Annotated in this window: 18 protein-coding genes (1 of these 18 running past the window's edge); 2 read left to right on the forward strand and 16 right to left on the reverse strand. The window is 73.0% G+C overall.

Going from position 1 to position 57,671, the window contains the following annotated elements; all coding sequences use genetic code 11:
• Positions 1–34: 34 nt before the first annotated feature.
• From CKY47_RS33760 to CKY47_RS33815, 12 genes are all read right to left on the reverse strand, one after another.
• The gene (locus tag CKY47_RS33760) at positions 35–27,028 is read right to left on the reverse strand and encodes a WXG100-like domain-containing protein (protein WP_306750420.1); all 26,994 of its coding nucleotides are present in this window, start codon (positions 27,026–27,028) and stop codon (positions 35–37) included.
• A 192-nt stretch (positions 27,029–27,220) separates the two neighbouring features.
• Positions 27,221–28,192, reverse strand: coding sequence for a hypothetical protein (locus CKY47_RS33765; RefSeq protein WP_306750422.1), 972 nt, complete (start codon positions 28,190–28,192; stop codon positions 27,221–27,223).
• 10 nt (positions 28,193–28,202) lie between these two features.
• Entirely contained in the window at positions 28,203–28,616 is a 414-nt protein-coding gene (locus CKY47_RS33770) for a YbaB/EbfC family nucleoid-associated protein (RefSeq protein WP_306750423.1), read from the reverse strand.
• A 93-nt stretch (positions 28,617–28,709) separates the two neighbouring features.
• Complete coding sequence (locus CKY47_RS33775; RefSeq protein ID WP_306750424.1) at positions 28,710–32,024, reverse strand: right-handed parallel beta-helix repeat-containing protein; 3,315 nt, start codon at positions 32,022–32,024, stop codon at positions 28,710–28,712.
• Positions 32,021–34,795, reverse strand: a complete 2,775-nt coding sequence (locus tag CKY47_RS33780) for a hypothetical protein (protein WP_306750425.1) — start codon at positions 34,793–34,795, stop codon at positions 32,021–32,023. The genes CKY47_RS33775 and CKY47_RS33780 overlap by 4 nt, the downstream gene beginning before the upstream one ends.
• Before the next feature lies 1 nt (position 34,796).
• Complete coding sequence (gene eccB / locus CKY47_RS33785) at positions 34,797–36,152, reverse strand: type VII secretion protein EccB (protein WP_306750426.1); 1,356 nt, start codon at positions 36,150–36,152, stop codon at positions 34,797–34,799.
• A gap of 3 nt (positions 36,153–36,155) precedes the next feature.
• The gene (gene eccD, locus CKY47_RS33790) at positions 36,156–37,544 is read right to left on the reverse strand and encodes a type VII secretion integral membrane protein EccD (protein WP_306750427.1); all 1,389 of its coding nucleotides are present in this window, start codon (positions 37,542–37,544) and stop codon (positions 36,156–36,158) included.
• Positions 37,541–41,521 carry a type VII secretion protein EccCa gene (gene eccCa / locus CKY47_RS33795; RefSeq protein WP_306750428.1) on the reverse strand — a complete coding sequence of 1,327 codons (3,981 nt, stop codon included), beginning with the start codon at positions 41,519–41,521 and terminating at the stop codon, positions 37,541–37,543. The genes eccD and eccCa overlap by 4 nt, the downstream gene beginning before the upstream one ends.
• Positions 41,518–45,378, reverse strand: coding sequence for a hypothetical protein (locus CKY47_RS33800; RefSeq protein ID WP_306750429.1), 3,861 nt, complete (start codon positions 45,376–45,378; stop codon positions 41,518–41,520). The genes eccCa and CKY47_RS33800 overlap by 4 nt, the downstream gene beginning before the upstream one ends.
• A 30-nt stretch (positions 45,379–45,408) precedes the next feature.
• Positions 45,409–46,005, reverse strand: a complete 597-nt coding sequence (locus tag CKY47_RS33805) for a hypothetical protein (protein WP_306750430.1) — start codon at positions 46,003–46,005, stop codon at positions 45,409–45,411.
• A gap of 60 nt (positions 46,006–46,065) precedes the next feature.
• A complete protein-coding gene (locus tag CKY47_RS33810) occupies positions 46,066–46,368 on the reverse strand; it encodes a WXG100 family type VII secretion target (RefSeq protein ID WP_306750431.1) in 303 nt (100 codons plus the stop codon).
• A gap of 25 nt (positions 46,369–46,393) precedes the next feature.
• Positions 46,394–46,714: a WXG100 family type VII secretion target gene (locus tag CKY47_RS33815; RefSeq protein ID WP_306750432.1), complete on the reverse strand. Its 321-nt coding sequence runs from the start codon at positions 46,712–46,714 to the stop codon at positions 46,394–46,396.
• Between the two features lie 258 nt (positions 46,715–46,972).
• On the opposite strand from CKY47_RS33815, the gene CKY47_RS33820 reads away from it, so the two are divergent.
• A complete protein-coding gene (locus CKY47_RS33820) occupies positions 46,973–50,377 on the forward strand; it encodes an ATP-binding protein (protein ID WP_306750433.1) in 3,405 nt (1,134 codons plus the stop codon).
• 80 nt (positions 50,378–50,457) lie between these two features.
• Here CKY47_RS33820 and CKY47_RS33825 read toward each other — a convergent pair whose 3' ends face one another.
• Together CKY47_RS33825 and CKY47_RS33830 are read right to left on the reverse strand one after the other, a co-directional pair.
• The gene (locus CKY47_RS33825; RefSeq protein WP_306750434.1) at positions 50,458–51,207 is read right to left on the reverse strand and encodes an SDR family NAD(P)-dependent oxidoreductase; all 750 of its coding nucleotides are present in this window, start codon (positions 51,205–51,207) and stop codon (positions 50,458–50,460) included.
• 153 nt (positions 51,208–51,360) lie between these two features.
• Complete coding sequence (locus CKY47_RS33830; RefSeq protein WP_306750435.1) at positions 51,361–52,581, reverse strand: glycoside hydrolase family 16 protein; 1,221 nt, start codon at positions 52,579–52,581, stop codon at positions 51,361–51,363.
• Positions 52,582–52,800: 219 nt separating this feature from the next.
• On the opposite strand from CKY47_RS33830, the gene CKY47_RS33835 reads away from it, so the two are divergent.
• Positions 52,801–53,196: a hypothetical protein gene (locus CKY47_RS33835; protein WP_306750436.1), complete on the forward strand. Its 396-nt coding sequence runs from the start codon at positions 52,801–52,803 to the stop codon at positions 53,194–53,196.
• A gap of 130 nt (positions 53,197–53,326) precedes the next feature.
• Here CKY47_RS33835 and CKY47_RS33840 read toward each other — a convergent pair whose 3' ends face one another.
• Both CKY47_RS33840 and CKY47_RS33845 read right to left on the reverse strand, forming a co-directional pair.
• Complete coding sequence (locus CKY47_RS33840) at positions 53,327–54,067, reverse strand: type VII secretion system-associated protein (protein ID WP_306750437.1); 741 nt, start codon at positions 54,065–54,067, stop codon at positions 53,327–53,329.
• Positions 54,068–54,204: 137 nt separating this feature from the next.
• On the reverse strand, positions 54,205–57,671 hold the end of the coding sequence (locus CKY47_RS33845) for a WXG100-like domain-containing protein (protein WP_306750438.1). Its footprint extends 31,615 nt past the window's final position; the window shows 3,467 of its 35,082 coding nt (coding positions 31,616–35,082); its start codon lies beyond the right edge, outside the window — the gene reads right to left on this strand; the stop codon is at positions 54,205–54,207.

Consider the following 57,671-nt stretch of genomic DNA (forward strand, 5'->3'; position numbering starts at 1 on the left):
ATGTCTGCTGCTCTGGTCGGGGTGGTGCAGGACGCTACGGGACCGGGCCGGCCGTCGGCGTCGCGGTGGTGGGCGGCGGGCCCGGCTGCGGCAGGTCCGGCAGCGGGATGAACTGGATCCTGACCGCACGGTTCAGCACCGCCGGGCGGTGGTTCTGCGCGTCGAAGAACGTGACTTCACCGCCGACGTTCCAGGCGTTGATGACGTGCCCGGTGCCGTCGGGGCGGGTGATGCCGACGCTGACGTGCCTGCCCGGCTGCGCGGCGAGGTGGTCGACCACCTCGTGGAAGTTCGCGACGATCCGGGACGTCGACCCGAAGGTGGACTCGAGGAGGGCGATCGAATCCGGGGCGGACAGCGGCGGCGCCTCGACCGGGCGGCCGTGCAGCGTCTCGTGCGTGGCGATCACGCAGTACAGGCAGTTGACGTTGTGGCCGGGGACGTTGTTCTCGAAGTTCACCCGGTTCACGTTCGACAGGCCGGGGTAGGCCGTGTTCGCCCACGTGGCCGCGGCGTTGTCGTCGGCGAACGCCGCGGCGTGCTTCGTGCCCGGCGGCAGCCACCTGGCCAGCTCGGCCGCGTGCTCGGCGTCGTGCCGGGCGTTGAGCCGGTCCTCCTCGACCTTGCGCTCATCGGCGTGGAGGGCGTCCAGCTCCGCGTCGGCCTGCTGCCGCTCCTGCTCCTGCCCGGCATCGAGGTCCTGCTCCGCCGTGAGGCGTTCGGCGTCCTGAGCGGTCTTGAGCTGCTGGGCGGCCTGCTGCCGTTCGACGAGCTGCCACTGGTCGAGCTGCTCCTCGAAGCTCCTGCGCTCGTCAGCCATCCAGGTGGTGAGCTCCTGCTCGACCCGCTGCCGCTCGGCGGCCTGCTCGGCGTCGAGCTGCTGCTCGACGGTGCGCAGGAAGGCCGCCTGGTTGTCCATCGCCTGCCGCCAGACCTGGTCCGGGTCGAACGACCCGGGCGCGACGGCGAGCTGTTGCCGGATCTGCGCCTCCACGAGATCGCGCTCCCGGGCCTGCTCCGCCAGGACCTGTTCGACGACCTGCCGCCGGCGCTCCTGTTGATCGGCCGCCCGCTCGGCGTGGACGCGGTTGTACTCCGCTTGGAGCCGGACGACCAACGCGTTGCGCCCGTCGAATTGGTCCTTCAGCTGCCGGGCGCGAAGTTCCTCTTCGGCTTTGAGCCGCTGGTCGTCGAGCCTCGCGGCCAAAGCGGCACGACCGGCGTCGCGCTCGGCCTGGTGCTTCGCCTCCAGCGCCATCGCCCGGGACTGCTTCGCGGCCGCCTGGCGGGCCGCGACCGCGTTGCTTTCCATGATCCACTCGGACCGGTGGAGCAAGGCCAGGGCAGCGGCGGCGGCGTCACGCCGGGCGGTGGTGTCGACCGTACCCGTGCTCGGCGTCGGCGAGTTCGGGGTGGGCGAACCGAAGGCACCGGGCACGCCGAAGGCGCCTGTCGCCGTGGCCGCCGACGCGCCGAAGGTCTGCACGACGTGCGGGGTGTAGGTGCTCCGGCCGTTCGGACCCTGGACCGCGTCCACCTCGATCGGGGCGACCTCGGGCAGGTCCGTGCCGAACGGCGTGTAGGTCGTCGGCGGACCGGACGGGTGGTGCACCACGATCGGCGTCCGGAGCTGCGTCGCGAGCGCCTGCGCGGCGATGTGGTCGGCGTTCGCCGCGCTCTCGGCGTCGGCCCTCACCTGCGCGGGGTCCGGCACGTCGGGCAGCGGACCCGTCTCCACCGGTCCACCGTCCGGGTGAACGTCGGGACCCGTCATCACGTCGCGCCACACCGCGCCGGGGACCTGCCTCATGGTGAACGGGTCGAACTCCGGGTTCGCCCCGGGTTGCACGACCGAGTTGACGAGGTCGCCGTTGGTGGTCGGGTGGTCCGTGATGAAGTCCGCGAGCTGCCGGCGGATCTCGATCTCGACCTCCGCCTGCGCCTTGGCGTCACCCCTGAGCTTGCCCGTCTCGGCGCTCAGGGACGACACGTAGCCGGTCACGTCGAGGCGCAGCGACGCCGGGTCGATTCCCCGCGTCCAGCCCACCGCGGCGTACAGGCCGTTCGGGGCGGGCGGGAGCGTCGAGGGCAGGTTCGAGATGTTGTTCATCGCGCCGAACCTGCGCTGCATCGACGCTTCCGGCCCGGACATCGCGGTGTTGACGCCCGCGACGGTCTTGACCAACCGACTGCTCTGGTCGAGACCCGCCATCACGCCCGGGTGACCGGGCACCGGCGTCGACATCGCCGAGTCCATCTTGCGGCTGGGGCCGGCACCCAGGTCCTTCGCGACCTTGGCAACCTCCTTGAACTGGGGCGCGGTCGACGGCTGGGGCGGCAGTCCGCTCGGACCGTCGGGTGCTGTTCGCACGGGGTTCGGGTTCGGATCGGCCACGAGGTTCACGGGGTCGCGGTTGACGCCGGCGAGCTTCGGGAACTTGTCCCGGAAGCCGCCGAGGCTCGTACCGCCCTTGTCGCTCTTCGTGTTGAAGAAGCGGTCCGCCACACCGCCCAGCGCGGCGTGCGACTGGGGGACCGAGCCCAGCTCGGCGTAACCGAGCGCGATGCGCGTCAGGTCCGTCTCGATCGCGGCGCCCTTGAAGTCCGAGATGAACGCCTGGGTCCGGATCGGGTGGCTGTAGTTCTGGGCGTCGACCGCCAGCTGCGAGAGGTGGAAGTCCATCCGACCGGCCGCGTCGATCCCGCCGTCCGCGGTGGCGTCGGCCATCCTCCGGTCGTGGATGGCGCCGAGCTCGTTGGCGAAGAAGTTGTTCAGCGCCTTGCCGAGCATCGAGAACTCCGCGCCGCCGTTGCCGAACCGCACGGTCGGGTCGACCAGCGGCGCGACCCCGTCGAAGAACAGGTTCGGCTCGGGCGTGTACGGCAGCATCGGGCTGGTCTTGGCCTGCTCGACACGGGCGTCCATGTCCTGCGTGATCTTCCGGGCGAAGTCCCTCTTGAACTTCTCGGCGTCGGCGAGTTTCTCCGCGATCTTCTCCAGCTTGGCGATCCTGGCCGCGTCGGGGTTGCCGGAGGCCCGGAGCTTGGCGATCTGGTTGACGCGCTTGGCCTCCGTGTCCCGGACCAGGGTGTCGAGGTCGGGCGTCCGGTAGCCGCCGCTGAACATCAGCGGGCGGGCCGGCGGGAGGCCGTCGGGACCCTTCATGCTGTCGACGACGTGGTTGAAGATGTGCCGACCCGACGGCACGTCGCGCGAGCCCAGGTCGAAGTCCTGCACCGCGATGTACGGGTGGCTCCCGTTGTTCGCCATCGCCGAGATCGCGAACTTGTTCGGCGTGCTGTCCAGGGTCTCGTTGCGCATCGTGCCGTACGGCAGGTTGCCGCTGGACGGCATGTCCCAGGTGAAGCCGGTCAGCGCCACCGGCACGTCGATGTCCGCGAGCACCGGTTCCAGCTCGGCCAGCTTCGCCTCGACCGCCGCCCGCGCGTTCGGGTCCAGGTCGCCCCGGGTGTTCACGCCGATCACGAACGCGACCTTGCCGTCGAGGCCCTCCGCGCCCGCCGTGATCCGGTCGACCACGTTCCGCAGGGACTCCGCGTCGATGTCGCTGACCGGCACGATGGCGTTGACGACGAAGCCGACCGGCCTGTCGTTCTCGACGTTCGCCTCCAGGTCCGCCAGGTAGCCGCCCGGCGTCGGCAGGTGGACCGGCCTGCCGTTCGCGAGGTTCCTGAAGGCGTCGTTGAACCTGGTCGTCGCGTCGTTCCTGAGGTCGACGACCAGGCTGCTCGCATCGTTGTCGGTCATCTCGGTGCCGGCCGCGGGGGGTGGCGGGCTGTTGACGTCGTCGTCCCACGTCACGCCGGCCACCGGGTCGACGTCCAGGCTCGGCCCGCCGGTCGACCCACCGGGCGCGCCGTCGGCGCGCGGGCGCTTCGCCCTGTCCTCGGTGCCGGTGTCCCGGGTGCCCTCCGGACCGCTGTCGCCTTCGTCGTCGCGCTTGCGCTTGTCGCCGGCCAGGACGACCGAGTCCGCCGTCCGCTCCGGCGCCTCGCCTTCGCCGAGCACCCGGAACTCGCCCGACTCGAACAGCTGGACCTTCGTCGGGTACGCCTCCACCGGACCGGTGCGCCCCAATTCCGTGTTGATCCTCTGGAGCGCCCCCAGCCGGCCCACCTCGCAGCTGAGGAACGTCAGCGTCCACGAGGGGTCGGTCAGCGCCGCCACCACCCGCAGGAAATCCTGCTCGGGCAGCACCAGTTCCCCGCCCGAGGTGCGCGGCAGGTGGAAGCCCCGGTTGTCGTGGTGCGCCACCACGAAGAACCGCCGCGCGCCGGTGCCCAGGACCGGGAAGTGCCGCGTCGCGCCGTTGGCGAATGCCCGGACCGCGATCCCGGCCTCATCACCCGACAGGAACGCCGCACCGACCTCCCCGCTCCTGTCGTGCAGCTTCACGACATCAACCTCGGTGGACGGCGCCCCGGCGGGCGGTGCGTCGGGCTGGTCCGGGGTTTCGGCGGGCGCGGGCGCCTCGTGGTACCGGCCGCCGTCCTCGATCGACCGCACCCCCGTCCGGGGGTCCTGCTTCACGAGGCGATCGGCCACCCACAGCGTCACCGGTACCCGGTCGGCGCGTTCGAACGCCCGTCGGAGGCGACGGGCCGCCTCCGTGCCCTCCGGACCGCCGAGGACGCCCAGCGTCGTCACCTTGTGCTCACCGGGCGGGTGCGGCGCGGAGGTGTAGATCCGGTTGCCGGTCAGGACCCGGCCCGCGTCGTCGGGCCGGAGCCGCACCACGTCCCCCTCGTACGCGAGGTCGTAGCTGGTGCGCGCACGCACCAGCACGCGGTCGCCGTCACCGGTCGCGGTGATGAACCAGGGCGGCACGGGTCCGGCAGACCACCCGTGGGGGAGGTCGACGAGCTCGACGACCTCCGTGTGCGAATCGGTGTCGAGCGGCACCTCACCGGTGTAGTGGGTCACCTTCGACTCCACCTCGCTGCGCCGCTCGGCGGTCATGAGGATCGCCTCGTGCGGTTCGACGGGGAGGATCTGCCCTTCGAGGAGGCGGGTCACCGGGTGCACCAGGGGGAAGGTCATCACGTCGTCGGGTCCGGGCGTCAAGCGGTGGAACACCCGGAACGCGCCACCGCGCACACCTCCGACGCGGTCCGGGCCGAAGTCCGCCGGGCCGTCGAACCACAGCACGTCGCGGAAGTAGCCCTCGCGCGCCATCCCCTTGGCGAAGTCGTCCACTTCAACCGGCGCGTTGCCGAACGTGGCGAACAGGAACGGCAGGTCCGGGTCGGTGCCCGCCACGTCGCGCAGACCGGTGCCCTCGGCGAGGACGCGGGCGAGGGCGAGGGCGGACAGGGACTCGACCGCGCCGTCCGCGCGGGAGACGAGGTAGTCCGAGTCCGAGCGGGTGCCGAGCAGCAGCGGCGGCTGCTCTCCCGAAGGCCACTCCCGCTCCCCCGGAGCGACGGCGGCGTCACCCAGCAGCCGCGCCACGCTTTCCGGAGTGGAGTGCCAGGCCCACTCCGCGGCCCGGGCGACGTGGTCGTCGTCACCCGGTGCGCGCGCCACCACGGCGACGACCCGGCCGTCATTCCTGGTCAGCTCGGTCAGCTCGACGTCACGGGAGCGCAATCGCGAGACCGGCCGGAACGAGTGCCGTCCGTTCCTGGTGACCAGCGCGTAGACGTCGCGGAAGTGGTGCTCCGCGTGCAGGGCCGAGGCGAAGTCGAAGCCGACGCCACCCGCCCGGACCCGCGTGCCCGCGTCCTCGCCGATCAGCACCACGGGGCGGTCCGGGTCGGCTTCCAGGGTGTCGGCGAAGTCGTTGTCCAGCAGGAACAGCGAGCCGGTCTCCTCACCGCCGAGGTGCACGGCGCCGCCGTCCAGGTCGACCTCGACGTGGCGCTCGGCGGAGTCCAGGACCACCAGGACCGGGTCCAGGCTGTTCCAGCGGCGATCGCGCCGCCGACCTTCCCGGATGTCGCGGACGACGTCTTCCAGCGCCTGGGCGAGGGGGCGCGGTCCCCGCAGGCGGAACTCGCCGTCGCCCTCCTTGGCGATCAGGCCCTCGATCGGCAGGCCGGGGCCCCGGAGGAAGCGACCACCCGCGGGCAGCACGACGGGGAGGTGGGCGTCGTCGAGCACCCGTCCCGCGAACTGCAGTGCGGGTCGGTACCCCTCCACCTCGTGCAGGAGCCGCAGCAGTTCCCGGTTCAGGTCGCCTGCCGCCTCGTCCCCGAGGGTGACGAGCACCAGAGGTCTGCGCACCGGGCCCGCTGCCGCGAGGGAGGAGAAGCCGAGCGCCGTCAACAGGCGCAGCACCTGCCGGGCACCCAGCTCGCGCACCCGGTCGTCGTGCAGGCGGATGACGTACCGCCCCTCCTCGCTCTCCAGGTGCAGCGTGAACGGCCGGGCGCGGTCGCCGACCGTGCTCGTCGCCCACGGCGCCGTGACCGCGCGGCGAACGGTCCGGCCCCTGACGGCGACACCCATGAGGTGCTCGGTCCCGGGACCGAGCCGCGCCGTGGTCTCGCGCAGCGACCGGTACCGGCGGTCGTCGGCGAGCAGGGCCATCCCCCGCGTCCCTCCGACGCCGTCCTCCAAGAGCTGCCACCGCACGTCCGAGGGGCGCAGCGGTGACACGTCCACGAACCGGGCCGCGTCCAGGTTCACCCGCACGGCGTACGGGGGGTCCAGCAGCGGCCTGGTGTTGACCTCGACCCGACGGAGGGGGCCGTCACCGCGCAGCGCCTCGGCGAACCGCTCGGCCGCCACCACGTGCGACCCGCGCCAGTCCGACCGCTCGACCACGAGCACCACGCGCGCGGCGGTGTCCTCGGTCTTGAGCCGGCCGAGGACCTCGGCGGCCAGGACCTCGGGGGTGGCCCACCTGTCGTGGATGAAGAACATCTCGCCGGCGAAGTGCGCGTACACGTGCACCGCCGCCGTCGCCGGCATCACCGCGTTCAGCTGGTTCCAGCGCGTCACATCGGCCGTGAGCCAGGCCGGGGAGGGGAACATGACGCCGGGGCGTTCGCCGCCCAGCACCACCGAGTCCCCGGTCGGCGCGGCGGGCTCACCCCGGACCAACCGCCGGAAGCCGCCCGAACCGGTCAGTTCGACCCGATCGGGGAAGACCTCCACGCCACCCCGGTGGCCGTACAGCTCCGCCCAGTGCCGCAGCGGCGCCGCGTCGGCCACCTCGCAGCTGAGGAGGGTCAGCGTCGACCCCCGGGGCACCACGCCGGTGGTGATCAGCAGCAGCATGAAGGCGCGCTCGTCCAGTACGACCTCCCCGCCGGCCCGCAGGGGCACGTGGTACCCGGCGGCGTCGTGGTGCGCGGCGACGTGGAACCGGCGGGAGCCGTCCCCCGTGGCGCCGACCCGCTCCGCGGCGCCGTGGGCGAACGCCCTCCGCGCGACGTCCGCCTCCCGCTCCGGGAGGAACGCGACACCGATGCGGTCGCCCCGGCGGTCCACCAGGTCGACGAGGGCCACGTCCTGGAGGCTCGGCGTGGGCCGCTCGTCCTGCGTGGCGCGGTCGCGCACCGCGAGCGACGCCGCCTCGGCGGCACGCCGCGCGAGTTCGACCTCCCGTACCGCGGAGGAGTGGGCGTCCTCGGCCTCGTGCTGCCGCGCGGTGGCGGCGGCGACGGCCTCGGCCAGGGCATCGACGTCGGCACGCCGACGAGCCGCGGTCTCCCGGTGGAGCTGCGACTCCTGCGCCAGCACCGACCGGATCGACGCCTCGTCCGCTTCCGCCAGCGCGTGTCCGGTGTCCCGCACCTGCCGCTCGGCCGAGGCGGAGCGGTCGCGCGCGGCGGTGAGCCGAGAGTCCAGGTCCGAGAGCGCGTCCCGGGCCCGGGTCAGCTCGTGGGCGGCGGCACGCTCCGCGTCCAGGGCGAGGCGCTCGGTCTCCGCGTGGGCCTCGAAGGCCCTCCGGACCTGCTCCAGGTCCGAGGCGGCTTGGTCGTGGTGTCGCACGGCGTCGGCCGGCGCGGTGGCGGTCGGGGCGTGCGGGCCGGCGAAGCCGTCCCCGGGTCGCGACTCCGACGAGCGCCCGTTCACGACACCGTCGGCGTCGGCGATCCGGCGGGGGAATGCGGACGGGGTGTCGCCCGAGAGGTTCGACGCGTCGAGGAGGCCGAGGTCGAGCGCGATCCGGCGGGCCAGGAACTCCGGCCCGCGACCGCCACCTCCGGTGAAGGAGTCGACCATCAACCCCGTCGCGACCACCTGCCGGAACTTCTGCTGCACCTCATCCGCCTGGTCGTCCCGCACCACCGGCGACGTCCTGGTGTTGCCGGTCACGGACCCCACGATGCCGTCCGCCCGCACCACCGCGGAGGCGAACGACCTGTCAGCCGATTCCAGTGCGGCACGCAACGGCGGAAGTCCCTCGGCCACCTCGGCCAACGACTCGACGGTCCACGGCCTCTGCCCCACCTCGACACCGCGGTCGAACAACTCCTGAAGCCGATCACGAACCGGCCCCCGACCGGTCGCCCGCCGAACCGTCAGGACCACAGCGGCGTCCTTCAGCACCGACCGGGGCACACCCGCGTTCGTGGTCCGGAAGTCCAGGACCGCCCTCACCCGCCGCAGATCCTGCGTCGCGTCCGCCGCCGCGCCGGTCAGCAACCACGCCTGGGCCGCCGAGACCTCCTCCGGAGACAACTCCGGCAGCGCGAACTCCCGCGACCCCAGGTGCAGCGCCGTCTGGTGCGCCATGATCTCGGCGGCCAGGTACGGGCTGTCCGCCACGGCGTTCGAGGGCACCAAGTGCGGGATGTCCGTCCGGATGCCGGTCAGCAGGTAGTCGGTGACGTCCTCGACGAGGTGGCGGATCTCCTCCGCGTCCGACTCCCCCCGTCCCACCTCTTGGTCCGCGTCCCCGTCCACCTGGTTCCACCACGCGTCCGGTGCGAACACGCCGGACCTCACGATGCTCCAGGCCCGGTCGAACGCGGCGTTCGCCAAACCGGCGGCGAACACCTCGATCACGTCCTCCCGCACCCCGTCCGCCCCACCCTCGGGCCCCAGGAACTCCCGCACCCGAACCCGCGCGACTTCCTGAACCCCCTGCGGCACATCGCCCGAGGCGGCGACAGCACGATCGGCCGTCGCCGTCACCCCCTCCGAACCGACCGGCGACACCGGCAAGCGGTACGCCGACAGCCGTCGCCCACCGCCGTCGACGTCACCATCGACGAGGGCCATGCGGTTCACCAGACCCGTCGCGATGACCGTGACGAAGTGCGACGGGTCCCGGGACAAGCTCGTCCCGGCCATGCCCGACCTGATGAAGGAGTTCGCCCACGAGGTCGCGACCTCGGTGATCATCGCTCCGACGACCACGGCCAGGTCCTCGGCCACGCCCGGCGGGACGGGGCTGTAGGAGGTCCGGAACGCCACCACGGCTTGCGCCCGCCGGTGCACCGACTCCCAGTTCCGGTGGTCGACGAACCCGGTCCTCAACCCGATGCGGTGCTGCCTCAAGCCCTCCGCGTCCCAGATCCTCGCCGAGGCTCGACGAATCGCCCTCCTGCGGCCGGCCATGCGATTCGCGATCTCCCGGACCGACGACACCACGGTCGTCGGGTCCCGGCCCTCGACCAGCGCCTCGGCGGTGAGGTCCACGAGCTGCGACCACACCTCCGCACCCACCACGCCGGCCGAGCCACCGGCCTCCCCCACCACCTGGGGAGCCCGCAGGTAGACGATCTCCTGGAGCGACGGTGGCATGGCGAACACCCGCTTGCGGGCATCCAGCGCCCGCCTCCTCAACAGGTCCAACGTCCGGCTGACGTCCTCCCCGAACCAGTCGTGGTACAGCAAGCCCATTCCACGACCAGGAGAAAGCGGTTCTCCGCCGTCCGAATCCGAATCCGAGTCCGAGGTCGAGTCCGAGGTCGAATCCGAGTCCGAAGTCGAATCCGAAGTCGAAGTCGAATCCGAGTCCGAGTCCGAAGTCGAATCCGAAGTCGAGTCCGAGGTCGAGTCCACGTTCAGAAGAGGACCCGAGTCCGAATCAGAGTCCGAATCAGAGGTCGAGTCCTCCGGCGTCCCGGATCGCAGCAGTTGTTGGGTGAGGTTGTCGATCTGCCACAGGTGACGTGGCCGGACGACACCCTTGCCGAGGTGGTCCTCGGTCGAAGAACCCCCATCGTCAGGGCGATGCGGCCGCAGCACGAAGTCGGCGCTGCCGCGCACGTGATCCGGCCGGTCCGGAGATTCGTCGGGAACACCCAGGAGCGTGCCGACCTTGCTGAGGAAGTAGCGGAAGTCGTCGACCTGGTCGTACATGGAGCCGGAGGTGTGCCGGGAGTTGTCGAAGTGGGCGTTCGACCAACTGGTGAATTCCACGGTGACGTGGAACTGCTCGCCGCCCGGGAGCCGGTATCCCCGGTTGAACACCTCGTCCATCCTCGCCAGTGCGCGGCCCAGCAGCGCTTCCGGTGGCCGCTTGTGGAACTTGAGGACGAACTCCCGGACCTGAACGCCGTCCACCTCGAATTCCCGCAGGTCGTAGGCGATGGAAGCTCGCGGCCCGGCCGGCACGAACCGGCGCGAGGTGATCGTGCTGGTGCGGAGGGCTTGGAAGTGCTCACCGCGCACGGTGCCCAGCAGCGGGGCGTCCCCGCCGACCTCCCGGATGCGATCCGGTGACACCGGGTCACGCGGCTCGAACCACTCCGCGCTGGGTGCCTGGCTGTGCCGCCACGACGGGTCGCCCAGGATCGCCCACCGCGCCGCCCGGGCCGTCAACCGCTCCCTCGGTTCCGCCACCAGCCACTCCGCCGGTCCCACCGGTGGCAGCGTGGCCAACGCGTAACTCATCGGCTGCGGTCGAAGGGTCCAGTCCACGAAGACTTCCACCCGCCCCGCCGCACCCTCCTCGTTCACCACCTCGACGAAGACGTCCCTGTTGTGGAAGACGGCGGCCACCCGGGACGCGGCCAGTCCCCTGAGCAGCACACGAGCCGGCTGGTGCCCCCACAGCGAGCGCTGCTGCTGCGCGGCCTCCAGCTTCGCGGCGAACCTCGACACCGCCCCCGGCAATGACCCCGGGGTGTCGTCGCGAATGAGGAAGACACGCTCCCGGACGAAGTTGTCCGGCGTCGAGGTCTCCGGGGAACTCGGAGAACGGAGGTTCGCGACGTCGACGAGTCCCAGGTCGAGCGCGATCCGGTAGGCCAGGAACTCCGGCTCGCGAACGTGCCTGCCGACCAGTGCGTGAACGACGGCCTCGGCCGCGACCACCGTGGTGAAGGACTCCAGCACCTCCTCGGCGATGCCGGCGGGCAGCATCGACGACGTCCTGTTCCCCCCGATCGTGGACAGGACGGTGCTGCGCGCCCGTTGCCGGGCCGCGGACACCAACCGGCGGTCCACCACCCTCCCCAAGAGCTCCTGCGCGGGCTCGACGCTCTCCTCCAGGCCCTGGGGGGTCCACCGTGCTGTCCCGACACCGATGCCGAGGTCGAACAGCTCGCGACGGGGCAGCTCGGCCTCCGCCTCCAACTCGCGCACCGCCTGCGGGGCGAGCCTGGGCCTGATCATCTCCGACATGAAGATCGCGGCGAAGTCCTTGTCCCGAGTGGGGGACGCGCCGAGGCGGGCCGTGCGGAAGCGGACGACGTCATCCGCGGCCCCGTACAGGGGAAGCGCCTGCTGCGGGTCGAAACTGGTCACCAGGCGCAGTGCCGTTATCGACTCACTGTTGCGCACGACGGACGGCGTCGACTTCCAGTCTCCCAGCTGGAGCGCCAACCGGTGCGCCTCGACCTCGACATCCCGATCCGCACCACCGGCCGGAACCCGGACCACCAACCTGGCGACGACGACCCTCTCCAGGCTCTCCGCCACGTCGCCCGGCAACCCCCCGGCGGGAACGCCGGACTCGACGAGGAGCCGCGCACGCCGCAACGCGGCCTGCACCAACTCCGCCGCAACCGCCTCGACGACGTCCTCCCGCACCGTGCCGGGGACCGCGTCCGAACCGACGGCGGTCCGCACGACGAAGGCCCGCGCACGCCGCCCCGCGGTCTGCGCCAGCTTCGCGACCGTCTCCTTCGCGCCCTTCGGCACGTCCTCGGGGTCGATCGACGGCACCTCGGACCGCACGTCGAAGCGCAGCGGGTGCACCAAGAACCCCGCCCCGCCACCGGGATGGGTCAAGGCGATCCGGCCGACCAGTGCGGCGGCGAGCGGCAGGACCAGGTCCTCCGCCGGCTGCGAAGGCAGGTTCTCCGGCCCGACACCGGAGGCGACGATGCGCCCGGCCCGCTCGGACGCGTTCCTCCACAACCCGTGCGCGAACACCTCGACCGCCGACTCGGCGAACGAGTGGTCGAGCACGCTGTACGACGACCTCGTCTCCACGATCGTCCGCGCCCGGCGCACCGCGGCACGCCAAGTGCGGGGCTCCACGGCACCGGACCTGGCCACCTCGCGCGCCCGAGCAGCCTTGCGGAGCAGGCGTTCGGGCGTCCACGTCCTCCGCGTCCCGCTCCGCTGCGGTGCCGTGCCGGCGAGCAGCGTCCTCGTGACCCGCCGGAGCGCCGACACCGCCGTGTCCAGGTTTCCGTACTCGGTCAGCGCCGCGGCGGCGAGGTCCACCAGGTCCGACCACACCGCCACACCCAACTCCTCGGCGGAACCGCCGGCAGTCTCGACCACCCGGGGAGCCCGCAGGTACACGACCTGCTGCAGGAACCGCGAATCGCCGAACAGCCGCCCCCGCGCGGCTTCCGCCTGCCGCGTCACCACCTCGTGCGTCCACTCGGTGGACTCGTCGGACAGCACGACCTCCAGCGGCCCGTGTAGCGCGTAGGCCGGCGGCTCGCGTCCGTCCTCGTCGTCCACCGGACCGGGGTCCGCGGGTGCGGGGAGGACCGGGGCGTACGGACTGGCGAAGCCGTCCTCCCGCTCCACCGGCCCCGCCCCGACCGACTGGGTACCACGCTGCAGCAGGGCGTTCATCCGCCGGTCGATCAGGACCAGGTCCTCGGGGCGCAAGTCCGACGAGCGGCCGTTCATGACACCGGCTACCTCGCTGATCCGGCGCGGGAAAGCCGACGCGGCGCGACGGTCCGCGACGTCGTCGTCCAGCCCCAAGACGTGCCCGACCTCGTGGGCCAGCACCTCCGGGCCGGCATCTGTCCGCCACGTGACCTGGTCCGTGCGCGCTTCCGTCGACCCACTCGCCGGCGAGACGCGCACGTGCGCCTCCCGCTCACCGGTGAACTCGACCGTCACGTGGAGCTGCTCACCACCCGGCAACCGGTAACCCCGGTTGAACACCTCCTCCACACCTCGCACGGCGTTCTCCGCCACGCGCGCCCGCTCCTCGGGGGTGAACGCGTCCGTCAGGAAGACCTTGACGGTGAGATCGCGCACCCGTGCACCGTCGACCGCGAATTCCCGCACGTCATAGGCGATCAGGGTCTGCACACCCGAAAGCCTGCTCCCGTGGTGCGCCACCACACTGGTGTCCGACACGTGGAAGTGCTCACCGCGCACCGTGCCCACGACCGGAGCGGACTTCCGCACCTCCCGCACCCGCGCCGAGGACACCCGGTCACGCCGCGGCTCGGACCAACCCTCCCCCGGGTCTGCCGCGGGCGCCGGTCCCGCCGCCGTGACCACCGCGGGCTCCACCGACCTCACGACCGGCGGGACCGGTGGCACCCGAGGTGCCACCGGGTGGAGCTGCCAGTCCACCAGCACGTCCACCCGGTCGGGCGACCCCAGGTCGTCCCTCGCCTCGACGTCGGTGGCGTTCCCGTCCCGGAAGACCCGGGCCACCTCGTGGGCGGCCCCTCCGACGACCAGGACGCGAGCCCTCCGGTACCCCGCACCCGAACGCTCGGTCTGCCGCCGCTCGACCTCCTCGACGAACCGCTCGACCTCCGCCCGCCGCTCCGACGACAGCGGTCCTCCGGCCACGAGGCCGTGGAACTCCCGCTCCGTCGTGAAGTCCGGTGAGATCACCGGGAAGTCCTCGTCCTCCTCGTTGTCGAAGCCGGTCAGGAGATCCAGGTCGAGCGCGATGCGGCGGGCCAGGAACTCCGGCCCGCGGCCGCCCCCGCCGACGAACGAATCGACCACCAACCCGGTCAGCACCACCTCGCGGAACGCGTGCCGCACCTGGTCGGTCCACCCGCTGCGCACGACCGGTGACGTCCTGGCGTCACCGACGAGGGCGTTCACGATGCTGCCCGCCCGCACAGCGGCGGAGGTGAGGGCCGTGCCCGATGACGCCAGGGCGTCGCGCACCTGCGGGGTCCGATCGGCGGCGTCGCGCAACGACTCCACCGTCCACGTCCTCTGCCCCACGCCGACACCTCGGTCGAACAACTCCTGGAGCCGATCGCGCTCCGGCGCTCGACCGGTCGCCCGCCGGGCCGCCAAGACCACGGTGGCGTCCTCGATCACCGGTGGGGGCACGTCGGTGTTCGTGGTCCGGAAGTCGAGGACCGCCCGCACCCGCCGCAACTCCCGCTGGGCGTCCACGTCGCCCTGGTCGTCCGACCACTGCCGCGCCGCCGCGACCTCTTCCGGTGACAACTCCGGCAGCGAGAACTCCTGCGAGCCGAGGTGGAGCACGGTCTGGTGCACCAGCACCTCGGCAGCCATGTACCAGCTGTTCGCACCGCTGCCGTCGGTCACCATCGGGAGGTGTGCCTCGGTCCCGGTGAGCAGCACGTCGAGGACGTCCTGAACGAGATCCGCGACCTCGGTCGGGTCCGCACCGCCCGGGTCCGCACCTTCCCGGTCGTTCCGCCGCCCGTTCAGGCCGAATCCCACCACGGCCGAGGCGCGGGCGAACGCGGCACCCGCCAGACCCGCGGCGTGCGCCTCGACCTCGCCGTCCGACACCGAGCCCGCTCCCACGGCGGTCAGCTCTCCGGCCGCCAGGGCGTCCCGCACCCGGCGCAGGGCGGCCTCGCGGACTCCCTCCGGTACACCGGGCGGGGTGGCCGCGACCTCGTCCGGGCCGCTCGGGAGCACCGGCAGCCGGTACGTCAGCAGCCGCGCGTCGCCGTCGCCGACGGCGAAGGCCATGCGGTTCACCAGGCTCGTCGCGATGGCCTCGATCATGCGCCCCGGGTCCCGCGACAGGTTCGTGCTGTTGGCGCCGTGCAGGAGGAGGGAGGTCGCACGGGCGTGCGTGATTGCCCAGATCAGTGCTCCGGCGGCCACGGCCAGGTCCTCGGCCACCGCTTGCGGGACGGGGCTGTACGAGGTGCGGAACGCCACGATGGCCCGTCCCCTGCGGTGCGCCGATCCCCACTTCCGGTAGCCGCTGAACTCGGTTTCCACGGTCAGCCGGTGCGCGTGCAGCTCGTCCGCGCTCCACGGTGTCCGTGAGGCGTTCCGGAGCACCGCCGAGTGGGGCAACAGGAAGTCCACGATGTGCCGGACGGCCGCCGTCGCGGTTTCCCCGTCTTCGAGTGCGATCAGTTGCCAGGCGGCGGTGTCCACGAGGTGCGACCACACCTCCCGGCCGAACCTGTCAACCGAACCACCGGCCTCCTCGACCACTCGGGGAGCCCGCAGGTAGAGAAGCTCCTGCAAGGGCAGCGACAAGCGGAAAACCTGCTCCCGCAGAGAACCGGTATCCCGCCGCAACCTGTCCAGCGCCAACGGGACGTGCTCCGCGAAGGCCGGAGCCTCGACGTCGTCCTGCACCGATCCGGCGTCCAAGTCCGGGTTGTCAGCTCCCACTCCCGCGTCGAGCGACAACCACTCCCCGTCGTCGGGCGCGAGCAGGAAGTGGAACCCACCGGTCGGACCCGGCGGGGTGGGTGCGGAGCCCGGCACGGCGGTGGGCGGTCGGTCGAACAGCGGTCGGGGTTGGAGCAACTGCTCGGTGAGGTCGTCGATCGTCCACAGGTGACGCGGCTCGACCCGCCACTCGGCCGTCGGCCGCGTGGTCTGGGCGCCATGCGACGAGAGCAGGTACCCGGCCGGGTCCCGGGATTCGTCGGGCACACCCAGGTGGGTGCTGATCCGGCGCACGACCTCGCGCGGGGTGTCGGCCGGCGTGGCCTCGACGGTGAGGGCGTGCTCGTCCCACGACCGGTCGGTGAACTCCACGGTGACGTGGAACTGCTCACCGCCCGGCAGCCGGTAACCGCGGTTGAACACCTCGTCCACCGTGGCCAGGACGTCGTCCGGTGACACCCCCGGCGTCCGGACGCGCAGCGTGACGACGAAGTCCCGGACCCGGACGCCGTCGACCTCGAACTCCCGCAAGTCGTAGGCGACGGGGGTGCGCTGCCCCTCCGGTCCGAGGCGGTGGTCGGTGGTCGAGCCGGCGCGAAGCGCCCGGAAGCGCTCGCCCCGCACCGTACCCAGCAGCGGGGCGGAACCGGCGACCTCCCGCACGCGCGTCGGCGGCACCGGCTCACGCGGCTCGAACCACTCCGCACTGTCGGCAGCGCTGTACCGCCACGACGAATTCCCCAGGATCGCCGATCGCGCCGCCCTGGCGGCCAACCGCTCCGCGGGCTCCCGCTCCGGGGGCGGCACCTGCTCCGCGGCAGGCAGGGTGGCGAGCGCGTAACTCATCGGCAACGGCCGGAGGGTCCAGTCCACCAGCAGATCGACGAACCCCTCCAGCCCTTCGTCGTCCACCACCTCGACGGCGAACGCGTAGTGCCGGTGCAGGATGTCCGCCACCTGGTACGCGGCGGGCCCTCTGAGCCGCACACGAGCCGGCGCGTAACCCAGCCGCGAACGGGTCTCCTGCGCACGGGTCATCCCTTGGGCGAATTCCACCAATCGCGTTTCGTCGTCCAACGAGATCGGCCTGAAGACGTCGTTCACAGCCTGGTAGGTGGTCTCGGCGAGGAGGTTCTCGGGGGCTTCGCCCCACGGGGCCTCCAGGAGGCGGGGGCTCACGGGTCCGACGAGTCCCAGGTCGAGCCCGATGCGGTAGGCCAACTGCTCCGGGCCGCCGGTCCGCCCGCCCATCAGGCGCTGGATGATGTTCTCGGTCGCCACGATGTAGACGTAGGACCGCAACACGTCGTCCGCGGCGGCCGGCGGCACCACCGACGACGTCCTGTTGTCACCGATCACGGACAGGACGGTGCTGAAAGCCTGTTGGAAAGCCGCCGGCACCAGGGTCTGTTCCACGGCCTCCCACAGCCGCTGTGCGGCAGCCTCGGCCCTGCGCAGGTCTTCGGGGGTCCACGGCGGTGTTCCGACACCGACGCCCCGATCGAGCACCTCGTGGCTGAAGGGTTCGGCCGCCCTGCCCACCGAGGGCAGTCCAGACGAGCCGTACCGGCGTTTCAACAGCTCGGCTTGGAAGAGCCTGAACACCGACAGGGGCGGGGGGGAGTCGAAACGGACCGCGCGGAAGCCGACGATTTCGATCGACAGCGCTCGCGTGTCGGTGGACACGTCCCGGCCCTGCTCGGTGTCGAAGTCCGCCAGCACCGCCCGCGCCGAGTCGTGCTCGGAGTCGCCGGGGTCGGGCAACGTCCTCCAGTCGCCCAGTTGAAGGACCAACCGGTGTACCTCGACCTCCAGGTCGCGGTTCACCTCCTGGGCCGCGACCCCGGTGATCAACCGGGCGGTGACGACCTTCCTCAAGCGCTCGGCCACGTCCGCCGGCAGCCCCTGTTCCGGAACGCCGGACTCGACGACGAACCACGCGCGGTGGAACGCCTCCTCCACCAACTCCGCCGCCACCGCCCGCACGACGTCCTCCGACACCGCGTGGGGGGCCGACGCGAGGAACGCCCGCGCGCGCCGTAGCGCGGTCGCCGACGTCTTCTCGCCCACCACCTCCAGGACGGCTGCGACCTCGGTCGCCGGCACCGGGGTCCCGAATTCGACCTTGAAGGAGAGCGTGTGGACGAGGAACCCCGAGTCCTCGCCGGAGGGTGGCGCGGGTTCCACGCCCTCACCGGGGTGGTTGAGGACGATCGTGCCGAGCAGCACCGGTGCGACGGCGTGGACCAGGTCGGCCGCCGTTCGAGGGGACACGTGCTCCCGGGAGTCGCCGGAGGCGACGATGCGCCGCGCCCGCTCGGACGCCTCGCTCAGCAACCTGTGCGCGACCACCTCGACCACCTGCTCCGAGAGCGCGCGCCCCAGAGGGCTGTAGGAGGTCCGGAACCCGACCGCGGCCCGCGCCCGCCGCACCACCGAGTCCCGGACGCGCCACCGCACGTCCGACACGCGGGCCACCTCCCGGGCCACCTCCACGTGGTGGCCCAGGGTGTCCGCCCGCACCTCCCACGCCGCACCGGTGTCCGGCGGCGCGTCGGCGGGCAGGGTCCCCACGACCCGCCGCAGCGACGACACCGCCGCGGCGAGGTCCCCGTACCCCATCAGCGCCGCCGCGGCCAGGTCCACCAGGTCCGGCCACACCCCCGCACCCGCCGCGTCAGGCGAGCCACCGGCGGCCTCCACCACCCACGGGGCCCTCAGGTACACGACCCGCTGCGCGAACAGCGAGTTGTCGAACACCCACTCCCGCGCGATTTCCGCCTGCCGCCGCACCTCCTCGTGCGTCCACCGCGCGGACTCGTCGGACAGCACGTCCTCCAGCGACCGCCAGGCCGGCTCCGCCGCGTAGGCCGGCGGCTCGACGTCGTCCCCAGGCTCGTTCGGGCGGACGAAGTCGTCGCCGGGTTCCAGGGGGCCGTCGTGGAGGGGTTTCGGGCGCAGGTTGCTCATCGCGTTCTCGCGGTGCTGCAACAGCCACAGGTGGCGGGGCTTGAGGTCGTGACGCCCGTGGAAGTGCATCCTCCTGGCCGTTCGGCCGCCCATCATCGAGCCCATGATGCCGCCGTTCCCGACCACCTGTCCGCGACCCGGTCGGCGCATGAAGACGGCACGGGCGTCGTCCAGCTCGTGGGGGCGCCCGGAGAACCAGTGACCCGAGAATCCGTGGAGCAGCGGTCGGGGGTGGGCCTTGTCGACGTACTCGTCGTCGAGGCCGAGGAAGTGGCCGATCTCGTGCGCCGCCGTGTACTCGTCGAAGTCACCCGGCCAGCGGTCCTGGGTGGCCCTGGTGAGATCGAGGGCGTGGGAGGTCGTTCCCCCGATGACGAGAGCCGCGTGTGCCTCGCCCGCATCGGACCTCCACCCTGGGCGGACGAACTCGACGGTGACGTGGAACTGCTCTCCACTGGGCAGTCTGTACCCGCGGTTGTAGACCGCTTCGACCCCGCGGAGGATGGTCTTCTGGTAGCGGCTGTGGATGTTGTACTCCACGACGGGCAGCTTGATGGTGTAATCCCGCACCCGGACACCGAGGACCACGAAGCTGCGCACGTCGTAGGTGATCAACTGCTCCACGCCCCAGAGGGCGATGCGGGCGTGGTGGACCTTGCTGGTGTCGAGCACCTGGTAGTGCCTGCCGCGCACCGTGCCGACGACGGGTGCGAACCTCCGCGCTTCGAGGATGTCGTCGGAGCGCACGGGGACCCGGGGATCGAACCACTCCGCGGTGTCCGCCTCGCTGTGCCGCCACGACGGGTCGTCCAGCACGGAACGCCTGGGCACCATCCCGTGACGGGGTTCGTCCTGGCTCGCGACGGTGTACGCGGGGGGCTCGGACTCCCTCGCGGTCCAGTCCACGTACACGTGAGCACCGGGGTTGCCATGGTCGCGGACGTGGTCGGCCACCCGGACTCCGGTGAACCCCCGGTCGAGGAAGAGGTCGCGAGCGGTGTGGGAATCCCTTCCCGAAACCAACACCCCGGCAGGGGGGTAGCCCAGCTCCCGTCGCCTGTCCTGCGCGCGCAGGATGCGGTCGATCGACTTCTCCAGGTGCTCCAGTCCCCGTTCGTGGGACGGGTGGTACCACGCCTCCAGTTCGAACCGGGGCCCGGACGGCCTCGAGGGCACGACCGGTGGCGGTGGCGACGGCGGACCGGTGTGACCGAGGTCGGTCATGATCCGGCGGAGCAGGAAGCCCACTTCCCGGTTCCCCGCGCCGACCGCCCGCTGCATCGTCATCTCGGCCCGGGTGATCTCGACCAGGGCCCGCACCTGGTCCTCGGGAAGCTCGACGCCTTCCACCACGGACTCGACGGTGCTCTTCGCCAGCGAGTTCACACCGACGAGGGTCCAGCCGAGGAACTTCTCCCGGAACCCGTAGTAGTCCTTCTGCCAAACCCCCTGCGCGTCCTTGTAATCCCTGATGCCGATCTCGTCCTTGACGGTTTTCACGAAGTGGGACGCGGCGGCGGCGGCGGCGCTGAGCGCCTCCGGGGTCCACGGTCGCATCTCGACGCCGAGTCCCAGGTCCATCACCGTCGAGGGTGCGGTGAACTCCCAGGGTTTCGAAATCCCCACGGCGTCCCTGGCGCGCCCGATCGAGCCACGTGGGTCCCGGCCGTATCCCGTCGACTGGTAGACCCACATGTCGTGCTTCTCACGCCGCTTCGCCTCCATGGCGAGCACATCCGCCGCGACGACCGCTTTGAAGTCCTTCAGCACGGACTCGTCGAGGTTCGCGTACAGGGCGCGCAGATCCGCGAAGGCATCGGCCGACCACGTGCTGTAACGCCTCCACTCGAGCTCCTTCCGCACCTTTCTCCACTTGAAGAAGTCGTAGCCCTTCTTCATTTCCGCGAAGTGCACGCCCAACGCGTCCAGTGCCGCCGGGGCGCTGTCCGCCAACGCCCGCGACACCCTAGACGCCACCCCGGCACCGGCACTCAGGTCGAGTGCCATGCGGTGCGCCAGGAACTCCGCTTCCCGATCGGGGGCCGCCACCACCAGCTCCGCAGCGACCACGTCGGTCAGGGGGGCCGAGAGGTCGCGCGGCAGACCTGCCTCGTCCGGTCCGGACGTCAGGACTTTCTCCGCCGTCGCGAAGGCGGCTTCGACCAGTTCGGCCGCGACCACCGCGGTCAGGTCCTCCAGTGTCGCCTTGGGTACGCCCCGGTAGCCGGTCTCGGACGCCAGGAAGTCCTTCGCCTTCCGCGTCGCGGCCTTCCGCGTCGCGATGTCCACGTTGCCCAGGACGTCCCTGGTCGTGGCGACGGCGGCCGCCAGCCCCTCCGTCGTCCACGGTGGTGTCCTGACGCGGTCGCCGAGGGGAAACGCCACCTCGTGCACGAGAGCCAGTGGCAGGCCACGACGGGGCCTGGCAAGGGTCATCCGCTCGACCAGCTCGCTCGCGACGGCGGCCACCAGGCGTTCCGCCACCTCCGGGGTGGCCTCGATGCTCCTCAGCCCGCTCACCAGGACGTGCTTCGCCCGGCGGACCGCGTTCCCGGCCACCTCCCGCGCGACCACCTCGGTGACGTCCTCGGCCACCTCCGGTGCGAGATCGGTGTAGGAACGTCGGAACCCGACGGTCGCGCGTGCTCGCCGCAGTGTGGCCGCCCGGGTCCGGGCACCGAGGCCGTTCACGCCGCGCCGGGCGTCGTCGGCCCTCGCGCGCACCTCCCGCTCGGTCCACGGCCGCACGTCGGACGGCGCCGCGCCGCCTCGCAGGTCGTTCAGGGCCGCGTGCACCAGTGACGAGATCGCGGCGAGGTCGGTGCCCGCGTTCAACTCGTCGGCGGCGATGTCGATCAGGTCGGCGCGCAGGCCTCCGGTCGCGTTCTCCGCGTCGGCCCCCACGACGAGCCCGCGGGCGCGCAGGTACAGGACTTCCTGCGTCTGCTGGGTGGTGTCGAACACCCGCTCTCGCGCGTCGGCGCCGCGCTCCCGTACGGTCTCCGGCGTCCACCTCGGTGCGCTCGCGCGCGTGCCGGCGACGGACGTGTCCTGCTGTCGTGTCGCCCGGTCGCCGACCTGGCCGGTCGGTGGGTGGGCGGCGATGTCGACGGAGGAGGTGGAGGGAGAGACCGCGGACTCGTCGAACACCCAGCTCGGATCGTGCTCCGCCAGCAGTCGAAGGGCCGCCTCGGAGGTCGGTGCGGGGCTCTCCGACGCCCTTCTGGTCCTCTCGACCGCCACCAGGTGACGCGGCCTGAGCGACGCGGCTCCGAGGCGTGGGTCCGGCGACATGATGCCGCCGTCCTCCACGACCAGCCCTCGGCCCGGGAAGCTGTTGAAGACGGGCTTGCGCTCACCGGTGTGGAGGTACTCGTCCCTCAAATCCAGGAAGTGGCCGAACTCGTGGGCGGCCATCTCGGGCGTGATCGTGACGGGCCACGTGTGCTGGGTGGCCTCCGCACCCGCAGGGGTGATCCGGATGTGGCCGTGCGAACCTTCGAGCCGGTCGGTGAACTCGACCCGGACGTGGAACTGCGCCCCGTCCGGGAGCCGGTACCCGTGGTTGAACACGCCCTCGACGCCCTCGCGGGCGCGCTGCCGCAACTCCGCCAGCTCGGCGGCCGTGGCGTTGGACGCGGTGCCGTCCCCCGGGTCGCGCGGGTCCAGGAACAACCGCACCGTGAACTCGCGCACCGCCACCCCGTCGACGGTGAACTCACGGGTGTCGTACGCGATGGTCCGGAGGACGAGCCCCAGACCGACCCGCTCCGGGGTGATCTCGCTGGTCACGACCACACCGTGGTCACGACCTCGCACCGTGGCGGTGACCGCCTCCGGCCGCGCCGCCTCGATGCGCTCCGGGGAGACGGGGTCCGCCGGTGCGAACCAGTCCGCACTGGCGTCGGTCCGGTGCCTCCAGTCCAGGTCGTCCAGGATCGAACGCTCCGGCTGCGCGGTGAGGCCGACCTCCTCGTCCTCCCCTGCGGAGGCGATCCCCTCGACACCCGGTGCCGGGGGGATGTCCTGGAGGACCGCCGGGGTGGTACGCCTGAGGTCCCAGTCCACGAACACGTCCGTGCCGTCGGTGCGACCACCGTCGCGGACCTCGGCGGTCACGAGCGGGACGTCCCGCAGCACTTCCGCGACCTGCTCGGCCCGCGCGCCGGACACCGCCACCACCGGTGGCAGGTAGCCCAGCGCGTCCCGGGTGAGCGCCGCCTCCGCGACGTCCTTCGCCAGCAGCAGCAGGTCGTCCCGCTGGTCGGCGGTGATCCCGGTGGTACCGGGCGCGATGTCGTAGGCCCGCTCGGGGGCGCGGTTCGGCACACCCCCGTCAAACCAGGACAGCGGGGAGGGTGACGTGGCGATGCCGAGGTCCCAGGCGATCCGGTGGGCGAGGGCCACCGCGCCCCGGTAGTAGCCCTTGACCCCGGCGTGGCGCACCAGGTCGATCGCGATTGCGGCGGTGAGGTCCGCCAGGGCGTCCGGCGCGGAGGTCGGGTCGACCGCGGTGGTGAACGCGACGATGCCGCGCGCCCGCCGCAGGGCGGTGGTCCGCACCCGGTCGGGGGCGTTCGCCAGCACGTCCAGCGACGCCTCGACCTCCGCGCGCAGCGTCGCGGGGGTCCGGGCTGGCGCCACCGCGCGCTCCCAGGGGCGGGGGTCGGGCAGCCCGGCTGAGGAGGTGCCACGGGCACCGCCGTGCTCACCGGTGCCCGTGGCACCGGAGTCGTGGGCGGTGCTGTCGTACGGGTCCGCGGTCGTCTGCCCGCCGTCGCTCCGGTACCCCTCTTCCTCGACCACTGGGGCCGAGCGCGAGGTCTCCGCGACCACTTCGCGCAGGACCTGGTAGGCCGTCGTGACCCCCGGCTCGACGTCGTGCTCACGCCGCGGCCGGTCCCGGTCGAACGCAGCCCGGTCCTTGTCGAGCAACTTGTAGGAACCGTATTCAGCGAGAGCGTCGAATACCTGCAGGTGGAGGGACTTCCCCAGCAGCACGCCCTTGTCGCCCAGCGGCCCGTCGGCCGCCAAGGAGAACGCGGTGAACCGGTCGCGCCACCGCGCGCGGTCCGCGGCGCCGTCGGTCGACCAGATCATCTCGGTGACGCTGTCCAGGAACGACGCGGGGTGGGCGGCGGCGTCGACCGTCTTGCCGAGGTCGGCGGAGTCGACGCCCTGGTGCAGCGCGAGCGCGTGCACGGCGACGTTCGGCTTGTGCACCGCCAGGTACTGCTGGAGGTAGTGCTGCGCGGACAGCAGGGACAAGCCGCGCGGGGCGTAGTCGATCAGCACGACGTCGCGGTCGTCCGGCAAGCCACCGAGGAACTCGTCGAAGTGCTCGTCCAGCATGGCGCGCTGCACGTCGTCCAGCGGGGCGACGTCGACGCCGTGCGCCCGGTAGGCGTCGTTGAGGATCGAGTTCGGGTTCGCGGGTGGCGGTCGGAAGTCCGACAGCGGGATCGAGACCGCGTCGAGTTCCTTGTTCTGCAACGCCGCCAGCAGCGCGGCCGGACTGCGGCCGAGGCCCACGTAGGTGAAGTCCGACGGCGGGTACGTCGAGGTCACCCAGTCGGCGAGCTCACCGACCGCGTCCACGACGTCCTGCTGGTCCCGAGCGTGCTCCTGCCACATCAACCCGCGCAGATCGCGGTGGAACGCCGCCGCCTCGTCGATGTCGAACACCCGGGAGGCGCGGTTCCCACCGCCCGCATCGGCGTCGTAGAGCAGCGGGAAGAGCATCTCGGCCAGGCTGCCCTCCTCTTCCAGTTCCACCCCGTTGTCCGCCAACCACTTGCGGGCCATCAACGGGGTCAGGCCGACCGTGGTGTCCGCGTCGACCCGGACGCGGATGAACGGTGACGGCTCGTTGTCGACGTAGACGGACCCCGCGGGGGTGTGCACCAACCGCCCGTCGCGCTCGTCCTTCGCCGGGTCGGCCTTGTAGGACTCCAACCGCTGCTCGACCGTCAGCGAGGTGGGGGCGGGAAGACCAGCGGACAACCGCTCCGTCTCGACGGTCTCGGCGGAAGGGATGCCCTCGACCGAACCCGGCGCCTCCGGTGCGGGCACGTCACGGGGCGGCTCGACGACCTGAGCGGCCTGCCGGTCCGGCGCGTCCTGATCGGCGGAGGAGGTGTTCGGACCGCCGAGGTGATCGGGCACCCCCGTTCCGACGGGCCGCGCCACGTCCGGTGTCCCCTGCGCCCCACCCTTGCGGGGGTCTTCCGGGGGCAGCGCCTGCTGCTGGGCACCCTGCACGACGACGGCAGGCGACGGATACGGGGCCGTCACCTCCCGCACGTCCCCGCGTGCCGGGTCTTCGGTCACCGTGGCGTCCACGCTCGTCCCGACCCGCGCGACCACGTCCTCGAACAGCCCACCGGTCGAACGCCCCTGCGCATCCGAGGACGAACTGTCCTCCGCGGCGGACAGGTCCGTCGTCCGAGGCGCGGACGTCGCCGGGTCGTTCCCGGTGCCCGGGACGAGGCGGTCCGCATCCACCGGTGCCGCGTGCGGGGCGACCACGTCCCGAAGCAGGTTCCCCTGCTCGCGTTCCACGGGAGCCTGGATCGGCGGCTGGGCCACCGGGGACTGGGTGACCGGGGACTGGGTGACTTCCTGTCGTCCCGCGCCCGACGGTGTCGCCACCGTGCCGTCGGCCGGCCCCTGTTCGAGCGGGAAGGGCCACGTCACATCCAGGGTCGGCAGACCGGCTGCGTCGGCCGAACCCGAGTACAACGGCAGCCGCTCGTCCAGCCCCAGGGGGCGAGGCTGGTCACCCGCCGGAGTCCCGGTTCCGGGACGGTCCTCCGCGGTGGGCGGCGACGGGAGCACCTGCGCGACGTCCGGGAGATCCTGCTCGGCGGTCGAGCCCACCGCGCCCACCAGGGGTTCGCGTGGTTCGGCCACCGGGGTCAACGGGTCGGACGAGGGCAGCGCGTCCGCGGGGTTCCGGTCGCCGTGCGATGGCGGTTGCGCGCTCGTCGCGAGTGGGGTGGCTCCGGGGTCCGGTGGGCCGTCCGGGTTGGACGACTCACCTGCGGGCGGGACGGGTACCCGCGGCTGCCCGTGCGGTGGAGTGGTGGCTCCTGCCGCACCCGAACCGGCCGCGGCGACCACGCCGCCCGCGATCCCCCCGGCGGCGACCACACCACCCACGCTCCCGGCACCCGCACCGAGGCCGATGGAGCGGTCGAGGCCGGCCTTGTCACCGAGCCCGGGAGCGACCGGGGCCAACACGTCCTCGTCAGCGGGAGGCGTGGCTTTCGGCTGCTCGACGAGCGGTTGCGCGGGTCCCGGCTCTTCGGGGACGGACTCTCCGGACACGGGCTCGTCGGGGGCGGGTCGTCCCGGCTCCGGCTCGGGGTCGACCTGCTCGGGCACCTGCTGCCCGGACTCCTCGCCGGGCTCGGCAGGGGCGTCGGTGCCCGTCGCCGGCGGGACGTCGCCGATCTCCTCCAACTCCGACAGGTCGGCGTCGTCGAACTCCCCCATGCCGGCCAGGTCGACGCCGTCGTACAGCCGATCCGCCGCGCCCTGGACCGTGCCCGTGAACGCACCCCCCAGCATGCCGTACGGCACGTCCCCCATGCCCTGTCCCAGAGCCGCGGCCATGCCGGCGCCGACCACGCCTTCCGCGACGCCCTCCACGACGCCGTCGAACACCGGTGTGTCCGACCATTCCGGCATGATCTTGCGCCCCAGCAGGTGCGCACCGCCGATCAACCCGCCCGCCAGCGCACCGCCGATGCCGGACAGCAGCGTGTTGAGCCCGTCCCAGTTCACGCGGTTGCCCTCCGCGAACTGCGCGATCTGCGCGATCGCGTCCTGCAGCATCTCCTCGGCGCCCTCCTGCACCGCCTCCGCCAGCAGCCGCGCCGACCAGTGCAGCCGCTCCAGGACCCGTCCCACCGCCAACCGGCCGTACGCCACGATCTGCGGCACCAGCGGCGACGTGAACGGACTCGCCAGAGCCCACACCAGGGCCTGGGAGAAGAAGGCCAACTCGATCACGATCGAGTACTCGGCGTGCTCCACCTGCAACGCCAACTGGTGCAGGCTTCGAGCCTGGCTCTCGGCCGCCCCCGCCAGCTTCGGGACAGCGCCTCCCAGGTCCTTCACGTGATCGCGGAAAGCACGCCCCGTCGCACCGCCCACGCCCGCCTCGACGAACTTCGCCAAGTTGTCGATCGCCGCGTCCAGGCCGGCCAGCTGGGAAGACGCCCTCGTCCACTCCGCGGCGTACGTGTAGGCCGCCGCCGAGTCGATCTCCGGGATCTTCTGCCCCGCCAGCAGGATGGTGAAGACGTTTCCGCCGTTCGACGGGTCGAGGTGAACCGGCATCGCAGAAGTCCCGTCAGGCGCTGGTGGTGGGGTCGGTGGTCGGGTCGTCCGGTGGCTCGGCCCGGATCAGCTGTCCGCGCACCGGAGAGGATGCTGCGGTGAGCGCCGGGTCGCGCGGATCACGTCCGGTCCGGGGGCAAGCCGCGGACCGGACGTCCTCTCGACCGGACTCGTGACCGGTCGGGAACCGCTCTAGGAATGGCTGTCACCGGTTCGTGACGCGGGCATCCCCTCCGTCGCCGCGAACACGTCCGACTGCGTGGCCGGTTCCCAGAGCCCGTGCTCCGGAGGCGTCGCGGGAATCCCCTCCACCGCCGGGTAGAACACCGGCTCCACAGGTGGTTCTTCCATGGACGGCGCGAACGGCGCCAGGACGCCGGCCCGCAGCTCGCCCTGCACCGCCTCGTCCAGGGTGTGCTCGCCGTAGCCCTGGAAGAAGCCCTTGGGCTGTCCGTCCGCGTCGGTGAGGACGAGTCGCTCACCGACGCCGGGCACGTCCGCACCCAGCGGCGCCAGCACGCCGATCTTCTCGCCGCGTGCGTTGACCAGCTCTTGGGGCACCGTCGGGATGCCGATGTCGCTCCGGTCGCGCTGGTCGGCACCCCCTCGACCGTGGACCACGCCCTTCCGCTGCGGCCCGGTCGTCGGTAGCGGCGGGGCCGGTTCGCCGGTGGTCCCCGGCACCACGGCCCCCTGCCGCACGTCGGGGACCGTGGTGCCGGTACTGGCGGGGGACACCAGGGCGTCCCTGGCGATCTGGATGTTGTTGTCCTCGGTCTTCTCGTGCCCCTGGGCCAGGAGGACGATGCCCTCCCCGATGGCGTCCAAGGCCTTGCCGATGTTCCACAACCCGTCCAGGAACAGGCCCGCCGTCCGCAGGTACGGCGGCAGGAACTTCTCGGCCGTCTCGTCCCCCATCGCCTCTTCCATGGTGCGCTTGATCGGCGGCTTGTCGCGCAAGAAGCCGAAGGATTCGGCCACGGCGTGGAACACGCCCGCCTGGGCGTTGTAGCGCTCCGCTGCGGCCCGCAGCGCGTCCGTGTCGACGGTGAGCGGTTCGCCGGTACCGCGCGGCACCGGCGTCGTGTCGGGGAGGGACACGGGGGGTGTCGTGACGTCGGGAAGGTCCCCGCCGGTGGTGGTGCCCGATCTGTCGGCGGCCATCGTCTTCTCCTCAGCCCTCGGTCCGGAGCACGGCGCGCAGCGGTTCCGGCAAGCCCGACTCGGGTGGCGTGAACGCCTCGACGTCGAGTTCACCGGAGAACATCGCCTTGGCGTCCAGGCCGGGCGGCATCTGCGGCGCCATCAGGGCCGCGGCTTCGTCGGCGGCCTTGCGCTGCGCGTCGGCGATGGTGTCGACCAGGACACCGGCCAGCTCGGCGGGAGGCATCTTCTTGTAGGCGGCGGTGGGGAACTTGACGTCCGTGACGTGACCGCCGTGCCCGACGGTCACCGACACCACCTTGCGCGGCGCGGTCGCGGTGACGCGGATCTCCCGCAACCGCCGCTGGATCTCCACCATGGCGCGCTGCTGCTCCTGGAACTGGGTCAGCAACTGGTCCAACTGCTCGGTGTGCGAACTGGGCATGACGACCTCCTCGATCAACGGTGCGGTGCGGGCGGGCGCGTGGACAACGCCCGCGGGGGCGGGCGACCTGTTGGCGAAACCGGGTCTGCCCGATCAGCCCACGGCGGCCAGCCCGCCCGACGCCGGTGAGCGCAGGTCCGCCGAGGTGAGGGTGCGGGACGCGGCGGTGGCGGCCAGGCGGTCGGCGAGTTGGTGCGCGCCGTGCGCGGTGCGGTCGGCGGAACCCTCGACGCGGGCCCGCAGCGCGGTGATGGCGTCGTCCGGCACGTCGTGGCCGCGCCTCGCCAGGTGCCGCACCGCCATCCGCACGAGGTCGTCCACGTCGTGCTCGGTGAACTCCCACGCCTCGGCGAAGCACTCGGCCAGCAGGTGGTCGAGCCCGAGGAGGTCGCGCACCGCGGCCCGTTCGCCCAGCAGCAGCACGACCACGCCGTCGGCGTCCCGGCGGACCGCCTCGACCAGTGCCTCGGCGGTCTCCACCCGGCGTTCCACCGAGTCGGTGAGCCACCCGGCGTCGGCGTCGAGCACCAGCACCCCGCCCGCGGCGTCCTCGAACGCGCGGCCCACCAGGCTGACGGCCTGGCCCGGCCACCGGGGGCACAGGTCCACGCCGACGCGGACCCGCACGACGTGGCCCGCGTCGACCAGGCCGAGTTCGGCCAGGGCCTGCGCGTAGAGCCGGGCCACCTCGCTGCGGCCGGTGCCGCGCGGGCCGGCCAGCACCGCGCTCGCCTGCCGTGCCACGGGCCTGCGCCGCTGCTTGAGCCCGCACAGCCGCAACGCGGTGCGCCCCAGGGCCTCGCGCACGTCGGCCAGGCCGTGCAGGGCGCTCAGCCGCCGCCAGGCGCGGCTCGCGGCCAGCGCGGCGGCCGGGTCCGTGCCCGCGTCGGGACCGCCGGCCGACGGAGCCGCCGCACCGAGGGCGGCGATCTCCGGGGCCAGGTCCGCCGCGCTGAGCCGGTTGAAGTCGGAGTCCTTGGCCGGAGGCTCGTTCGCCAGGCGCGACGCCTGGTTGTTGACCATGGCCTCGAACAGCTTGCGCGCCACGCGGCCGTTGCCGAAGGTGTCGTTCTTGGGCACCCGGTCGAAGTAGTCGGCCAGTGCCGCCACCGCGTCGTCGGACAGTTCGTAGTAGTGCTTGCGGCACAGGTTGGCGGTGATGGTGACGAGTTCGTCGACGCTGTAGTTGGGGAACTCGATGGTGCGGGTGAAGCGGGAGGCCAGGCCGGGGTTGGAGGCGAGGAACTTCTCCATCAGCTCGGAGTAGCCCGCGACGATGACGACGATCTCGTCGCGGTGGTCCTCCATCATCTTCATCAGCGTGTCGATGGCCTCCTGACCGAAGTCGGGGCCGCTGCCACCGGACTGGCTCGACAGGGTGTACGCCTCGTCGATGAACAGCACCCCGCCCATCGCCTTGGTCACGACCTCGGCGGTCTTGATCGCGGTGGCGCCGATGTACTGGGCGACCAGGTCGGCCCGCGCGACCTCGACCATGTGCCCGCGCGAGAGGATGCCCAGCTCCGCCAGCACCGAGCCGTAGAGCCGGGCGACGGTGGTCTTGCCGGTGCCGGGAGGGCCCGCGAACACCAGGTGCCTGCTCATGGGCGGCATGGGCAGGCCCAGCTCCTTGCGGCGCTGGCTCATCCGGATGAGGTTGATCAGGCCGATGACCTCCTGCTTGACGCCGTGCAGGCCGATCAGCGAGTCCAGGTCGGCCAGCGGCCCGTCCAGGGCGACCGCGCCGTCCGGGTTCCCGTTCGCACCGCCGGTCGGTCGGGTGCCGGGCAGCCGGTCGGCTCCGGGCCGGTCCGCGGGCGCGGGTCCGACCCCGACGGCGACCTGGCGCTCGTCGGTGACCAGGCCGGTGACGGTGAGCCGGTCGTGCTCGACGCGCCGGTGCACGGGTGTGCCGCCGCTGCCGGTGACCGTGCAGCCGACCACGGAGGCGTCCTCCTCGGTGTCCAGCAGCACACCGTCGCCGGCGCTGCCGGTGATCTCGCTGTCCTGGACGTCGGCACGCCCGCCGCTGTGCACGTGGACGCCGTGCCGGCGGGCGTCGCGGACGCGGCACCTGGTGGCGTTCAACGCCCCGCCGGCGACTTCGAAACCGTCCGCGGCGGCGGCGACGACCTCGCCGTCGCGGACGGTGGCCATGCTGTTCTCCCCGACGCGCAGGCCGCCGCCCCGCAGCAGCGCGGAGGCCACGGTGGCGCGGGCGCCGCCGGAGAGCGAGACGAGGTGCTCGGCGCGGCCCGCGACCCTGAGGTCACCGACCTCGGCGCTCACCTCGCCGGACAGGTCGAGCCCGATCCCGTCGCCCGCCGACACCTCGGCGTCGGCGAGCAGCAGGGTCGACCGACCGGACAGGGCGACGGTCGGGCCGGACGCCGGCTCGGCGTGCAGCCCCCGGAGCTCGACCCGGGCGTCGGCGCGCACCAGCACCGCGCCGTGCGTGGAGCCGCCGACCCACAGCTTGGTGAACCGGGGCGTGGCCTCGCCGTCCACGACGACGCCGATCGGGCTGTCGTCGACGCGGCAGTCCTCGAAGCGCGGCGCGGCGGACCCGGTCACCTGGACGGCGTTGCGGCCCGCCCCGACGAACCGGCAGGCGCGCAGCAGGGGCGTGGTCGCGCCCGCGAGGTGCGCGGACTGCACGCCCGCGCCGGTGAACCGGGACTCTGCCACGGTCACCTCGCCCGTGCTGGTCAGGTACAGGTCGAGGCTGCCGCTGCCGCTGACCTCCAGGTCGCGGATGTCGGCGGCGGCCTCGCCCTCCACCACGACGGCGGGCTTGCCGGTGTCGACGACCTCGCAGTCCTCGACCACGGCGCGGGCGCGCCCGTTGACGCAGATGCCGTTGCCGCCCGCGCGCAGCACCCGGACGCGGCGCAGCACCAGCACGCCGTCCTCGGCGACCACCACGCCCGACGACGCGGCGTCGGCGATCTCGGTGTCCTCGACGCTGCTCTGCGCGGGCGAGGTGACCACCAGGCCCGCGCCGCCGGTCGCGGTGAGCGCGCACCCGCGCAGCGAGACCCGGCCGCGTCCCCTGGCCAGCACGGCGGCCCACGACGCGCTGGACACGCGGCAGCCGTCCAGCGCGACCTCGCCGCGCCGGGCGTCGAGCGCCGCCACGTCGTCGGCGGCGCCGGTCAGCACCAGGCCGGTCAGCCGCACGGCCTCCGCGTCGACCACGACGACGCTGCCGGTGGCCGCGCGCACCTCGACGGTGCCCGGTCCCTCCTCGGCGCTGAGCGTCACCATCCTGGTGAGCACCAGGTTCTCGTCGTAGCGGCCGGGCAGCACGCTGATCATCGCGCCGTCGCGGGCGTCGGTGAGCGCCGCGCCGATCGTCGGGTACGCGTCCGACCGGTTCTGCGCCACCACGAGCAACTGTCGGTTCATGCCTGCGACCTCTCCGCTCGGGCGCGGCGGACCAGACCCGGCAACGTGTGGAACCTGGGCACCGCGTACGCGGGGGTGCGCGGGTCGCGCGGGGCCGAGGCCCACTTGTCGGCGCTGCCGCGCAGCGCGACCTTCGCCAGCTCGTCCAGCGACACGCGGTTGCGGTCCACCCGGCCGGTGGCGTCGATCTCGCCCGCCGCCAGTTCGCGCAGCAGGACCCGGCCGCGAGCGCCCTCGGCGGGTTCGGTCAGGCCGAGCACCTTGAAGCTGGTGCCGGGGACGAACAGCACCCGGTCGGTCATGCCGCCGACCTCGGGTTCCAGCAACCGGGTGCGCCGACCGGTCATCGACCACACCAGCACGTCCACGTCGCCTTCCTGGCGTGCGCAGGGCGCGCTGAGGGCGTTGAGGAACCCCCACTCGGTGACGAGCTTGCGGCCCCGGTAGAGCTCCCAGTCCTGCTCGGTCATCGAAGTGGTGAACACGGCGATGCCCCGGTGCGAGGGCAGGCGGCTCAGCCCGGAGACCGCGCAGCGCGCGAACGGCACGTGCGGGCCGACGACGGCGGTGCGCAGGGCGTCGTCCACCCCGTCCCCCTCGGGGGACAGGTAGAGGCGGACGGCCACGGCGTCGGTCAGCAGGTCGGACGAGCGCCCGGTGGACCCCTGGAAGCTGGGGTGCTCGGACAGCACGCGGGCCACCGAGTTCGCCACCGACGAGAACTGCTGGTTGAGGGTCTTGCGCAACCAGGTGCGCTCGTCGTCCAGGCCGCGCTTGGGCATCACGGCAGCCGCCGCCGCGGCGGGCACGGGCTGCACCCGGGTGGCCGGACCGGGCCGGGTGTCCCCGGTCGGTCCGGTCGCTTCGGCGGGGACCTGTTCCGGGGGAGGTGGGGTCGACGCGTCGGGGGGCGGTACGTCGACCCCACCGCTCAGGGGGGGTGCGCCGACAGGTGCGGCGCCGACCGGCGGCACGGCCGGGGCGCTCCTCCCGGGCGGCGGAGCGGCGGCGGGGGGAACGGCGGCGGGTGGCGCGGTGACCGGCGCGGCGGTGACCGGCGGCGCGGCGCTCGCCGCAGCCGGGCGTGCGGTCGGCGCGGGCAGCGCCCCGGGCTCCTCGGGTGGCGCGGTGGGTGGCGGCGGTGTGGTGGGCGGCGGGCCGGTGGGCGGGGTCGGGGCGGTCGCGGCCGGCGGGGCGGTGGGGAAACTCGACTCGGTGCGCAGCGACGGGGGGAGCACGGGCGCGTCGACGGGCGCGGAGCGGTCCGCTGCCGGCCGGCGGCCGGTGTCCGGCTGCCGCCGCGTCTCGGCGTCCAGCGCGTCGCCCGCCCGAGCCAGGTCCACGACCGGCGTGGGCACCGGTCTGGCCACGAGTTCGGTGGCCGCCTCGACCACCGGCGCGCCGGGACGCGCGCCGTCGGGCGACGTGCCGTCGGACGGCGCGGGGACGGACGGCACGGAGACGGCCTCGCGGTCCGGTTCCCCGTCGATCCCCGCCATCGCGCGGCCCGTGGGACGGACGTCGGGCCGCACCCGGGCGCGCGCGGCGGCGGGCACCACGTCGCTCATCCAGCGCGTCGTCGGGTCGAGGCGGGCGACCAGGTCGTCGGCCAGGACCTTCATCCGGGCCCCGGTCGCCTCGTCCGGGGCGTCGAACAGCATCAGGTGCCGTTCGGGGTCGACCGGCGTCGACCGCACCGAGTCGGCGTGCTCGGGTTCCTCGGGCGGGCGGACCCACATCCCGGCGGGCACCACCTCCACCACCGCGTCGGGCGCGTACCAGTACACGGCCGGGCCGACCTCGGACACACCGTGCACGGGCGGCCGGTGGCTGACCAGCCTCGGTGGCGGGGTGATCCCGGCGGGTTGGGGGGTGTAGGCCAGTTCCCGCACGGCGCTGCGCCAGCCCGGCGCGCCGCCCGCGCGAATGGTGTAGACGTCGGGATCGACCACCGCCCCCACCGGCAGTCCGGTGTACCAGACCAGTTCCTCGCCGATGAAGTTCGTCAGCGCCTGCGCGGAGGAGCCGCCGTCCGAATCGGACAGCTGCCCGTAGCGCAGCAGTCGCGTCCGGCCCTTCAGCTGGGCCGGGAGGCCGGCCCAGAAGCGGGCCACGTCGTCGAACGAGATCGACGGCGCGTCGGGGCAGCCGAGGACCAGCGTGAGCACGTCGGGCTGGCACGGCAGGTTCTCCTGCAACCGGGCGCGGTGCACCCGCAGCTGCCCGTCGTCGCACGCGGGCCTGATCCACACCCCGCCGCCGAGCGGTTCGGCGATGCCGGTGGCGCTGGTGGCGACGGGGTCGGACAGCGCCTCGGACTCCCAGGTCGGCTTCGGGAAGCGCTTGGACTCCCAGCGCGGCGGCTTGCCCGGCTGGAACCTGATCCACCCGCTGTGCCGCCCGGCGTCCACGAACAGCGAGCCGCCCACCCCGGGCAGGATCGCACCGTCGGGGGCGATCACCGGTCGGTTGAGGCGCTCGGCCAGCCACTGGCCGGCCAGCGCGGTGGTCTCGCGGGACCGGCCGCCGATGACGATGCGCACCCCGCGGCGGGGTCGGGGCATCAGGTCCGCCACGGATTCCCAGGCGGAGAAGGGGCTGCCCGTGGGCAGGTCGACCACGACGAGGTCGTGGTGGGGGTCCACGGCGACGACGAGGGCCAGGTTGCGCGCCTCGGGGGTCAACTGGTCCCGGGGGTGGACGACCAGGGCGTTGCCGATCATGCGGCTGGTCATCTCCACACCGCCGCGCCGTTCGGTCATCGGGCTCATGTCAACTGCCTCTCTTCTCCACCACGCCGAGGGCGCTGCGCGCGAGCGCGGGCCCACTGGGCACCGCGGCGAGCACGTCGGCGGCCACGGGCGTCGGCGCGATGCCGCCGAACCCCAGCGCGGCCACCGAGCCGTCGTCGGGCAACGAGTACTTGACACCCCGATCGGTGATCAGGAAGCGGTCCGGCTTGCGCCCGTCCGCCACGGGCACGGCGGCGGCCAGCACCCCCGAGGAGGGCTTGAGCCGCACGGCGGCGGTGGTCGCGGTGGCCTGCGCCGGGCTGTGCCCCGGGTCCGCGGTCACCAGTTCGCTCACCACCCGCGTCCCCTCCGACCGCTGGCGCAGGCACACCGCGCGCTCGGGCCCGTCGCCGTCCACCAGCGAGGTGGTGCGGTCCAGGGCGGGCAGGCGGGAGACCAGGGAGGTGTCGGTCGAGCGGGGGGCGGCGACGAGCGCGGCGGTGTCCAGCGGTGAGACGCCGCGCCGCAGCTTGGCCTGCACCAGCACCGACTCGATCCGCGACAGCGGCGCGAGGCCGTCCTCGCGCAGCAGGAAGTGCTGGGTGCCGCCGCCCGCGGTGGCCTGCTCGAACAGGTCGCCGATCCGGCGCGGCGCGCCGGCGATCGACGGCCCGCCCTTCCCGTCGTCCGCCACCTCGGCGGCGCCGATCACCGGGCCGTCCGGCAGGGCGCCCAGCCACGCGGGCGGCACCGCGACCGGCGGTCCGGCACCGAGGCCCAGCGCGACCGGGACGGTGTCGTCGACGAGTCGGTGCTTGCGGTCGCCCCACACCAGGTACTGCCGGCCCTCGGAAGCGACCCACAGATGGCTGTCGTCACCCGCGTCCGCGGCCTGCGCGCCGGGCACCAGGTCCAGTCCCATGCCGCCACCGGACTTCGCCAGGCACAGCAGCCACGGCCCGGTGACGAGGGCGGCGCGGTCCGGCACGGCGTCGGGCGCGCCCTCGATGCCGATCTCCGGTCCCCGCTCCAGCCCCGCCAGCGACACCCGCTTGATCGTCTCGACGTGCGCGCCCTCGCCGACCATCAGCAGGGCGGAGGCGTGGTTGGACACCGGCACGAGCACCCCGCCCCGGTGGACGTAGGTCGCGCCGGTCTCCTCCTCGACGAGGATCGCGCCGGGCTGCTTCCACGCCTGCGAGCCGCCCGGCTTGATCAGGCCGTAGACGCCGAAGCCGACGCCGATCAGCAGTGCCAGCACGATGCCCATGACCAGCCCGAACAGGGCGCGCTTGGCAGGCGGTTCGCCGTGGCTGGTGTCGCCGAGCAGCAGGGCGGAGCTCATCCGCCCGACCATGGTCTGGTAGGCGTGCAGGTGGTCGCGCTGGGTCTGCACGGTTCACCCGGCCAATCCGCGCGCCCACGCGTAGACGGCGAGGACCTGGAGCAGCACGGGCAGCACCGCGATGCCCGCGCAGATCTCCAGGACGTTGGCGAGGTGCCCCCACAGCGGCAGCGGACGGCGGTGCAGCGGGCGCAGCGCGGCGGCCACCAGCAGCACCGCGACACCCAGCAGCGCCCCCAGACCGCTGATCCGCCAGACCGGTTCGAGCAGCGCGAGCAGCACCACCACCTGCGACAGCGCGCACCACGTGCCCGCCAGCGACAGCGCGGTGCGCTGCACGACGTTGCGGAACTCCCTGGCCCGCAGCAGCAGCAACGCGGTCAGCAGCCCGGCCATCACGTGACCGGCCCAGCCGGCGTCGGTGAACAGCACGGGCACGGCCACCGCGAGCACCGGCGCGGCACCCACCGCGAGCATGGTCAGGTACTGGTCGGCCTGCCGGGTCCGGGCGACCAGGTCGGCCGCGGGTTCGGGCTCGACGTCGATCTGGAGCTCCTCGGCCGTGCGGGGCAGCTGGGGGCCCCGCAGCCGGGCGGCGCGAGTGGCGATCTTCGGCGTGAACAGGGTGAGCAGGAAGAAGGTCGTGCCGGTCACGGCGGCGGTCTGCGTGCCGCTCAGCCCGACGCCCAGGAGCAGCCAGCCCGCGAGCACGGCGCCCAGCGCGAGGACCACCACCACGCCGAACGGCACCACCGGCAGGTCGCGCACCACGAGGCGTTGCAGCACGAGCGGCAGGAGGGAGCAGGCCAGGGCGGCGACCGCGCCGACGAGCACCCCGACGGGGGCGACCTCGCCGTCGGGGCCGGCGAGGCCGATCAGGCCGGTCAGCCAGGCGAACCCGCACCCGGCCACCCCGGCGATGGCCGACAGCGGCCGGTCACCGCTGGTGCGGGCGACCGCGACCGACGCGACGAGCAGCACCAGGGCCAAGGCGCCCGCCGTCAGCGCGAACGCCATCGTGGCGGGCGCGGCGAACAGGGCGGCGCCGATCGTCGCGAGCACGACCGCCGACAGGCCCAGGAACAGCCTGCGGTTGGCCGCGTCGCTCCACCGGTCGCCCTGCCTGCCGATCGCGGTGGCCATGCCCTCGGCGACGTCGTCGAAGTCCAACTCCGGCAGTGGGTCCTCGGCGGGCGAGAGGTGGAACTGGTCGCCGTCGAGCCAGTCCAGGGTCTCCGGTGTGCCGTCCGGGTCGAGCGGGGCCTCCCCCAGCCGTTGCAGCACCCAGGAGCCGTACTCGGCGCCGCGCTCCTCCTCGGGCACGACGTGCTCGACCAGCACCGGGATCAGCTCGGCGACCGGCGTCGCCACGGGCACCGCCAGGTCTGCCTTGCCGGCCGGTCCGACCACGGTGACGCGGCACAGCGCCGCGGCGGCCGTCACGACCGGTCCCCGGCGAGCTGGGGCACGGGCACGAACCCGGTCTGCACGAGCTTCACGCCGCGCCGGGTCACGAGCTGGGCCCGGCCCGCCGGCAGAGTGCGCGGCGGGGCCTCGCCCAGGAACTTTCCTTCTTCCTTGGGGTAGGAGAACAACAACGCGGGGGTGCCCAGCTCCCACAGCCGGCGCAGGACGGGGTCCATCATGCCTCTCATGGCGTTGGCGCTGCTGCGCGCGATGATCAGGTGGAAGCCGATGTGCACGCCCTGGGCGAGCATCGGCAGCAGGGCGTCCAGGGGTGTGCCCATGCCGGAGCCCGCGCCCATCAGCTCGTAGTCGTCGACGACGACGAACAGCTGCGGGCCGTCCCACCAGTCGCGGCGGCGCAGCCGATCGGAGGAGATGTCCGCGCCGGGGATGCGCTTGTGCAGCGACACGGCCGCCTTGTTGGCCAGGTCGGCCAGCGCGTCGTTGCTGACCGCGTGCCCGGCGAGGTAGTCGTCGGGCACGATGCCGTCGAGGTCGCGCTGCGAGTCGCCCAGCACGACCTTGACCTGGTCGGCGCGGTAGCCCTGGACGACGGAGCGCAGTACCAGCCGCAGCGCGTTGGTCTTGCCGGTCTCCGCGTCGCCCATGACGATCAGGTGCGGCACCACCGAGAAGTCGTGCCACACCGGCGCCAACCGCTGCTCGTCCTGCCCGAGGCACAGGCGCAGATCACCGTCCGGCGGGGGCAGTTCGACCACCGGCAGCTTCGTCGGCAGGAGCCGCACGGCGGGCGCGTTGCGGCCCGGCCAGAAGGTGCGGATCTCCTCGGTGATGGCCTTGGTGACCGAGGTCAGGTCGTCGGTGTCCGAACTGCCGTCCAGGCGGGGCAGCGCGGCGAGGAAGTGGTAGCCGGAGCTGGTCAGGCCGCGACCGGGCTGGTTGGGCACGGTGGCGGCCTTGCGGCCCTGCACCTCGGACTCCATCGCGTCGCCCAGCCTCAGCTCGAAGCGGGTGCCCAGCACGTCGCGCAGCCACGGGCGGATCTCCGACCAGCGGGAGGAGCTGATCACCAGGTGGATGCCGAACGACAGGCCGCGCGAGGCGATCTCGGTGAGGCTGCCCTCCAGGTCGGCGTAGTCCTGGCGCATCGTGAACCAGCCGTCGACGACCAGGAACACGTCGCCGTACGGGTCGTCGATCGCGCCGGTGCGGCGCGCCTTGCGGTAGGCGTTCATCGACTCGAAACCGCGTTCGGCGAACGCCTGCTCGCGCCGCTCCATGATCTGCGTGATCTCCTGCACGGTGCGCGTGACGCGGTCGCGCTCCATGCGGGTGGCGATCGAGCCGACGTGCGGCAGGCCGCTGATCGACATCAGGCCGCCACCACCGAAGTCCAGACCGTAGAACTGGACCTCCTCGGGCGTGTGGGTGACGGCGAGGGCGAGCACGAGGGTGCGCAGCAGGGTCGACTTGCCGGTCTGCGGGGCCCCGACCACGCCGACGTGGCCGTCCGAGCCGGACAGGTCGGCGGCGAGGATCTCGCGCACCTGCTCGTAGGGCCGGTCGACCACGCCCACCGGGATGCGCAGGTGCCCGCGCACCGCCGCGTCCAACACGGTCATGCCCAGCTCGGGGTGGGGCAGCACGCTGGGCAGCAGGGTGTCCAGGCTCGGCGCGTTCGCCAGCGGCGGCAGCCACACCTGACGGGCGGCGGCGCCCGCGCCGGACAACCGGTCGATGAGCACCTCGGCCAGGCTCGGCGCGTCCGCGGCGACCTCCGGTTCGTCCCGCTCCTCCTCGTCCGGTTCCTCGACGGCCTGCACGTGCTCCAGGGGGTGGGCGTGGGTGTGGAACGGCAGCACCCGGCTGTGCGCCACGGCGGTCGTCTCCGTCGTGCCGACGGGGGCGGCCACGGCCGTCGGCCCGGACACGTAGGCGCTCTTGAAGCGCACCAGCGTGGTGGTGTCGATCTTGAGGTAGCCGTTGCCCGGCGCCGAGGGCAGCTCGTAGGCGTCGCCGACGCCGATGACGCTGCGCGACTCCATCGAGGAGAACGTCCGCAGCGCGATGCGGTAGGACAGGTGGCCCTCGACGCGGTGGATGCGGCCCTCGTCCAGGCGCTGCGACGCGAGCAGCAGGTGCACGCCGAGGCTGCGTCCCAACCGGCCGATGGAGACGAACAGCTCCATGAACTCCGGCTTGCTGCCCAGCAGCTCGCTGAACTCGTCCACCACCACGAGCAGGGTCGGCAGCGGCGGCAGCTGGCCGCCCGCCAGGCGGGCCTTCTCGTAGTCGAACAGCGAGGAGTGGCCGCTCTCCCTCAGCAACTCCTGGCGGCGGATCATCTCGCCGTTGAGCGAGTCCTGCATCCGGTCCACCAGCGGCAGCTCGTCGGCCAGGTTGGTGATCATCGCCGAGGTGTGCGGCAGCCGGTCCATGCCGAGGAACGTCGCGCCGCCCTTGAAGTCGACCAGCACGAGGTTGAGCACCTCGGACGAGTGCGTGGCCACCAGCGCGCACACCAGGGTGCGCAGCAGTTCGCTCTTGCCCGAACCGGTCGCGCCGATCAGCATCCCGTGCGGCCCCATGCCGCCCTGCGCCGACTCCTTGAGGTCCAGCTCGACGACCTCGCCGTCCTCGGTGACGCCGATCGGCACCTGGAGCCGGGCGCGCTGCGGCGTCTTGTTCCGCCACTGCGCGGCCACGTCGAACGTGTGCGGGTCGCGGATGCCCAGCAGCGTGGTCAGCTCGAAGTCCTGCTCGAACGGCCGCTCGACCACGTCGATGGTGCCGCTGGTGCGCTTGGGGGCGAGGAGCTTCGCCAGCGCCTCCGCGCGCACCCCGCTGAGGCGGTCGCGCACGGCGGTGCCGGTGCCGTCGCCCACGGCGAACTCCACCACGTCGTCGCGGCAGGTCAGGCGCAGCACCTTGGCGCCGCCGGGCATCACGCCCGTGACGTCGAGCAGCACCGTGTTGCGCAGCCCGCCACCGAGCAGCGGCGAGGAGTTCGGCACGTGCGCCAGGTGCGCGACCACGACGAGGAACGGCTCGGTGACGCTCGGGAAGGCGGACTTGTCGTGCTCGCCGCGCCCGGTGACCTCGGGCCCGAGCAAGGTCATCAGCTCGTCGTGGTCGCACGCCAGCATCGGCAGCGGGCCGCCGGCGCCGAGGGCCGTCGGGTGGACGTTGTGCGGCAGCCACTTGACCCAGTCCCAGCCGGGCTGGGTGGCTTCACCGGCGAGCACCGCGACCCGCAGTTCGTCGGGCGCGTGGAAGGTGACCAGCTGGGCGAGCATCGCCCGCACCAGCTCGACCGCCGCGTCCGGGTCGCCCGCGAACTCCACGCTGGTGAAGCTGCGCAGCCCGACCGAGATCGGGATGCCGCCGACCGTGCGGTAGGTCTCGCTGAACCGCCGCAGGGAGATCGCCGACAGCGGCTCCAGGTCCTCGATCGGCTTGGTCGACGGCGGGGTGAACTCCATCGCCGCCTGCTGGGTGCCCAGCCCGATGCGGACGCGGGCGAAGTCGTCGTGGCTGCCGCGCCGCTCCCACAGGCGCGGGCCGCTCGCGACCGACCACAGCCACGACGGGTCGGGGTTGTTCCAGGCGACCGCCGCGCGCTGCTCGTCGGCGGTCTTGCGGGCCCGGGTGCGCAACTGGTCGATGTAGCGCAGGTAGTCGCGGCGCTCGGAGTTCAGCTTGCGCTTGCGCTCGGAGCCGGCGCGACCGAGCTGGCTCAGCCCCATCGTGATCATGGCGATGCCCATCGCGCCGCCCATCACGTAGATCATCGGTGACGCGCCGGCACCCGCCGAGGAGAACACCAGGATCATCGCGATCGGACCGATGGCCATCGGGATGAACATCAGCGCGGAGCCGAAGTCCCGCGCGGCGGGCTCCGGCATCACCGGTGGCTCCTGGAGCTCCTCCTGCCCCTCCGGCAGTTCGGGGCCCGCCGCGCGGGGTCGCCGCTTGACCGTGGTGGTGCTCATTCGATGACCCCCGGGATGCGGGCCGCCGGGGCGCCCCAGACCCGCTCGTCCTGCTTGAGCAGGTCGCCCGCGGCGCGCTCGGCCTCCTCGTCCTCCTGGAGCTCGACGACCTCCTCGACCTCCTCGGGCATCTCCTGGTCACCCGCCATCAGCACGCTGTCGTCGGGGTAGTAGGGCTTGGGGATGGAGCGCTCTCGCGGGCGGGGAGCGGGTGTCGGCTGCACCCGGACCGCCGTGCTGGACGAGTGCTGCCACGGGGCGTCATCACGCAGGGCGTAGTCCGGTGTGGACTCCTGCTCCTCGTCGCGGTCGCCCTCGGACGCCCTGGAGGCGAGCCACAGCAACCCCCCGGCTCCGGCCGCGCCCCAGGCGCTGGTGTCCTCCTCGGCGTCGAAGTCGATGACCGGCACGACGTCCTCGTCGACGGGCGGCGGCGCGGGCGGTTCGACGTGCGCGGGCGGTTCGACGTGCGCGGGCACCAGGCCGGCCGTGACGATCTCCCGTTCCCTGCGCGGGTCGCCCGAGGCACCCTCGCCACCGGCGCGATCCGGCTGCCTGGCGGGCGGGTTAGCCGCGGGCGAGTTCGCCGCAGGTGGGTTCGTCGAGGGCGGCGCGGCCACTGGCGGCACCACGACGGGAGGCACCACGACGGGCGGAGCCACCGCGGGAGGTACCACGGCCGCCGGGGGCACCGACGGCGGGGCGGCCCCCTCCCCGGGCGTGATCCGGTCGCCCATCGGCAGCGGCGGTGCCACCGGTTCCGGTGCGAACGTGACCGGAACCCCGATGGGTGCGATCGGCGCGACGTGCTCGATCGGCACGACAGGTGCGGTGGGTTCGACGGGCTCGATCGGCTCGACGGGCGCGGTGGTACCCGAGGTGGTCCCCTGCGGGTCCACAGCCCATTCCTGCGGCGTGGTCGGAGGCACTTCCCGGAGTTCCTGCGGATCGCTCGACGGCCGCAGTCCCACGACTTCCCAGGGCCGCGACTCGCCACCGATCAGACCCGAGGCATCCGAACGATCCGCCGACGCACCACCAGGAGGCGACATCGGAGCCATCGGCGGCATCATCGGCGGCACACCCGCACCAGCACCCACGGCACCCGACTGCTGCGGCGGCGCGGCCCACTCCTCCGGTGCCACCGGAGGCAACTCGGCCAACCCCTGCGGCTCACCGACATCCGGCAGCCCGCCACCCTCCCACGGAGCCACCTCACCACCGATCAGACCCGAAGCATCCGAACGATCCGCCGACGCACCACCAGGAGGCGACATCGGAGCCATCGGCGGCATCATCGGCGGCATCATCGGCGGCACACCCGCACCAGCACCCACGGCACCCGACTGCTGCGGCGGCGCGGCCCACTCCTCCGGTGCCACCGGAGGCAACTCGGCCAACCCCTGCGGCTCACCGACATCCGGCAGCCCGCCACCCTCCCCCGGAGCCACCTCACCACCGATCAGACCCGAAGCATCCGAACGATCCGCCGACGCACCACCAGGAGGCGACATCGGAGCCATCGGCGGCATCATCGGCGGCATCATCGGCGGCACACCCGCACCAGCACCCACGGCACCCGACTGCTGCGGCGGCGCGGCCCACTCCTCCGGTGCCACCGGAGGCAACTCGGCCAACCCCTGCGGCTCACCCACACCAGGAGAACCGACAGCCTCCCACGGCCGCGACTCGCCACCGATCAGACCCGAAGCATCCGAACGATCGGCCGACGCACCACCAGGAGGCGACATCGGAGCCATCGGCGGCATCATCGGCGGCGCACCCGCACCGGCACCCGACGCACCACCAACCGGCACACCACCACCCTGCGGCGCAGCCCACTCCTCCGGCTCCACCGAAGGCAACTCGGCCAACCCCTGCGGCTCACCGACATCCGGCAGCCCGCCACCCTCCCACGGAGCCACCTCACCACCGATCAGACCCGAAGCATCCGAACGATCCGCCGACGCACCACCAGGAGGCGACATCGGAGCCATCGGCGGCATCATCGGCGGCGCACCCGCACCGGCACCCGACGCACCACCAACCGGCACACCACCACCCTGCGGCGCAGCCCACTCCTCCGGCTCCACCGAAGGCAATTCCAGGCCGGCCGGGCTCTGCGGATCACCCAGGCCGGGGAGCCCTGAGCCCTCCCACGGAGCCACCTCGCCACCGATCAGACCCGAAGCATCGGAACGGTCGGTCGAGGCACCAGTGGGAGGCGACATCGGAGCCATCGGCGGCATCATCGGCGGCGCGCCCCGGTCGCTCGGGGAGGAACCGAGGGCGGGGGGCTCTTCGGCGACCCAGTCCGCGGGCGAAGCGAGGTCCGGGGGCAGGCTCGGCCCGGCGCTGTCCAGCGAGGGAGGCGGGGTCGCGACGAACTCGGCGGGCGTCCCGACGCCGGGACCGGGCGCTCCCGCGCCAGGTCGGCCGGTCGGGGTGAACGGCGCGGGGCGCGGGATGCCGCCGCCGGCGGGCAGCGGCAGTCCACCGATCGGGTTCGGCAGTGGGGGGATGCCCCCCGGCAGTCCGCCGGGCGCACCCGACCCGAACTCCCCCGGCGTGAATGCCGCCGGGTCGGGCAGCGGGGGCGGGACCGCACCGCCCGGGGAGGTGAGGTCCACCCCCGGCAGCGAGCCGGCTCCCGGAAGCCCGTCCGGGGTGAAGGCGCCGGGGCCCGGGATCTCCGGCTGCCCGGAGCCGTCCAGGCCGCCGAGGCCGCTGCCCGACGGCGGATTGGTGCCGGAGAGGTCGAATTCCTTGACGCTGGGCGGTGTGGTGTCCCCCAGGCCGGACGGCGGGACCCGGGTTTCCGGCGAAGTCGGGTCCCCCGGGCCGTCCTGGCCGTTCCCGAGGTCGAGGTCGAGGTCCTCGAACGGGTTGTCGAACTTCAGGTCCTCGGGGAGGTTCGGACCACCGCCGCCGTCACCGCGGTCGCCGAACAGGTCGTCGAAGTCGAACTCCGGGATGTTCGGACCGTCGCCATTACCGCGGTTGCCGAACAGGTTGTCGAATTCCTCCTGGCTCATCCCCCCGCCGAGGCCGTCGCCCAGCCCCGGTGTCGGGACGGGCTGGGCCTGCTTCTGGAGTCTGACGTTGTCGTAGTTGGCCGCGAGTGTCTTGAGCACCTTGCGCATGTCGTTGCTCATCATGTCGACGACCTGCTGGTTCCAGTTGATCCAGATGTTGCCGTTGTCCATCCGGTACTCGATGCTGCTGTGCCCGCCCCGGGGGTCGATGATCGGCTGCCCGGTCCGGGGATCGTGCTGCAGGTCGTGGCCGTCGTACGCCTCCGCGATCCGGATGATCTCGTTGGAGTAGTGCCGGTTGATCTCCCAGACGGTTTGGCGTGCCCATTCCAGGTGGTCGCCCGCGCTCCACAACTGGTTGGGAGCCGACTGGTTGCCCATCGGACCGCCCTCGATCTGCCCGGCGGCGTTGCGGAACGCGTGGGCGAGCGGCTTCATCAGCGCCTGGAACTGGGTGGCCGCCTCCCCCTGCCAGGGCCCGTCTTCACCGGTGAGGGCTTCGACCTGCTGATCGAGGCTGACAGCGACCACTCCGAGCGCTTCCTGCACCCAGCGCAGGTCTGTCGCGGCGTTCCACAGCGACGCCGGATCGGACACCGTCTTGGTGCGTTCCTGGATCAGGTCCCGGCTGATCGGGCGACCGTCGGCGTCGGTCTTGCCGACCGCGGCCGCACCGGTGATCACGGCCTGGATCTGCTTCCAGTCCATGGTGTCGTAATCCGCGGCCGACCCGCCGCCACCGCCGACACCGTAGACCGCACCGGTGTCCTTGTCCGTGGTGGTCGCGCTGGTCCCGGTATTCGACCCCTCCGGAGTGCTCATCCTCGATCGCCCTCAGCTCGTCCTGGTCCGTCAGTCCTTGGTGTCGGGGTCGTCGGCCTCGTCGCCCGTGTCACCGTCAGCGTCGTCGTCGGGGGTGGGACCGCCGAGGTCGGTGCCCCCGCCGCCGAGGTTGGCGTTCGTGATTCCGGTGGTCTGGTTGATGTAGCCCACCGCGTCCTGGATGTGCTCGTTGAGCTTCACCGCGGTGAGCCCGTTGAGCTCCTCGGTGGTGTCGTAGTCGTGGGCGAGCTGCTCCAGGTTCCGCGCCGTCATCTCCAGCGCGTCGATCGCCTTGAGCAGGAACTCCTCGACCGAGGGCACCAGACCTCCGGTGAGCTTCGTGGTCAGTTCGCCGGCGTGGTAGAAGGCCCCGGGAGCGATGTCGACGCCCCGCAGCGTCTTCAACGCCTCCTCCAGCAGCTCCCTGAGCTGGCGGAGGTTGCGCGCGAACGTCCTGAGCGCGTCGGTGCTCACCACGGTCGCGCCGGTGTCACCGGTCTTCCGGGGCGGGGGCGGAACCCTGTCGTCCAGGTCCGGCACGTCCCCGTGGTAGGTGCTCGTGGGCGGTGCCGTGGTGTCGCCGGTGTAGGCGTTGGCGTCGTCTACCTTGTCCCAGTCGAGCTTCATCGGATGATCTCCTCCTCCCGTGGGCCGGCCGCGCCGGGGTGACCCGGCGCGGCCGGGTGATCACCTGACGTTGAACCCGCCGAAGGCGTTGACACCGGTGTGCTCGACTCGCAGGTACCCGTGGGTGATGTTCTGGAGGGCGACCTCCGCGGCGTGGAGGCTGGCCGGCATGCGCTTCGACGCGGCGTCCCAACTGGCCTGGGCGATCCTGTACGTCTCCCGGGCGTCGCCCTGCCAATCCTTCAGCGTGGTCTGCACCTCCTGCTCCAGCTGCGCCAGCCTGTTGCTGAGCTGGATGCTGATCTCCGCCATCTGGTCGCGGGCCTGGTCGGCCATGCGCTGGTCGAACGTGTAGCTCGTCACGTCGTGGTCTCCTTAGCGGGGTGGGTCAGATACCCAGGTCGGGGCCGGTGGGGATGGCAGCGGCGACCTGGACGTTGCTGTCCTCGCCCCGCGTGACGGTGCCCGCGTGCTGCTGCACCAGGTCGATCATGAGGCCGAGCGCGTCGGTGATCTGCTTGCAGTCCGCGAACCAGGAGTTCATGGACCTCTCGTAGGCGCCGTAGGCCTCACCGCTCCAGGTCGTGCGGAGGACGTTCAGCGTGCCCCGGACGGTCTCGGTACCTCGGTTGGCGAAGTTCTGGGTTTCCTGGAACAACCCGGCGGCCCGCAGCAGGCCGGGGGTAGTGGTGGAAATCGGTGCATTCATGGGCTTCCCCTTGATGGATGTGCGATTGATCCACGCGCCGAACGGCGCCGAGATGCACCGCCACAGTTTTGGGCAACCCGCCTTCCGGGGAGCAGATGTCAACCCCCGCCGGTGCCCAAAAGTCCGACCAGGAGTGCGCACACAGGCGACCCGTCCATCAAGTTCCGCTCAAGCAGGGGAAAATGGGAGTCCGGGAGCGGCTAGATGGCATCCCACACGCGTCGTCGACCGAGCGGCGGTGTGGATCGGAGGAGCCTGGTGGTGGAGGATGTGAGCGGTCGTTTGCGCGTGGAGGTGCTCGGACCGCTGCGCGTGTGGTTGGACGACCGCGAGGCCCCACTGGGCTCGAACCGGCAGCAGGCCGTGTTCGCGGTGTTGACCGCGCACCCCAACCAGGTGGTGTCGCAGCGGACGTTGATCACGGGCGTGTGGGGTTCGGCGGTGCCGGCGAGCGCGACGGGCAACCTGCACACCTACCTGTCGGGGCTGCGGCGGGCGCTCGGTCCGGCGCGGGACGCGCTGGTGTCGGGTTCCGACGGCTACTCGCTGCGGCTGGACCGCTCGGCGCTGGACAGCGAGGTGTTCGAGCGCACCCGGCTGGAGGCGGAGCGGCGGTACGCGGCGGGTGACCTGCCCGGCGCGGTCGCCCTGCTGGACGAGGCGCTGGGGCTGTGGTCGGGCGAGGGCTACGCCGGGTTGCGCAGCCCGTTCGCCGAGCAGGCCCGCCGCAGGTTGGCGAGCCTGCGACTGGACGCGATCCGCCTGCGAGCGCGGGCGCGGCTGGAGTCGGGCGAGCACAGCGGGCTGGTCGCCGAGCTGACCGACCTGGTGCGCCTGCACCCCCTGGACGAGTCGCTGCGCGAACTGCTGATGCTGGCGCTGCACCGCGGCGGCAGGCACGCCGAGGCGCTGGAGAGCTTCCGCGAGGCCCGCGTGGCCCTGGCCCGGGAGGGCCTGGCTCCCGGGCAGGCGCTGCGCGACCTGCACCAGGTCGTCCTGAGCGGCCCTTCGGCCCTTCCCGCACAAGGTTCGCTGCTGCGGGTCCAGCCCTCGGCGGTGCGGCTGCCGCCGAGGGGACTGGTCGGGCGGGCGGCGGAGCTGGAAGCCCTGGGTTGTGCGCTCGACGACGTGCTCGCGGGCCGGGGTCGGGCGGTCTGGGTGGAGGGCGAGGCGGGCGTCGGCAAGACCGCGCTGCTGGTCACCGCCCTGGCGGGCTCGACGGGAAGACCGCACCACGTGGCCTGGGGCACGACCGACGAGCTGAGCGGCCGCTTCCCGCTCCAGGTCGTGCTGGAGGCCCTGGACATCACGTCGTCCTCGGCCGACCGGCAGCGCGCCGACCTGGCCGGGCAGCTGCGCGACCCGGCGGCGCAGCGCTGGTGGAACCGGACGGCCCCGGTGGACCGGTTGCTCGGGCTCGTCGCGGACCTGTGCTCCACCGCTCCGCTGGTGCTCGTGCTCGACGGCCTCCAGTGGGCCGACGACGCCAGCCTGCTGTTCTGGGACCGCCTCGTCGGCGCCACCGGGCACCTGCCGCTGCTGCTGGTCGGCGCCACCAGGCCCGACCGCTCCCGGGCGGGGGTGGGCCACCTGCGGGACAGCGTGGTGGCGGGCGGTGGCGTGGTGCTGGAACCGGCGCCGCTGTCGGCGGCGGACGCCGAGCAGCTGGTGGGCTCGGTGGTCGGCGCCTCGTCCGGTCCCGCGCTGCGCTCCCTGGCCGCCATCGCCGCGGGCAACCCGCTGTACGCGCTGGAGATCGCCGAGCTGATGGTGCGCGACGGCTGCGTGCGGGTGGTCGACGGGGTCGCGGAGGTGGACGAGACCGTGCTGTCGGACAGCGTCTACCAGCTGCGCAACGGGGTGGGGAAGAGCCTGGCGCACCTGTCCGAGGACACCCGCGAGGTGCTGCGTTCCGCCGCGCTGCTGGGCATGCGGTTCGACGTGGGCGAACTGGCCGCGGTGACGGGCCGGCTGCCGTTGCACCTGCTGCGCGCGCTGGACGAGGCCGTGGCGGCCCACCTGGTGGCCGAGTCGGACGGGTTGCTCGCCTTCCGTCACCCCTTCGTGCGATGGACCCTCTACAAGGGGGTGCCGCAGTCACTGCGGGTGGCGCTGCACCGACAGGCCGCCCAGGCGCTGGCCGAGGCAGGCGCGCCCGCCGACCGGGTGGCGGAACACCTGACGGTGGAGTCCTCGGTGATCGACGCCTGGACCACGCGGTGGCTGGTGACCCACCGCGAGGAGGTGGTCGACCGCGCGCCGCTGCTCGCGGTCGACCTGCTGCGGCGGGTGCTCGCCGCGACCCCGGCCGGTGGGGCGGAACGCGCGGCGCTGTGGATGTCGCTGCTCCGTGCCCTGTTCCACCTGGGGCGCGACCCGGGTGCCGAGGTGGCCGAGGCCCTGGTCGAGATCGCCGACCCGGCGGACGCCGCCGAGGCCCGGCACCTGTTCGCACTGGCACGCCGACGGGCGGGCGACACGGCGGGAGCCCTGGCGGTCCTGGAGGGGGCCGTCCGGGCGAGGGGCGTGCCCGCCATCTGGCGCGTCCGGCACCACGCCCTGCTGGCCGGGCTGCGCCGGAACGCCGCGGCGGACCTCGACGAGGCCGACGCCGACGCCGAGCGGGTGCGCGCCGAGGCGGTCGCGGCCGGTGACGCCTGCGAGGCCGCCTACGCCTCGCGCAGCAGGTGGCTGGTGGCGACCCTGCGCCGGGACCACGTGCAGGCGCTCCGACACGTGGAGGAGGGGCTGGCCGCGCTGGACGGACGGCCTGAGCTGGTCGAGGCGCGCTGCGACCTGCTGGACAACCGGGCGTTCACGCTCCAGAACCTCGACCGCCTCGACGACGCGGAGACCGCGCTGCTGGAGGCCCGGACGGCGGTCTCCCACCACGGCCTGTCGGCCAGGATGCAGGTCCCCTTCGCCGTGCACCACTACTGGACGGGTGACTGGGACCGCGCGCTGGTGGAGCTGAGCGGGGTCAACCGCGAAGCGCGGGGGTTGACCTTCGACCGCGTCCGGGAACCCGGTCCCGGCACCGCGCTGCTGCGGGGCGTCTCGGCGCTCATCTCGCTGCACCGCGACGAGCGCGCCAACGCCGCCGTGCACCTGGACGCGGTCGGCGCGTACACCAGGATGACCACCGCCGAGCGGGAGAGCGCCGACTTCCTGCTGGTGGCGTGGGCGCTGGCGGCCGAGCAGCGGGACTCCCTGGACGAGGCGGTCCGCGTGCTCTCCCCCCTGCTGCGCCCCGAGGAGGCTCCGCTGGTGCTGCGCCACCAGTGGCTCCCGTACCTGGTGCGGCTCGCCCTGGACGCGGACTGGGGGGACGTGGCGCGCGAGGCGCTGGAGGTGTGCGAGGAGGAAGCCGCGCGGGAGGTGCTCCCGGCGCGGGCCACGGCCGCCGCGGCCCACTGCCGAGGACTGCTGGCGGGCGACCCGCACGTGCTGCTCGGCGTCGCCGGGCACTACCGGTCGGTCGGCCGCGCGGTCGAGCTGGCGGCGGTGCTGGAGGACGCGGCGGTCCTGCTCGCCCGCGGTTCGGGCGCGAGCGCCGCGTCCGCGGACACGGCGCTCGCCGAGGCCGATCGGCTCTACCGGCGGTTCGGCGCCTCCTGGGACCTGCGGCGGTGTCGGAACCGGGTGGCGTCGAGCGGAGGCTGACCCGCCCCCGCCCCCGCGACCGACGCCCCGGCGGCGCACGGCGCTCACCGGAGCGGTGGGCGCCGTGCGCCGCCGGGCGGTCAGGCCGCGGGCACGGGGTCGGGCGGGGAGGCGAAGGCCATCGGCTCGCTGGGCCGCCCGGACTGGACGTACCAGGCCTCACCGGTTCCCGGTGAGGCGAGGACCGACTCGAACGCGTCGACGACGGTCATGACCTCCATCACCGGCAGGCCCGCGTCCCGGATGAAACCGCGGAAGCCGTCGATGGCCGTGGTGTCGGTGAAGGACGGGCAGAACGCGTTCAGGCGGATGCCCTCGTGGGCGATCAGCGGCGCCAGCGACCGCACGTAGTTCACGACGGCCGCCTTGCTGGCGCCGTAGAACGGGTCGAACGGCACGGGCACCAGCCCGGCCAGGCTCGCGACCGCCACGATCCGCCCGCCACCGCGCGCCCGCAGGGCCGGCAGGGCCGCCTGGACGCCGTAGACGACGCCGTCGACGTTCACGGCGAAGACCTGGCGGTAATGCTCGACGTCGAACCCGCCGTCACCACCGGTCACCACACCGGCGTTCAGGCACGCGATGTCCAGTCCCCCGAACTCCTCGACGGTCGCCTCGACCGCGTCCGCGGTGTCGCCCGCCTCGCGCACGTCGCACAGGACGAACAGGCCGCCGATCTCGTCGGCGACGGCCGCGCCCGCCTCGGCGTCCAGGTCGGCGACCACCACGCGCGCGCCACCGCCCGCCAACCTGCGCGCGACCGCCGCGCCGATGCCGTGCGCGGCACCGGTGACCAGCGCGACCTTGTCCCGGTACGCCTCATCGTTCACCAAAGATCTCCTCACCACTCCCGGACCCGCATCCCACACGCCCGGCGGGTGCCGGGCAATCCTCCGGATGGGGGCACCCGTGGGCCATCGGCCGTTGCGCGAAAGGCCGGACGTGGTGTCCGGACGCCCCGATCGACATCCGGGCGGCGCGGGTCAGGGACGGCAGCGCGACGGCGTCCGGTCGCCTCCGCGCAGCGTGTCCACCCGGGCGGAGCTCGCGGCGCGGTGGGCGGCGACCTGCCCCTGCACGTCCGCGGGCGCGACGAGCTCGTCCTGGGCGTAGTAGGTCCAGTCGACCTGCTGGACGTACGTGCTGACCCCGCCGCGGTGGCCCTCCAGGTCGGTGAACCACAGGTTGTAGTTCAACGACATCGGCTGGCGGGGCAGCACCGAGCGCCCCTTGCCGTCGTCCACGTGATCGGCGACCAGCACACCGTCCACGTAGTACCGCACGTGTCCCCCGCCTACCTGGGTGACGACCGTGTGCCACCCGCCGAAGCCCCCCGGGGTCGAGGTGACGGCCTGGTCGGCCTCGTAGGGCTCCGACCGGATCGTGTGGACGCTCGCGTGACTGCGCAGCGGGTCGCGCCCGCCCCACGCCCCGTTGGGGGTGTACTCGGTGAAGCTCAGCTGGCTGTAGAGCGGGTCGTCGTCGCCGCGCAGCGGCGTGATGGTGAGGTACGCCTGCATGACGTGGTCGCCGTCCGCGCCGGTGACCGGTGCGTCGGTGAACCGGACGCGGCTGGCGTAGGTGCCGTGGCCGAACCGGCGCTCCTGCTGCACGAGCTCGGCCTGGCTGGTGCCGGCGTTCGTCCCGTCGGTGGAGGCGCTGAGCTGGGCGACCTGCTCGCCCTCGACGGACGGGAACGTGATGTTGCCCGGTGACCAGCGCGCACCCTGCGGCCCGGGTCCGCCTGCCTCGGACCGCGCCGTCCACCCGGCCGCGGTGAACCGCCCGTCGCCGCTGGAGGTGTAGCGGAAGTCGTCGAAGAACCGACCGCACGCCTCGCCGCCGGAGGGCGCCGGGGAGCCGCCGGACCGGGGGTCACCGGCCGGCGCGACGACGGGCGCGGGTGGTGGCGCGGGAACGGGCTCGACGGACGAGGAGGACGTGGGGGGAACCGGAGTGGAGGTCGCGGCACGCGGCAACGGGGCCTCGGAGTGGGCGGAGACATCCGCCGGCGCGCTCGCGGCCGGGTCGCCGCCGAGGCCCGCGACCACGGCCCAGCCGATCCCCGCGGTCAGGACGGTCACCACCGCGACCACGACCACGACCGGCCGGCGCACCGACCCGGACCACGTCCGCGCGACCTGTCGGTTCACCTTCGTGACCCGCCGGTTCAGCCGCCTGAGCCACTTCGGCGCGATGAACATCAACCTGTTCCTCCGCATCCAGATCGGCGGCACCACGACGCCGTTGAGCCGATTAGGCCATCCCGCGAGCGGCGGGGTCCTCCGGGAACCACCATGATCGCGCGACCGGGAAAGGCGGTGTAGCCGTTCGGGCACGAAGGCTCCCGGACCGCAGCGGCGGGCGACGCGCCGTGGTCAGACTGCGCTGGACACCACCCGCAACACCCCGCAAGGAGTCCCGTGTTCAGCCTCCGCGCCCTCCGCGCCCTCCGCGCCGCGCTGTCGTCCCTCGCCGTCGGCGTCCTCGTCGCGACCATCGCCACGGCCACCGCCGGCACGGCGTCAGCGGCCGCCTACAGCTTCACCCTCTGCAACTACGCGGACGACTTCCACGTCTCCGCCTACTTCCCGACCTACCTCCCGGGCCGCGGCCACTACTCCGCCACCGCCTGGACCAACCAGTGCGTCGTGACCACCCACACCGGCGGGGAGAGCGTCGGCATCGTCATCAAGCCCGACACGCCGCAGAACAAGGCCCTCGCAACCCGGTACTTCACCACCGACCGGTCGAACGACGTGTTCCACACCTCCGGCAGCTACTACTCGCCGGTCATCAAGGCGCACGCCCACCGGTAACCGCCCCAGGCTGCCCGGCGGTGGTCCACACCGCCGGGTAGCCGAACCCGGAAGCGGCACATCCCGGAAGCACAGCCACGAACCCGCCCGCAGAGAGCGTGGGCGGGTTCGTGGCGTCATCCAACCAGTTTCAGGCTTCGGGGCGGGGAACGGCCGTCGGAGGGGCGCTCTCGTCGGCCGCCGGCTCGGTGGTGGTGACGAACTCCGGCTCGGCGGTGGCGGCGGCGACGGTGGCGAACTCCGGTTCGCCGGCGGTGGCGGTCCGGCCGCCCGGGACCGGCGGCACCTCCCAGGGGAGGACCTCCAGCGATTGCCCGCCGTGGAAGCGCTGGTAGGTCGCGCCCACCTCCTCGTCGGACAGGGCGAGGGCCCGGCGCATGAAGTCGCCGACCAGTCGCACGGAGGCCGGGCCGCCGGGGTTGAACAGCACGTCCACGTCGTCGGCCAGCATGTTCACCAGTTCGACCAGGTCGATCCGCCGCCAGTCCGGGGAGCTGACGCGCAGGCGGTGCACCTCGGAGGTGGCGATCACCACGCAGGGCACGTCGTCCGGCGAGCGCATCACCAGCGGGCGGTCGTCGCCGTTCATGGCGATGTCGAACAGCGAGTCGCGCATCAGCAGCTGGAACTGCTCGACCTCGGCGTCGCCGCTGATCACCAACCGCAGCATGGCGTCCATCGGGTCGGCCGGCGAGTCCGGGTTCGAGGGCAGGTAGCCGGGGTTGGTCCGGAAGGGGCCGAGGCCGCCGTCCGGCTTCACCGGCCACAGGCCCACCACGGCTTCCAGGGGCGGCGCCTCGTCCTCGGTCTGCGGTTCCCACGAGGGGTCCATCAGCAGGAACCAGTTCTCGACGTCGGCGTCCGCCTCCACGTCGTCCTCCTGTCACGCGTCATTCGGGGATATCGGGTGGGTTCATTGCACGGTCCGCGCCCCGCGCGGACAACCCGCGCGGCGGGCACCGGGCGCGTTGAGGCAGGCACCACTTCCCCAACGGCCCGGCACGGCTGTCACGGGTGGACGGGGAACGCCACGCCGACGGGCAGCGTGACGTGGGCCGGCACCTCGTTGCCGGGGACGTCGTCGACCTCGCCGGGCAGCGTCACGCGGCGGTAGGTGCCGCCGTCCCGCACCACCCGCAGCCCCGTGTGGGCGTGCACGCTGACCTCGGTGGTCACCGCGTAGAGGGCCACCCGGGCGTGTTCGGCCTTCTGGAACGCGGCGCGCAGGTGGGACGCGGCCGACGGGCGGCCGTCGCGCGTCGGCCGCCCGAGGTAGCAGACCGTCGCGACCTTCGCCTCGCCCGCCGGGTGCCGCGCCGACAGGTAGATCCGGTTGCCGGTCAGCACCCGCCCGGTGGCGAGTGGGCCCAGCATCACCTCGTCGCCGTGGCGGTGGGGGTGCCCGGTGCGCAGGCGGACCTCCTGCTCCCCGTCGAGGCCGCCGTGCATGTCGAAGAACCACGACGGCACGGCCCCCGTCCACGGGGTGGGGTGCGTGGAATCGGCGACCGCCGGGTTGCCGTCCACGTCGGACACCGACGCGGTGCTGACGTAGTACGGGCGGCCCGCCTTGGCCTCCAGCACCCTGGCGATCGACATGACTGCCCGGTCCTGCTCGGTGACCGGGAAGAACTGCCCCTCGACGCGCCCCGTCCCCGGTTCCAGCAGGGCGTCCGCGAGCACGGCGTCGGGATGTGGCGGCACCCGTTCCACGGTCTCGAAGTGGCCGTCGAGACCGAGGGTGCCGTCCTCGTGGAGCAGCAGGCGCCCGACGGGGTGGTGGACCTCCCGGGAATAGCCACCCGGCACCATGCCGGCGGCGAAGTCCTCCGCCCCGACGGTCTCGCCGTCGAGGGCTGCCAGCGCGAACGCCACCGCCGGGGTGTCGCCCGCGACGTCGCGCAGGTCCTGGTGGTCGCGCAGCGGCGCCGCGAGATCCGTGCCGGACAGCTCCAGGGGCAGGCCGTCCGAGCGCAGCGCCGCGTAGCCGTCGCCGGACCTGCCCGCCAGGAACAGCAGCGGCTGGACGCGCGGCGACCACGGCGACTCCTCCCACTCGCCGTCGTCGGTGCGCCGGACCCAGGCGGTCTTCGACGGGGTCGAGTTCCAGGCCCACCGGCCCACCTGGTCCAACCGCTCCTCGTCGCCGGGTGAGCGGACCACCACCGCGACCACGTGCCCCCTGGCGTTGACCACCAGTGAGATCCGGATGTCCCCGGCGCGCAGCCCCGACACGTCCGCGAAGCGCGGCGTGCCGTGCTCGTCGCGGGTCAGGGCGTGGACACCGCGGAAGTCGCGCGCGGCGCGCAGCGCCGAGGCGAAGTCGAACCCGAACCCGCCGATCCCCACCCGGCTGCCCGCGTCCTCGCCGATCAGTACGACCGGCCGGTCCGGGTCGGCTTCCAGCAGGGCGGCGAAGCCCTCGTCGCGCAGCAGGACCGCGGCGGTCTCGTGGCCGTCGAGCTGGAGCGCGCCGCCGCCGGCGGTCGGGGTGACGTCGGCGTGCAGGCGGTCTGAGGCCAGCACCACGACGACGGGTTCCCGGTCGCCCCAGGCCGGGTCGGTCCACCGCCCGCGCACGACCGCGTCGGCGATCCGGGCCAGGTCCTCGGGAACCCCCCGACCGGGTGCCGGGAGGTGGAACACGTCGCCGTGCCTCCGCAGCACCACGGGGGCGGAGGCCGGGTCGGGTCCGGGGGCGAATCCGTTCCGGCCCAGGGTGGTGAGCACACCGGAGTGCGCGCTGACCGCGACCGGCCCCGAGTACTCGAAGGACCGCCGAGGCCCCTCCAGCTCCCGCAGCGCGGCGAGGAACTCCCGGTTCGGCGCGTCGCCGTCGTGCTCGGTGTGCGCCACCAGCAGCAGCGGTCGCCGAACGGACCCGCCCGCCAGGCGGCGGTAGTGCTCGTGACCGGCCACCACCCGCGCTCCGTCCGCGGCGGACAGCGCCAGTTCGCGACCGTCGCGCAGCCCCACGGCGTACGCGCCGGCCTCACCGTCGAGCCGGACCTCGAACGGCCTGGCCCAGGTGCCGTCCGTGGTCATCGCCCACGGTGCCGTGGTGGTTCGCCGGGCTTCGGGAGGACCGGACGCCAGCACGCGCCGCACGTGGTCGTCGCTCAAGGCGGCGGAGGCTCGCAGGGTGGCCCGCACCTCCCCGTCGACGGTGAACGCGATGCCCCGGTCGACGCCGTGGACGTCGTGCAAGGGCGTCCACACCAGGTCGTCGGTCCGCGGCAGCGCCACCCGCACGAAGCGCGCGCGGACCATGTCGACGTGTCCGTGCACGGGGTCGAAAACCACGGGGCCGGTGTTGACGAACACCTCGCGGAAGGGACCGTCGCCGCGCAGCGCGTCGGCGAACTCGCGCGCGGCGGGCACGTGGCCCTCGGGCCGGTCCACCAGGAGCAGCACCGGCGCGGTCGGCCCGGCGGCCCGGACACCGGGGTCGTGCCACGCCTCGGCGGCGAGCCGGGCGCCACCGTGCCACCCGCCGTCGACCAGGAACCCGCCGCCGTCCGCGTGCGCGAACAGGACGACCCGCGCGGGGCCACCCGCCTCGGCGGGGAGGCGCGGGTGCAGCGCCCGCCACCGCGCCAGGTCCGCCTCCCCCCGGGGGAACGCGACGGCCACCGCGCCCGACGTCGTCGGGGCCAGCGACACCCGGACGCCGCCGGGGGCGGTCCGGGAGGAGGGCGGGGGGAAGGCCGCGCCCGCACCGGCCAGCCCGTAGGGCATCGGCTCCTCCTGCGGGAGGGACGGCTGCGCCCCGGGAACGGGGTCGTCGCCGTCACCGTTGGGGGATTCCTCGGCCGGCAGGCTGGGCAGTGGCGCCCGGCGGTAGCGGCCGCCGGCGCGGACCGCCCGCATGCCGGAGACGACGTCCAGCTCCATCGCCTGGTCCGCGGCCCAGAGCACCACCGTGGCGCTCTCCGCCCGCTCGAACGCCTGACGAGCGTGGGCGGCGAGGGAGACACCGTCCGGGCCAGGCACGCCGAAGTGGCAGATGGTCGCCACCTTGTGCTCACCGGCAGGGTGCGGCACCGACAAGTACACGCGGTTGCGGGTCAGGACGTGGCCGATGTTCTCGGAGTCGAGCGCCACCCGGTCACCGAACCGGTCGGGGTGACCCGTGCGCAGCCTGCCGATCCCCTTGCCGGGGCCGCCGTGCATGGCGATGGACCACGACCGCACCGCCTGATCCTGCCACTTCTTGCGGTACCCCATCGGCGCGATGGAGTTGCTCCCGGCTTCCCGGACGGCGTAGGCGTCACCTCTCTCGGCCACGTATTCGGCCGACATCTTCACGAGGTCGCTCCAGTCCCGGACGTAGAACTGACCCTCCACCTGCGCCGTGCGTCCCATCAGCGGATGGGTGATCACGTCGTCGGGCCCGGGCGTGGCGGGGAGGATCACCCGGACAGTCCCGTCCACCACCGTGTGCGTCCCGTCCTCGCGGAGCACCAGGGTGCCGT

This window comes from Saccharothrix longispora, assembly GCF_030852425.1.
Classification (GTDB): Bacteria; Actinomycetota; Actinomycetes; order Mycobacteriales; family Pseudonocardiaceae; genus Actinosynnema; species Actinosynnema longispora.

Bases quoted from the DNA above. Each gene is read 5' to 3' on its own strand.
- eccCa (WP_306750428.1), bottom strand. From the start codon at position 41,521: ATGAGCACCACCACGGTCAAGCGGCGACCCCGCGCGGCGGGCCCCGAA.
- CKY47_RS33760 (WP_306750420.1), bottom strand. From the start codon at position 27,028: ATGCCGGTTCACCTCGACCCGTCGAACGGCGGAAACGTCTTCACCATC.
- CKY47_RS33800 (WP_306750429.1), bottom strand. From the start codon at position 45,378: ATGAGCACTCCGGAGGGGTCGAATACCGGGACCAGCGCGACCACCACG.
- CKY47_RS33765 (WP_306750422.1), bottom strand. From the start codon at position 28,192: ATGGCCGCCGACAGATCGGGCACCACCACCGGCGGGGACCTTCCCGAC.
- CKY47_RS33775 (WP_306750424.1), bottom strand. From the start codon at position 32,024: ATGAACCGACAGTTGCTCGTGGTGGCGCAGAACCGGTCGGACGCGTAC.
- CKY47_RS33770 (WP_306750423.1), bottom strand. From the start codon at position 28,616: ATGCCCAGTTCGCACACCGAGCAGTTGGACCAGTTGCTGACCCAGTTC.
- CKY47_RS33830 (WP_306750435.1), bottom strand. From the start codon at position 52,581: ATGTTCATCGCGCCGAAGTGGCTCAGGCGGCTGAACCGGCGGGTCACG.
- CKY47_RS33780 (WP_306750425.1), bottom strand. From the start codon at position 34,795: ATGAGCCCGATGACCGAACGGCGCGGCGGTGTGGAGATGACCAGCCGC.
- CKY47_RS33815 (WP_306750432.1), bottom strand. From the start codon at position 46,714: ATGAATGCACCGATTTCCACCACTACCCCCGGCCTGCTGCGGGCCGCC.
- CKY47_RS33805 (WP_306750430.1), bottom strand. From the start codon at position 46,005: ATGAAGCTCGACTGGGACAAGGTAGACGACGCCAACGCCTACACCGGC.